Origin of the sequence: Actinomadura vinacea (genome assembly GCF_039532545.1) — a bacterium.
Taxonomy (GTDB): Bacteria; Actinomycetota; Actinomycetes; order Streptosporangiales; family Streptosporangiaceae; genus Spirillospora; species Spirillospora vinacea.
Genome location: NZ_BAAARW010000002.1, coordinates 115,344 through 171,282, shown reverse-complemented (window position 1 = coordinate 171,282; position 55,939 = coordinate 115,344). Strand labels below are relative to the sequence as shown.

At 71.3% G+C, this 55,939-nt stretch carries 54 protein-coding genes and 2 pseudogenes (2 of these 56 only partly in view); 21 read left to right on the top strand and 35 right to left on the bottom strand.

Going from position 1 to position 55,939, the window contains the following annotated elements; genetic code table 11:
• From ABD340_RS02645 to ABD340_RS02625, 5 genes are all read right to left on the bottom strand, one after another.
• A protein-coding gene (locus tag ABD340_RS02645) for a response regulator transcription factor (protein WP_344586713.1) crosses the window boundary here: on the bottom strand, positions 1-79 show its start. It extends 527 nt beyond the left edge of the window; 79 of the gene's 606 nt are visible here — the first part of the coding sequence; its start codon is at positions 77-79; its stop codon lies beyond the left edge, outside the window.
• A gap of 85 nt (positions 80-164) precedes the next feature.
• Complete coding sequence (locus tag ABD340_RS02640) at positions 165-1,973, bottom strand: sensor histidine kinase (RefSeq protein WP_344586712.1); 1,809 nt, start codon at positions 1,971-1,973, stop codon at positions 165-167.
• Between the two features lie 320 nt (positions 1,974-2,293).
• Positions 2,294-3,841 (bottom strand): acyl-CoA synthetase, encoded by a 1,548-nt coding sequence (locus ABD340_RS02635; RefSeq protein WP_344586711.1) that lies wholly within the window; start codon positions 3,839-3,841, stop codon positions 2,294-2,296.
• A gap of 15 nt (positions 3,842-3,856) precedes the next feature.
• Positions 3,857-5,164 (bottom strand): acyl-CoA dehydrogenase family protein, encoded by a 1,308-nt coding sequence (locus ABD340_RS02630; RefSeq protein ID WP_344586710.1) that lies wholly within the window; start codon positions 5,162-5,164, stop codon positions 3,857-3,859.
• Between the two features lie 53 nt (positions 5,165-5,217).
• Positions 5,218-6,276, bottom strand: a complete 1,059-nt coding sequence (locus ABD340_RS02625) for a phosphotransferase family protein (protein ID WP_344586709.1) — start codon at positions 6,274-6,276, stop codon at positions 5,218-5,220.
• Between the two features lie 94 nt (positions 6,277-6,370).
• Here ABD340_RS02625 and ABD340_RS02620 point away from each other — a divergent pair, with 94 nt between their 5' ends.
• Positions 6,371-6,970: a TetR family transcriptional regulator gene (locus tag ABD340_RS02620; RefSeq protein WP_344586708.1), complete on the top strand. Its 600-nt coding sequence runs from the start codon at positions 6,371-6,373 to the stop codon at positions 6,968-6,970.
• A gap of 4 nt (positions 6,971-6,974) precedes the next feature.
• Here ABD340_RS02620 and ABD340_RS02615 read toward each other — a convergent pair whose 3' ends face one another.
• Positions 6,975-7,727 (bottom strand): mycofactocin-coupled SDR family oxidoreductase, encoded by a 753-nt coding sequence (locus ABD340_RS02615; RefSeq protein WP_344586706.1) that lies wholly within the window; start codon positions 7,725-7,727, stop codon positions 6,975-6,977.
• Between the two features lie 222 nt (positions 7,728-7,949).
• Here ABD340_RS02615 and ABD340_RS02610 point away from each other — a divergent pair, with 222 nt between their 5' ends.
• Entirely contained in the window at positions 7,950-8,858 is a 909-nt protein-coding gene (locus ABD340_RS02610) for an alpha/beta fold hydrolase (RefSeq protein ID WP_344586704.1), read from the top strand.
• Positions 8,859-8,897: 39 nt separating this feature from the next.
• Here the strand turns inward: ABD340_RS02610 and ABD340_RS02605 are convergent, their stop codons facing one another.
• The 12 genes from ABD340_RS02605 to ABD340_RS02550 form a co-directional block, all read right to left on the bottom strand.
• Positions 8,898-9,548, bottom strand: coding sequence for a GTP-binding protein (locus ABD340_RS02605; protein ID WP_425547305.1), 651 nt, complete (start codon positions 9,546-9,548; stop codon positions 8,898-8,900).
• The gene (locus ABD340_RS02600; protein ID WP_344586703.1) at positions 9,529-9,903 is read right to left on the bottom strand and encodes a DUF742 domain-containing protein; all 375 of its coding nucleotides are present in this window, start codon (positions 9,901-9,903) and stop codon (positions 9,529-9,531) included. The genes ABD340_RS02605 and ABD340_RS02600 overlap by 20 nt, the downstream gene beginning before the upstream one ends.
• A gap of 8 nt (positions 9,904-9,911) precedes the next feature.
• Positions 9,912-10,349: a roadblock/LC7 domain-containing protein gene (locus ABD340_RS02595; protein ID WP_344586702.1), complete on the bottom strand. Its 438-nt coding sequence runs from the start codon at positions 10,347-10,349 to the stop codon at positions 9,912-9,914.
• Positions 10,346-12,724, bottom strand: coding sequence for a sensor histidine kinase (locus ABD340_RS02590; protein ID WP_344586700.1), 2,379 nt, complete (start codon positions 12,722-12,724; stop codon positions 10,346-10,348). Before ABD340_RS02590 ends, ABD340_RS02595 begins: the two co-directional genes overlap by 4 nt.
• A 250-nt stretch (positions 12,725-12,974) precedes the next feature.
• Positions 12,975-13,442: a carboxymuconolactone decarboxylase family protein gene (locus tag ABD340_RS02585; protein ID WP_344586699.1), complete on the bottom strand. Its 468-nt coding sequence runs from the start codon at positions 13,440-13,442 to the stop codon at positions 12,975-12,977.
• 29 nt (positions 13,443-13,471) lie between these two features.
• Positions 13,472-14,287 carry an aminotransferase class IV gene (locus ABD340_RS02580; RefSeq protein ID WP_344586698.1) on the bottom strand — a complete coding sequence of 272 codons (816 nt, stop codon included), beginning with the start codon at positions 14,285-14,287 and terminating at the stop codon, positions 13,472-13,474.
• A 41-nt stretch (positions 14,288-14,328) separates the two neighbouring features.
• Positions 14,329-15,543 (bottom strand): FAD-dependent oxidoreductase, encoded by a 1,215-nt coding sequence (locus ABD340_RS02575; RefSeq protein WP_344586697.1) that lies wholly within the window; start codon positions 15,541-15,543, stop codon positions 14,329-14,331.
• Between the two features lies 1 nt (position 15,544).
• Positions 15,545-17,167, bottom strand: coding sequence for a class I adenylate-forming enzyme family protein (locus tag ABD340_RS02570; protein WP_344586696.1), 1,623 nt, complete (start codon positions 17,165-17,167; stop codon positions 15,545-15,547).
• A 38-nt stretch (positions 17,168-17,205) separates the two neighbouring features.
• Positions 17,206-18,705 (bottom strand): AMP-binding protein, encoded by a 1,500-nt coding sequence (locus ABD340_RS02565; RefSeq protein WP_344586695.1) that lies wholly within the window; start codon positions 18,703-18,705, stop codon positions 17,206-17,208.
• A complete protein-coding gene (pabB, locus tag ABD340_RS02560) occupies positions 18,702-20,879 on the bottom strand; it encodes an aminodeoxychorismate synthase component I (protein WP_425547310.1) in 2,178 nt (725 codons plus the stop codon). Before pabB ends, ABD340_RS02565 begins: the two co-directional genes overlap by 4 nt.
• Positions 20,880-20,968: 89 nt before the next feature.
• Positions 20,969-21,631 carry a putative antibiotic biosynthesis monooxygenase gene (locus ABD340_RS02555; RefSeq protein ID WP_344586693.1) on the bottom strand — a complete coding sequence of 221 codons (663 nt, stop codon included), beginning with the start codon at positions 21,629-21,631 and terminating at the stop codon, positions 20,969-20,971.
• Positions 21,632-22,155: 524 nt separating this feature from the next.
• Positions 22,156-22,545 carry a hypothetical protein gene (locus ABD340_RS02550; protein WP_344586692.1) on the bottom strand — a complete coding sequence of 130 codons (390 nt, stop codon included), beginning with the start codon at positions 22,543-22,545 and terminating at the stop codon, positions 22,156-22,158.
• Between the two features lie 2 nt (positions 22,546-22,547).
• Between ABD340_RS02550 and ABD340_RS02545 the strand changes: the two genes are divergently transcribed.
• Positions 22,548-22,724 carry a hypothetical protein gene (locus ABD340_RS02545; protein ID WP_344586691.1) on the top strand — a complete coding sequence of 59 codons (177 nt, stop codon included), beginning with the start codon at positions 22,548-22,550 and terminating at the stop codon, positions 22,722-22,724.
• Between the two features lie 165 nt (positions 22,725-22,889).
• Here ABD340_RS02545 and ABD340_RS02540 read toward each other — a convergent pair whose 3' ends face one another.
• From ABD340_RS02540 to ABD340_RS02525, 4 genes are all read right to left on the bottom strand, one after another.
• The gene (locus ABD340_RS02540) at positions 22,890-23,669 is read right to left on the bottom strand and encodes an SAM-dependent methyltransferase (protein WP_344586690.1); all 780 of its coding nucleotides are present in this window, start codon (positions 23,667-23,669) and stop codon (positions 22,890-22,892) included.
• A 522-nt stretch (positions 23,670-24,191) separates the two neighbouring features.
• Positions 24,192-24,956 (bottom strand): hypothetical protein, encoded by a 765-nt coding sequence (locus ABD340_RS02535; protein ID WP_344586689.1) that lies wholly within the window; start codon positions 24,954-24,956, stop codon positions 24,192-24,194.
• 363 nt (positions 24,957-25,319) lie between these two features.
• Positions 25,320-27,896, bottom strand: coding sequence for an FtsX-like permease family protein (locus tag ABD340_RS02530; RefSeq protein ID WP_344586688.1), 2,577 nt, complete (start codon positions 27,894-27,896; stop codon positions 25,320-25,322).
• Positions 27,893-28,687, bottom strand: coding sequence for an ABC transporter ATP-binding protein (locus tag ABD340_RS02525; protein ID WP_344586687.1), 795 nt, complete (start codon positions 28,685-28,687; stop codon positions 27,893-27,895). The genes ABD340_RS02530 and ABD340_RS02525 overlap by 4 nt, the downstream gene beginning before the upstream one ends.
• A 107-nt stretch (positions 28,688-28,794) precedes the next feature.
• Between ABD340_RS02525 and ABD340_RS02520 the strand changes: the two genes are divergently transcribed.
• Complete coding sequence (locus ABD340_RS02520; protein ID WP_344586686.1) at positions 28,795-29,430, top strand: response regulator transcription factor; 636 nt, start codon at positions 28,795-28,797, stop codon at positions 29,428-29,430.
• Here ABD340_RS02520 and ABD340_RS02515 read toward each other — a convergent pair.
• Positions 29,415-31,166 (bottom strand): histidine kinase, encoded by a 1,752-nt coding sequence (locus ABD340_RS02515; protein WP_344586685.1) that lies wholly within the window; start codon positions 31,164-31,166, stop codon positions 29,415-29,417. The two genes, ABD340_RS02520 and ABD340_RS02515, sit on opposite strands and share 16 nt — an antisense overlap.
• Before the next feature lie 1,127 nt (positions 31,167-32,293).
• On the opposite strand from ABD340_RS02515, the gene ABD340_RS02510 reads away from it, so the two are divergent.
• On the top strand, positions 32,294-33,664 hold the full coding sequence (locus ABD340_RS02510; protein ID WP_344586684.1) for an IS256 family transposase: 1,371 nt from the start codon (positions 32,294-32,296) through the stop codon (positions 33,662-33,664).
• 53 nt (positions 33,665-33,717) lie between these two features.
• Here the strand turns inward: ABD340_RS02510 and ABD340_RS02505 are convergent, their stop codons facing one another.
• The 8 genes from ABD340_RS02505 to ABD340_RS02480 form a co-directional block, all read right to left on the bottom strand.
• Positions 33,718-33,939 carry a hypothetical protein gene (locus tag ABD340_RS02505; RefSeq protein WP_344587140.1) on the bottom strand — a complete coding sequence of 74 codons (222 nt, stop codon included), beginning with the start codon at positions 33,937-33,939 and terminating at the stop codon, positions 33,718-33,720.
• Between the two features lie 28 nt (positions 33,940-33,967).
• Positions 33,968-34,150, bottom strand: coding sequence for a hypothetical protein (locus tag ABD340_RS02500; protein WP_344586683.1), 183 nt, complete (start codon positions 34,148-34,150; stop codon positions 33,968-33,970).
• Positions 34,151-34,205: 55 nt separating this feature from the next.
• Positions 34,206-34,583: a metal ABC transporter permease gene (locus tag ABD340_RS47865; protein ID WP_425547309.1), complete on the bottom strand. Its 378-nt coding sequence runs from the start codon at positions 34,581-34,583 to the stop codon at positions 34,206-34,208.
• Positions 34,511-35,017: a metal ABC transporter permease gene (locus ABD340_RS47860; protein WP_425547304.1), complete on the bottom strand. Its 507-nt coding sequence runs from the start codon at positions 35,015-35,017 to the stop codon at positions 34,511-34,513. The genes ABD340_RS47865 and ABD340_RS47860 overlap by 73 nt, the downstream gene beginning before the upstream one ends.
• Positions 35,018-35,107: 90 nt before the next feature.
• Positions 35,108-35,965, bottom strand: a complete 858-nt coding sequence (locus tag ABD340_RS02495) for a metal ABC transporter permease (protein ID WP_344586682.1) — start codon at positions 35,963-35,965, stop codon at positions 35,108-35,110.
• On the bottom strand, positions 35,962-36,828 hold the full coding sequence (locus ABD340_RS02490) for a metal ABC transporter permease (RefSeq protein ID WP_344586681.1): 867 nt from the start codon (positions 36,826-36,828) through the stop codon (positions 35,962-35,964). The genes ABD340_RS02495 and ABD340_RS02490 overlap by 4 nt, the downstream gene beginning before the upstream one ends.
• Before the next feature lie 5 nt (positions 36,829-36,833).
• Positions 36,834-37,595 (bottom strand): metal ABC transporter ATP-binding protein, encoded by a 762-nt coding sequence (locus ABD340_RS02485; protein WP_344586680.1) that lies wholly within the window; start codon positions 37,593-37,595, stop codon positions 36,834-36,836.
• A gap of 10 nt (positions 37,596-37,605) precedes the next feature.
• Positions 37,606-38,553 carry a metal ABC transporter substrate-binding protein gene (locus tag ABD340_RS02480; protein WP_344586679.1) on the bottom strand — a complete coding sequence of 316 codons (948 nt, stop codon included), beginning with the start codon at positions 38,551-38,553 and terminating at the stop codon, positions 37,606-37,608.
• A 101-nt stretch (positions 38,554-38,654) separates the two neighbouring features.
• Here ABD340_RS02480 and ABD340_RS02475 point away from each other — a divergent pair, with 101 nt between their 5' ends.
• Both ABD340_RS02475 and ABD340_RS02470 read left to right on the top strand, forming a co-directional pair.
• The gene (locus ABD340_RS02475) at positions 38,655-39,137 is read left to right on the top strand and encodes a Fur family transcriptional regulator (RefSeq protein WP_344586677.1); all 483 of its coding nucleotides are present in this window, start codon (positions 38,655-38,657) and stop codon (positions 39,135-39,137) included.
• 115 nt (positions 39,138-39,252) lie between these two features.
• Positions 39,253-39,642 carry a Fur family transcriptional regulator gene (locus ABD340_RS02470; protein ID WP_344586676.1) on the top strand — a complete coding sequence of 130 codons (390 nt, stop codon included), beginning with the start codon at positions 39,253-39,255 and terminating at the stop codon, positions 39,640-39,642.
• Between the two features lie 47 nt (positions 39,643-39,689).
• Here the strand turns inward: ABD340_RS02470 and ABD340_RS02465 are convergent, their stop codons facing one another.
• A complete protein-coding gene (locus tag ABD340_RS02465; protein ID WP_425547308.1) occupies positions 39,690-41,789 on the bottom strand; it encodes a heavy metal translocating P-type ATPase in 2,100 nt (699 codons plus the stop codon).
• Positions 41,790-41,840: 51 nt separating this feature from the next.
• Here ABD340_RS02465 and ABD340_RS02460 point away from each other — a divergent pair, with 51 nt between their 5' ends.
• From ABD340_RS02460 to ABD340_RS02440, 5 genes and pseudogenes are all read left to right on the top strand, one after another.
• On the top strand, positions 41,841-42,245 hold the full coding sequence (locus ABD340_RS02460) for an ArsR/SmtB family transcription factor (protein ID WP_344586675.1): 405 nt from the start codon (positions 41,841-41,843) through the stop codon (positions 42,243-42,245).
• Between the two features lie 699 nt (positions 42,246-42,944).
• Entirely contained in the window at positions 42,945-43,247 is a 303-nt protein-coding gene (locus ABD340_RS02455) for a threonine dehydratase (protein ID WP_344586674.1), read from the top strand.
• Positions 43,141-43,635: an ArsR/SmtB family transcription factor gene (locus ABD340_RS02450; protein WP_344586673.1), complete on the top strand. Its 495-nt coding sequence runs from the start codon at positions 43,141-43,143 to the stop codon at positions 43,633-43,635. The genes ABD340_RS02455 and ABD340_RS02450 overlap by 107 nt, the downstream gene beginning before the upstream one ends.
• Before the next feature lie 196 nt (positions 43,636-43,831).
• Positions 43,832-44,874 (top strand): annotated as a pseudogene (locus ABD340_RS02445) (permease).
• Entirely contained in the window at positions 44,871-45,641 is a 771-nt protein-coding gene (locus ABD340_RS02440) for a TIGR03943 family putative permease subunit (protein ID WP_344586672.1), read from the top strand. Before ABD340_RS02445 ends, ABD340_RS02440 begins: the two are co-directional and overlap by 4 nt.
• Positions 45,642-45,697: 56 nt before the next feature.
• On the opposite strand, the gene ABD340_RS02435 is transcribed toward ABD340_RS02440, so the two are convergent.
• Positions 45,698-46,849, bottom strand: coding sequence for a CobW family GTP-binding protein (locus ABD340_RS02435; RefSeq protein WP_344586671.1), 1,152 nt, complete (start codon positions 46,847-46,849; stop codon positions 45,698-45,700).
• A gap of 63 nt (positions 46,850-46,912) precedes the next feature.
• Here ABD340_RS02435 and rpmG point away from each other — a divergent pair, with 63 nt between their 5' ends.
• The 8 genes and pseudogenes from rpmG (at position 46,913) to ABD340_RS02395 (ending at position 51,995) form a co-directional block, all read left to right on the top strand.
• On the top strand, positions 46,913-47,077 hold the full coding sequence (rpmG, locus tag ABD340_RS02430) for a 50S ribosomal protein L33 (protein WP_344586669.1): 165 nt from the start codon (positions 46,913-46,915) through the stop codon (positions 47,075-47,077).
• A pseudogene (gene rpmB, locus ABD340_RS02425) lies at positions 47,077-47,198 on the top strand (50S ribosomal protein L28); the annotation flags it as partial. The gene rpmG and the pseudogene rpmB, both read left to right, overlap by 1 nt.
• Before the next feature lie 113 nt (positions 47,199-47,311).
• Positions 47,312-47,617 carry a 30S ribosomal protein S14 gene (gene rpsN, locus ABD340_RS02420; RefSeq protein ID WP_344586668.1) on the top strand — a complete coding sequence of 102 codons (306 nt, stop codon included), beginning with the start codon at positions 47,312-47,314 and terminating at the stop codon, positions 47,615-47,617.
• Positions 47,618-47,625: 8 nt separating this feature from the next.
• A complete protein-coding gene (gene rpmF / locus ABD340_RS02415; RefSeq protein WP_344586667.1) occupies positions 47,626-47,790 on the top strand; it encodes a 50S ribosomal protein L32 in 165 nt (54 codons plus the stop codon).
• An 86-nt stretch (positions 47,791-47,876) separates the two neighbouring features.
• Positions 47,877-48,116, top strand: coding sequence for a hypothetical protein (locus ABD340_RS02410; protein WP_344586666.1), 240 nt, complete (start codon positions 47,877-47,879; stop codon positions 48,114-48,116).
• 23 nt (positions 48,117-48,139) lie between these two features.
• Positions 48,140-50,140: a phosphopantetheine-binding protein gene (locus ABD340_RS02405; RefSeq protein ID WP_344586665.1), complete on the top strand. Its 2,001-nt coding sequence runs from the start codon at positions 48,140-48,142 to the stop codon at positions 50,138-50,140.
• On the top strand, positions 50,137-51,213 hold the full coding sequence (locus tag ABD340_RS02400) for a saccharopine dehydrogenase NADP-binding domain-containing protein (RefSeq protein WP_344586664.1): 1,077 nt from the start codon (positions 50,137-50,139) through the stop codon (positions 51,211-51,213). Before ABD340_RS02405 ends, ABD340_RS02400 begins: the two co-directional genes overlap by 4 nt.
• A 29-nt stretch (positions 51,214-51,242) precedes the next feature.
• Positions 51,243-51,995 (top strand): class I SAM-dependent methyltransferase, encoded by a 753-nt coding sequence (locus ABD340_RS02395; RefSeq protein ID WP_344586663.1) that lies wholly within the window; start codon positions 51,243-51,245, stop codon positions 51,993-51,995.
• 2 nt (positions 51,996-51,997) lie between these two features.
• Here the strand turns inward: ABD340_RS02395 and ABD340_RS02390 are convergent, their stop codons facing one another.
• Complete coding sequence (locus ABD340_RS02390; protein WP_344586662.1) at positions 51,998-52,762, bottom strand: thioesterase II family protein; 765 nt, start codon at positions 52,760-52,762, stop codon at positions 51,998-52,000.
• Between the two features lie 39 nt (positions 52,763-52,801).
• On the opposite strand from ABD340_RS02390, the gene ABD340_RS02385 reads away from it, so the two are divergent.
• The gene (locus tag ABD340_RS02385; RefSeq protein WP_344586661.1) at positions 52,802-53,749 is read left to right on the top strand and encodes an NAD(P)/FAD-dependent oxidoreductase; all 948 of its coding nucleotides are present in this window, start codon (positions 52,802-52,804) and stop codon (positions 53,747-53,749) included.
• A gap of 53 nt (positions 53,750-53,802) precedes the next feature.
• Here ABD340_RS02385 and ABD340_RS02380 read toward each other — a convergent pair whose 3' ends face one another.
• Positions 53,803-55,939, bottom strand: partial view of a methyltransferase gene (locus ABD340_RS02380; RefSeq protein ID WP_344586660.1) — the 3' portion only. It continues 311 nt past the right edge of the window; 2,137 of the gene's 2,448 nt are visible here — the last part of the coding sequence; its start codon lies beyond the right edge, outside the window; its stop codon occupies positions 53,803-53,805.

Sequence of the window (55,939 nt, the reverse complement as noted above, 5' to 3'; positions counted from 1 at the left end):
GGTCGTCCTCCAGCTCCAGCAGGGCGGCCAGGGTGTCGCGCAGGATGCGCATGTCCTCGGCGATCAGAACCCGGACCATCCGTTCCTCCCGCAGCGACCGCGATCCGCCCGATCACCGTCCGGGCACCGCACCTGGGCCCAAAGCTAACACCGGGAGCCGACGGTCACGGCGGGACGGGGATCTCGACGGCCAGCTCGTAGCGGCCCGCGCCGTCGGGACCGGCGGCGAGGCGCCCGCCGACGGCCCGGACGCGCGCGCGGAGGTTCCCGATACCGGTCCCGCCTGCGCCGGTCGTCCCGGACGCGGGGACACCGTCGTTGACCACGCGCAGCCGGACGGCCTCCTCGGTGATGGACAGGCCGATGGTGCACCGCCGGGCGGCGGAGTGGCGCAGGATGTTGGTGACGGCCTCCCGCAGCACGGTGGCCAGCACCGCGTCGGTTCGAGGCGGGACGGGCACGGCGGGCACGTCGGCACGGACCTCGACGCCGGCCGCCGCCAGCGCGTCCCGCGCCGCGGCGAGTTCGACGTGCAGGGACAGGCGGCGGTGCGCCTCACCGGCGCCGGTCACCGAGAGGACGTCGCCGCGCGCCCTGGCGGCGATCTCCAGGAGCCGCCCGAGTTCCTCGCGGGCCCTGCCGTCGTCGCGCCCGATCAGCCGCACGACCAGGTCGCACTTGAGCGCGATGGCCGACAGGCCCAGGCCGAGCATGTCGTGGGTGTCCCTGGCCACGCGCAGGCGCTCCTGCGCCACGGCCATCCGGGCCAGCTCCCGGCGGGCCGCCTCCACCCGGCGCGCCAGCTCGGTCAGGCGCGACAGCCCGTACACCACCAGGCCGGTCGTCGCCGTCATCGACGACACGTACACCACATCGTGGACGCCATAGGGGCTGTAGGCGGTGATGAGCGTCCCGACGCCGGCCAGGACGGCCGCGAACGCCGCCCACGCCCACCGGCCCGGCAGGAGCAGCAGCGCCGAGCCCGCCGCGAACCCCGCCATCCCGAGCAGGCTCAGCTCGTCGTGGACCTGGAAGGGCGCGAAGCACAGCAGCGTCTGGGCCGCGAGCGTCCAGGCCCAGCCGCGCGGGCGGCCCCGCGTGTGCCGCAGTTGCAGCGCAACGATCGCGACGATGACGGCCGCCGCACCCCCTTTGGCCGACGCCGCGGTGCCCGAGTCGAAGGTGTTCGCCAGGATCTGCGTCGAATAGGCGCACAGCACCGCCACCAGCACGAGCCTGGCCATCCGCAGCGCCACGGTGCCGCCCGCCCGTCCGGTCTCCGGCGGGCCGCGGTCGTCGGCCGCCGAGCGGACCTGGTCGAGGGCCTGGCGGGCGACGGCGGCCGCCTCGGTCAGCCGGCCGCGGGCCCGGTCCGGTTCGCGGGCCAGCATCGGCAAGGCCGCCTCGGCGTGCGCCGTGACGGTCTCGAGGCGGTCGCCGATCGCCTCGCGCAGCCGTTCCGCCGAGCGGAGCCGCTGCCGGACGACGGCCAGCGCCGCCAGTTCGGCCTGGGTCCTGTGCAGGTCGGTCACCAGGTCGGCCAGCCGGACCAGACCGAACAACGACAGTGCCGTGTACACCGGGACGGTGAAGGCCCAGGCGATCGACGACCACGTCGCGTCGGCCGGCAGGGTGCCGACCCGCAGCACTCCTTCGACCGCGAGAACCGTGCCGAACGAGATCCACGACGCGGGCGCTCTCACACCGAGCAGCAGCAGACCGCCGAGAAGCCCCGAGAGGCCCACGATCCAGCCGTCCCCGAAGACGGCGAAGGGCAGGTAGGTCAGGACGGCCTGCGCGGTGAGCAGCCGGCCTCGGTGGCGGGCCCACAGCACCCGTCCGGGCGGGACGGCGTACAGCAGCGGCAGCACGAACAGCGCCGCGGCCGCCGCGACGGCGGCCGCCCCTGCCTCCTGCGCCGCGACGGCCAGCCGCGCGGGCAGGACCAGGCACAGGAAGGCCACTGCGAACACCCAGGCGGATCGCGGGGCCACCGAGCCACGCCGGCCAGGACCGTGCATGGCGCGCCTCCAGAGATCACGCCCGAACGATTGTGCGAGCAACGCTACGCGATTCGGAACAAACCCGGCGGGCGCTTCTCGCCCGGGTGGCATCCGGCCCGCGCGTCAGGCCCTCAGGGCCGACCCCGCACGGGCTCCGTCGAGGACCGCCCGGTCCACTGCGGCGGCCGCTTCTCCAGGAAGGCGGCCACCCCCTCCGCGGCGTCCGGCTCCAGCGCCACCCGTGCGAAGAGCCGGGTCTCCTCCTGCCGCAGGGGGAGAGGAGGACGGACTCACGCCGGCTCCGCCGGTGCGTCGGCGAGGACCCGGGCCGTCAGCTCGTGCTTGCGCAGCTTGCCCGTCGGGGTTCGGGGCAGTTCACCGGCGAACCGCACCTCGCGCGGGACCTTGAAACCGGCCAGCCTCGACCGCGCGAACGCCAGGAGATCGGCGGCCAGTCCGGGTCCCGCCGCGGCGGGGTCCCGGGGCTGCGCCACGGCGACGACTCGCTCGCCCATCTCCGGATCCGGAATCCCGACGACCCCGACGTCCAGGACGGCGGGATGCATCACGAGGGCGTCCTCGATCTCCTGGGGGTAGATGTTGACCCCGCCGGAGATGATCAGGTGCGGGCGGCGGTCGCTGAGGAAGAGGTACCCGTCCTCGTCGAGGTGGCCGACGTCGCCGACCGACACGCCCCCGCGGGCGTCCCTGGCGGCCGCGGACTTGCCGGGGTCGCCGTGGTACTCGAAGGCCGCCCCGCCGGTGAACCAGACCGTCCCGACCTCGCCGGGCGGAAGCTCGTTGCCCTCGTCGTCGGTGATGTAGGGCGTGCCCATCAGGGGCCTGCCGACCGAGCCGGGCTTGCGCAGCCACTCCGCGGAGGTGATGGCGGTGGTGCCCGCGCCCTCGGTGCTGGAGTAGTACTCGTAGAGGACCGGCCCCCACCAGTCGATCATGGCCCTCTTGACCTCGACCGGGCACGGCGCGGCGGCGTGGACGGCCTGCCGCACGCTGGACAGGTCGTAGCGGTCCCGGACCTCCGGCGGGAGCTTGAGCATCCGCACGAACATCGTCGGCACCCACTGGCAGTGCGTCACCCGGTGCCGTTCGATCAGCGCCAGTGCGAGCTCCGCGTCGAACTTGCGCATGACCACGACGGTCGCCCCGATGCGGTGGGCGGCCATGGACCAGGCCAGGGGCGCGGCATGGTAGAGGGGCGCCGGGGAGAGGTAGACGTCGCCGGGTCCCAGGCCGAGCCCTTCACGCAGCCACTGCTGCGGCTGCTGGGAGGAGGTACCCAGCGGGGCTCCGGAAAGCGGGCGCTTGATGCCCTTGGGCCGGCCGGTCGTCCCGGAGGAATAGAGCATGAAGTCGCCCTCGCACTCGTCGCCGATGGGCGTGGCCGGCTGGGCGGCGATGGCGTCCTCGTAACCGTCCCAGCCGTCCCGGGGCTCGCCGAGCATGAGCCGGCCGGCCGGGGCGAGCGCCGGATCGCGGACCACGTCGGCCGCGAGGTCGGCGAGCCCGTCGGAGGCGATGATCAGGTCGGCCGCGCTGTCCCTGACGATGTAGGCGGCCTCGTCGGCGGTCAGGTGCCTGTTGATGCCCACGTAGTACAGCCCGGCGCGCTGGGCGGCCCAGGCGGCCTCGAGGTACTCGGCGCGGTTCTCCGCGAGGATCGCGACGCACCGGCCCGGCCCGAGGCCGCGCGCCCGCAGCAGGTGCGCGACCCGGTTCGAGCGCTCCTCGAGCCCGCGATAGGTGAGGACGGCGCCGTCGGGCTCGACGACGACGGCGGGCCGGTCCGGGTCGGTGGAGGCGAACGTACCTGGATGCATCTCATGCTCCGTTCGTCATCGCCGTGTCTCGGCGGCCTGATCCGCGAGGGCCTCGGCGTGCTTGTCCCGGGCCGCCGCGACGCGGGCGGGCAGCCACTGGGTGGGCCACTCCCCCGGCGCCGGCTCCCGCTCGCGCAGGATCAGCCGCGCGGCGGTCGACAGGTGCACCTCGGTCGGGCCGTCCCAGATGCCGTACCCCGGGGCGAGCTGCCACAGCGTCGAGAACGGCATCTCGTCCGACACGCCCAACGCTCCGTGCAGGTGCATCGCGCGCTGCACGACGTCGTGCGCGACCCGCGCGGACAGGACCTTCGCCACCGCGATGTCACGCCGGACTTCGGCGGTGTAGCCGTGCCCCTGGTCGATCCGCCACGCGGTGCGCAGCACGAACAGCCGGAACTGCTCGATCTGCGCGTAGCTGTCGGTGATCGCCTGCTGGACGAGCTGCCGGCCGGCGAGCGGACGGCCCCGGGTGGTCCGGCTCAAGACCCGTTCGCAGGCCATCTCGAAGGCGTACTGCGCCTGCCCGACGGCGCGCATGGCGTGGTGGACGCGCCCTCCGGACAGGCGGGTCTGGGCGATCTCGAAGCCCTGGCCGGGCTCGCCGAGCAGGGCGTCGGCGGGCACCCGCACGCCCGTGTAGCGCAGCAGCGCGTGGTCGATCGCCTCGTCGGGCTCGCCCATGTACCGGGTGGGGCGCACCGTCTCGATGCCGGGGGTGTCGCGGGGGACCAGGAACATCGACATCCGGCGGTGCGGGGCGGCTTCGGGGTCGGTCACCGCCATGACGATGAGGAACGCGGCCTGCTCGGAGTTGGAGGTGAAGAACTTCTCCCCGTCGATGACCCAGACGTCGCCGTCGCGGACCGCGCGGCACCTGAATCCGGTGGGGTCCGAGCCGCCGTGCGGCTCGGTCATCGAGAACGCCGAGAACAGCTCACCGGCCAGGAGCGGCCGCAGATACCGGTCCTTCTGCCCGGCCGTCCCGTAGTGCGCGATGATCTCGGCGTTGCCGGTGTCGGGGCCCTGCACTCCGAAGATCGTGGGCCCCCACTGGTAGGGCGCCAGGATCTCGTTCATCAGGCTGAGCTTGACCTGGCCGAACCCCTGGCCGCCCAGTTCCGGGCCGAGATGGCAGGCCCACAGCCCGCGCCGCCGGACCTCGTCCTTGAGAGGATCGATCACCTTCTTCAGCCATGGCGGCGGAACCCGGTGGTGGTGGTGCGGCCAGAGGACCTCCAGCGGTGCGACCTCCTCCTGGACGAACTCGCGCATCCACTCCAGGCGGGCGGCGAACTCGGGTTCGGTGTAGAACTCCCACATGACCGTTCCTCCTCAGGAGATCCGCCGGTAGCGCCCGCGGCCCGGCCCGCCCATCACAGGCTCCGCTCGCCACGGGCGAACTCCGCCGCCGCCACCATCAACCGGGGGACCATGACGGCCATGCTGTTCTTCTCCTCCGGCACGCCCTGCCGGGCCTCCCGCGCGTAGGTGCCCTCCAGGATCACAGCGAGTTTGAACAGCGCCAGGCACGCGTAGTACGGCAGAGCGGAAAGGTCGCGCCCCGACCGTTGCTCGTAGCGCGCGGCGAGCTCCGAGCGGGTGGGGTCGGCGCCGGGACGGCCGGGCAGCGGAGTCAGGACCGGCTCCTCGCCCGGATCGGTCCAGCGCGCCACCAGGTGGCCGATGTCCAGCAGCGGGTCACCGATCGTTCCCGTGTCCCAGTCGATGACCGCGGCGAGCCGCGGCGGCGGATCCGGGGCGACCATGACGTTGAACGGGCTGTAGTCGCCGTGGATGAGGGCGGGAGCGCTGCCCTCCGGACGGTTGCGCTCCAGCCAAGCGGTCACGAAGCCCAGCTCCGGCAGGTCCCGCGTGCGGTAGCGGTCGAGCTGCGCCAGCCATCGCGGCACCTGCCGCTCCAGGAAGCCCTTCGGCTTGCCCAGCCCGTCCAGTCCCCGCGCCCGCCAGTCGACCTCGGCGAGGTCGACGAGCGCGTCCACGTAGGCCTCCGCCAGCCCTCGCCGGAGGGCCGGGTCCGCCCCGAACGGCTCCGGCATCTCGAACCCCGGTGTGAAGCCGGTGACCTTGTCCATCACCAGGAACGGCGCGCCGATCACCTCGGGGTCCTCGCAGAGCAGGCGCGGTGCCGGATGCGGGACGGGCGTGCCCTCCAGCGCGGTGAGGATCCGCCACTCGCGGACCATGTTCGAGGCACTCGCGTCGTTGAGCACCGCCGGCGGCCTGCGCAGGACGAAGGAGTCCTCCCCCAGGCGCAGCTCGAACAGGGCGTTCCCGATGCCGGTGGCCGTCCCTATCCGCGTCACCGTCAACGGGGCGCCCGGACCGCCCAAGCGCCCGCCGATCCAGTCCGCGAGAGCGGCGGCGTCGAGCGACAGGGGCGTCGCCGCCGCCGCGGCGGCCGATTCGGTCATGAGCGCGCTCCGGGGGCGGGATTTGTGGTTGACAGTGACTGACAATAAGGTTGGTGACTGACATCGTCAATAGATCGACGCAGCAGGAGGCGCCATGCTCCCCGATCCCGCCGCCGGCGCCGAGGACTTCCGCGCCCGGCGCAGGCGCCTCGTCCAGGACGACGTGGCCCGGATCGCCATCCGGCTGTTCCTGGAGCGCGGTTACGACGCGGTGTCCGTGGACGAGATCGCCGAAGCGGCCGGGATGTCGCAGCGCACCTTCTTCCGCTACTTCGCGACCAAGGACGAGGTGCTGCGGCGCTACCGGCGGTCGTTGCGGCAAGACCTCGTCCACGCGCTCGAGGCGCGGCCCGACGACGAGGGGCCTGTCACCGCGCTACGGGCGGCCTACGAGCAGACCTCCCATGTCGAGCCCGGCGACCGGCCCAGGGTGCACGCCGTGGCCCGCGTGCTGGTCGCCGCGCCCGACCTCTGGTCGAAGGACCTGGGAGAGACGATCCTCGACGAGTCGGTGCCGGCGGAGCTGGGCCGCCGCGTGAAGGCGTCCCGGGACGGCATCCGTCCGGCGGTGATCGCCGCCGCGGTGTCCAGTGCCGCGATCGTCGGCTGGAACGAGTGGGTGCGGTCCGACGGGAGCGGCAACCCCGCCGCGCTGGTGGTCGCGGCCATCGACCTGCTCGGCCTCGCGGACTGAGCGCTCAGACCTTGGTGGCACCCATGTCGAGGGTCAGCTGGGTTCCGGTGACCGCCCGGGACAGGTCCGACGCCAGCCAGAGCACCCCGTCGGTGATGTCGTCGGGCTCGGCGATGGGCAGGCCGGGAAGGAGGCCGGCGAACGACGCCTCGTAGGAGGGGTGCCGCGAGAACATCTCGGGCACGGCCGGGTCCTCTCCCATCGCGGTCCGGACTCCCCAGGGGTGCACGGAATTGACCCTGATCCCGTATTCGCCGAGTTCGATGGCGGCGGACTTGGTCAGTCCCACGACGCCGTGCTTGGCCGCGCTGTAGTGCGCCTGCCCCGGAAGCGACTTGATGCCCGCGACCGAGCTGACGGTGATGATCGACCCTCCGTTGCCCGCCTCGATCATGTACGGCACCGCCGCCTTGAGCGTCCGCCACACTCCGGTCAGGTTGATGTCGATCAGCGTCCGCCACTGCTCGTCCGACATCTCCCAGAACCGTCCCCAGTTGCACATGCCGGCGTTGGCCACGACCACGTCGAGCCGGCCGCCCAGCCGCGCGACGCCCTCCTTCAGAACGGCTTCGAGCGCCGCGGAATCCCGGACGTCGGCCCGGCGGGCCACGATCGAGCCCCCTTCCGCTTCGACGAGCCGGACGGTCTCCTCCAGCTCGGCGGGGGTGGAGGCGGGGTAGGCGTTGTCGGCCGAGACGGGCGCGCAGACGTCCACCCCGATGATCGCGGCCCCCTTCCCGCGCCATGCGGACGGCATGGCTGCGGCCCTGCCCCCGTGCGGCACCGGTGATGAACACGACCTTGCCCTCCAGCAGCATGACCCGCTCCAATCATGTGAAGGAGCCCCGGCCCTTCGCCGCTTCGGCGCCCTCGATGAAGAGTTTCGGTAATCATACGTAAAATAACACTAATTAACCCTTTTGTGTGATAGCTGTAGGAGCCGGGGGCGTACGTCCCCACCGCAGAGGGGAGACGCCCGGTGAGCGAAGGGCATGTTACGACGCTCAGGATCGACTGCGACGACAAGGTCACGCTGGTCGCGGACGCGCACGGAGATCCGGCCGATCCGCCGGTCGTGCTGCTCCACGGGGGCGGTCAGACCCGGCACTCCTGGCGCGCGACCGCCCGCGACCTGGCCGGGTCCGGCTGGTACGCACTCGCCGTGGACCTGCGCGGCCACGGCGAGAGCGGCTGGTCTCCCGACGGGCGGTACGGGCTGAACAAGTTCGCCGCCGACGTCGTGCGGATCGCCGACTTCCTCGGCCGCCCTCCCATCCTCGTCGGCGCCTCCCTGGGCGGCAACTCCTCCCTGGCCGCCCTCGGGCACCACCCCGAACTCGCGCTCGGCCTGGTCCTGGTGGACGTGTCACCGTTCCTGCAGCCCAAGGGCACCGACCGGATCCGCGAGTTCATGAGCACCGGGACCGAGGGGTTCGCCTCCCTGGAGGAGGCCGCCGACGCCGTCGCGGCCTACCTGTCGCACCGCCCGCGGCCCCGCAACGTCGAAGGGCTCCGCAAGAACCTCCGGGAAGAGAACGGCCGGTTCTTCTGGCACTGGGACCCGGCGTTCCTCAGCAACCGCGCCCACCAGGCCGTCCAGCGCGACAAGCTCATCGACCCCGCGCGGCTCGGCGCCGCGGCGATGTCCCTGCGGGTGCCGACGCTGCTGGTCCGGGGCGGCGAGTCCGACGTGCTCAGCGTCGCCGACTCCAAGCGCTTCCTCGAACTGGTGCCGCACGCCGAGTTCACCGATGTCGCGGGCGCCCACCACATGGTCGCCGGGGACGACAACGCCGTCTTCGACCGCGTCCTCGGGGAGTTCCTGGACCGCCGTGTCAGGTCCCGCCTGGACCTGTTCGCGCAGGCCGCCCAGGGCGACGAGGAGTGACCGGAACCACCGGCGGCACGGGCGACGCCCCTCGGCCCGTCAAGGGTGAGCGGTGCGCGGGGGCGCACCGGCACTCTGCCGGCCGTCCGAGAAGCGAAGGGCGTGTTCGACGAGCGTGACGAGGATGTTCTTGACCACGTCGGCCTCGCGCACATCGCAGAGCAGCACCGGGACCCGAGGGTCGACGTCCAGGGCGCCCCGGATCTCCTCGACGGTGAAGGGGCGCGACCCGTCGAAGCGGTTGGCCGCGACGATGAAGGGGACCCGCCGCTCCTCGAAATAGTCGATGGCCGCGAAACTGCTGGTGAGGCGGCGGGTGTCGACCAGCACGATCGCGCCGACGGCCCCGTGCGACAGCTGGTCCCACATGAACCAGAAGCGCTCCTGGCCGGGGGTGCCGAACAGGTACAACCGGATGCCGCCGGAGAAGGTGATGGTGCCGAAGTCCATGGCGACCGTGGTCGTGGCCTTGGCCTCCACACCGCTCAGGTCGTCGACGCCGGCGCCGGCATCGGTGAGCCCGGCCTCGGTGCGCAGCGGACGCACCTCGCTGATGGCGCCGACCAGGGTGGTCTTGCCGACTCCGAACCCGCCCGCGACCAGGATCTTCAGCATGTCCAGCGGGACGTCGTCCGGGTCTCCGCCACCGTGGTGGAGACCGGCGCCTGTGTCAGAGGCGGCGAAGTTCATCGAGCACCCTCATCAGTATCCGGGGATCGGGTCGTTCGGCGGGCGCCGCCGGCCGGAGCTCCTCGACGAGGTACTGCTCCCGCAGATCATCGAGCAGGATCTCGACCACGCGGAGCGGAAGGTCCAGCTCCGAGGCCAGATCGGCCGGGGTCGACGGCCTGCGGCACAGTTCCAGCACCCGCCACTGCGCACTGGACAGAGGCGTCCGGTCATCGGGGAGGCGTCCGGTCGCCGCCACCGGGGTGACCAGATCGAGCGGGAGACCGCGCGGACGGGTACGTCCGCGGGTCACCGCGTACGGGCGGACGATCGGACCGGCGTCCCGGCCGATCCAGCGTTCCTTCGGCTCGTCCATGACGCCGATCACCCCGGGGCGCCGGGCGGCCGGGCCGGTCGGCCGGCGTCGGGCCGGGGCGCCGCGGCGAGCTGGTGCCGCAGCCGTTTGATCAGCAGCGTGGTCTCGTAGGCGACCAGCCCGGCGTTGCCGCCCGCGTCGCTCAGCACGGCGAGGCAGCTTCCCTTGCCCGCGGGGATGACGAAGAACAGCATTCCGTCCAGCTCGACGACGGTCTGGCGCACGCGTTCGGCCTCGAAGTGCTCCCGGGCGCCGTTGGCCAGGCTGTGAAAACCGGAGGACAGCGCCGCGAGGAACTCGGCGTCCCGCCGTGTGACGTCGCCCGACGCGGCCATGACCAGGCCGTCGCGCGACAGCAGGACCGCCTGCCGGATGTCCCCGACCCGCTGGACCAGGTCCTCGAGCAGCCAGTCCAGCTGACCGGTCGCGTCAGCGCGCGGCGTCATGATTCCTCCCAGTGCCCGTGCGGGTCGTTCGTCTCGTCCTCGTCCTCCCGGCCGCGCCGCCATCCCGATTGCAGGGAGGCCATCAGGTCGCGACTCAGCTCCGGACTCGGTTCTTCGAAGTCGTCCGGTTCTTCGGGCTCCCTCGCGTGCCGGGGGGCGGAGTCACGCAGCCGCGGCGACATGTGGCTCCGCCTGACCCGTTTGGGAAGCACGCCGGTGACCTCGCTGGACTCCTCCGGAGGCGCCCCGCCCTGCTTTGCTCCCGGGGCGGGCCGGTCGGCGACGGTGGGCGCCCAACCGGGCGTCCCGGCCGCGGGCGATTCGGGGGGCCACTCGGCGACGGCGGGGCGAGACGGCCTTTCACGGCGTAGCGGACGCGGCGCCGTACCCGCGAATGCGTCCGGTCGCGCCGTCCCGTTGACGGCCGTGCCGGGCCGCGCGACCGCGGCGACGGACTGGTCGCCGCTGGCGATGAGACGGTTGGGGATCAGCACGATGGCGCTGGTGCCGCCGTACGGCGAAGCCTGCAGGGACACCCTGACGCCGTGCTGCGCGGCCAGCCGGGCGACGACGAACAGTCCCAGCCGGTCGGTGTCGGCCAGCTCGAACTCGACGGGCTCGGCGAGGCGGCGGTTGAGCTCGTCCCGCTGGAGCGGATGGATGCCGAGCCCGCGGTCCACCACCTCGACCACCAGCCCGCTGGCGACGGATTCGATCTTCACCGTCACCTCCGTGTCCGGCGGCGAGAACTCGGTGGCGTTCTCGATGAGCTCGGCCAGCAGGTGGATGACGTCGGCGACGACCTCACCGCCGATCGCGGCCGCCGGCGCGCCGACCACCTCCACCCGCCTGTAGTTCTCCACCTCCGCGATCGCGGCGCGGACCACGTCCTCGGCGATCACCGGATGGTCCCAGGCCCGTACCGTCGGGGAGCCCGACAGGATGACCAGGCCCTCGGCGTGCCGCCGCATCCGGGTCGTCAGGTGGTCCAGCCGGAACAGGTCGTCCAGTTCCTCGGGGCTGGACGCCCGGCTCTCCATCGCGTCCAGCAGCCTGAGCTGGCGATGGAGCAGCGACTGGCTGCGCCACGAGAGGTTGACGAAGACCTTGTTGATGCTGCCGCGCAGCTCCGCCTCCCCCACCGCGGTGCTCACAGCGGTGCGCTGGACGGCGCCGAACGCCTGGGCGACCAGCACGATCTCCCTCGTCCTGCCGGTGGCCGGGGGCGGCGCCTCGGAGTCCACGTCCACCGGTTCGCCGCGTCTGAGCCGCGCCACCACCTGCGGCAACCGCTCGTGCGCCAGCTGCTGCGCGGTCCGCTGGAGGGATCGGAGCTCCCCGGCGAGGTTGCGGGCGAACAGCAGCGAGAACACCACCGAGGCGAACACGACCAGGAGCCCGCCCCCGCACACCAGCGCGAACCGCAGCGTGATCCGGCGGGCGACCGGCTGGATCTGGTCTCGATCCACCATGCGGGCCGCCTGGGTGGTGGACCGCGTCCACGCCGGTGTGAGCGTCGCCGTGGCGTTTCGCCACTCGTCCGCACCGGAGACGGCCCGATCCCGCACGATGCCGGTCTCCAGCGTCCGGACCGAGGCGTACTGCGGTGAGGCCCACAGCGTCTCCAGGATCTTGGAGGACTCGCCGGACAGCCCGGTACGGGCCAGTGCGAAGAACTGGGCGTGGTTCCCCGCCCACTTCACGAAGGCCGCGTACTCCGCGGCGCTCATCCGGCCGCTCGCCGGCAGCGAAGCCACCAGGGCGTCCTCGCGCAGCAGGAAATCCTGGGCCCAGAAGGCGTCGACCAGCGCGCGGCTCTTCTGGTAGACGTCGGTGTCGTTGACGTTGACGAGCGTGCCGAGCAGTTGGATCGTCCTGTCCGAGACTCCGCTGTAGGCGTCGATGCACTCCAGCGCGGTGACGGTACGGGAGTCGACCTGGGACCGCAGCCGTCCCAGGTCCTCGAAGGCCCGGTCGATGCCCCGCAGCCGCTGGGCCGTCGCCTGGTCCAGGGCGTCCTGGGCGTCATCGGCGAAGGCCGACTTCCGGTACGCGGCGAGCGCGGCGTCGGTCTTGCGCACCTGTTCCTGGAAGCGCTGTGCCGCCCGCCCGCCTCGCGCGCCGAGCGCGCCGGCCGCCGCGGCCCGCTCGTGCTGGACCGCCTGGGCGGCCACACTGATCGGGACTCCGATGCGTTCCAGCATCGTGGAGTAGTCGAACCTCTGCAGCGCCGCCGAAGAGGTGATTCCGGCGGCGAACGCCCACAGCGACACCACGGCGACCAGCGGAAGCGCCAGCAGCAGCGCAATCCTCTGCCGAACGGATCGTGTGCGCCGCCGGTGGTGGGACCCCTGTACCTTCTCGCGCTTCGGCAATCATCACTCCTCGACCGACCGTGCCGTCGATATGAGTGATAGATATTACTTATTTGATCTAGGTGGATCTAGCGTTCAATGCGAATGTTCTAAAAAGATCGGACCGATGGCGGTCCGAGGGCGGCGCGACCGGCGGCGACGCGCGCATCAACATCCCACAGAGAAGGTTGTATCAACTAACTGATTTGACTGTGGAGGGCCGGACGCCGCGAACGACCGGCGGCGCGTTGGCGTGATGTGCCCCCCCGGGTCAGCCGGCGGGGCGGTAGGCGCCGGGGACCATGCGGGTCGAGACCGCCATGCGGTTGTACGCGTTGATCACGGTCGCCGCCCAGATCAGCGCCGCCACCCCCGCCTCGTCGAAGACCTCGGCGGCCTCCCGGTAGACCTCGTCGGGCACGTGCCCGTCGTGCACCAGGGTGACCGCCTCGGTCAGCGCGAGGGCGGCGCGCTCGCGGTCGGTGTAGAACGGGGTCTCGCGCCAGGCGCTGAGCGCGTAGATCCGCTGCTCGGTCTCGCCTCGGGCCCGGGCGTCCTTGGTGTGCATGTCGAGGCAGAAGGCGCAGCCGTTGATCTGCGACGCGCGGATCCTGACCAGTTCGAGCAGCTCGGGTTCGAGCTTCGCGTCCTCGGCGGCCGTCACCGCCGCGGCGTGCAGCGCGCCCATCGCGGCCTGCACCCGCGGGGTCGCCTTCTTGAGCGATACACGGTCGTTCATGGGCCGATCCCTTTTCTCGCGGTTGATGATCACAGTGGCAGGCCGAGGCCGTCCAGCCATCGTCGCCATTCGGCCGCGCGCGTGGCCGGTCCGGCCCGGAGCGCCCGTCCCGTCCAGGCGGTCACCGGCCGGATGCCGTGCAGCGCGTTGACCAGCCATACTTCCAGTCCGTCCAGGTCGTCCAGAGTCGGGTGCCGGTGGACGACCGGCGTCCCCGCCGACCGGGCGCGCTCCTGGATCAGGCTCGTGGTGACGCCGGGCAGGGTCGGCAGAGCCGGTGCGGGAAGGCACAATGTGCCGTCCTCCCACCACAGGAGGCTGGAGCTCGCCGCCTCCAGTACGAGCCCGCCGACCGAGCTCAGCAGCGCCTCCTGCGCCCCGTGGCCGACCGCCTCCTGGCGCAGGCGGGCCAGTGCGGGCAGGTCCGGCCCCTTTCGACGGGGCGTCGACCTCGGGTCCGGCCGGTCGCTCACCCACACTCGTACCTGGGACGCGAGCGGAGGAGCCGGTCGCAGCCGCAGGCGGAGCTGGGCGGGTTCGTCCGCGCCGAGTTCGACCCTGGGGAACCAGTGGCCATGGCGCGGAACGGCGGCCAGCGCCTCCCGCCAGAATTCGCGTACCTGGTCAGCGGGGACGGCGGCGGTCTCGGAGCAGGCGTTCATGAAGCGCTCGCCGTGCCGGCCGATTCCCCGTACGCGCCCGTCGCGGACCAGCCAGGAGTCCGCGGCCAGCAGCCCGCCGCCCTCGTCCGCGGCTGAATGCATTCCGCGGACCGGACACCAGGCCAGGACCCGCTCGTGCTCGGCGAGCGGCGCCGCGCTCGCGTCGGTGTGTGTTCGGGCCATGTCCCCTTCTTCTGTGCGTGCCGGTTCGCCGGCGTCGGCCGTCAGTACTTTCCGCCTGGATTGGTCGGCGGCCCGTTCCGGGGACCGTACGGCGCATGCTCCAGCCAGGCCCCGCAGTGCGGTACGAGGGGCGCCAGTGCCGCGGCCGCGCGCTGCTTGAGCCGCACGGTCCGGCGGCGCGGCCGCAAATGGTCGAGTGCGGCGCCGGCGGCGGCGCTGTTGAACAGCGCGGCGGACCGCCGGGCCTCGGCGAACCGGCCCACTGCGGCCGCCGAGCGGCCGGGCTCCGCCACGGCGTCCGCGACGGCCCGCGCCGCCGCGGCGGCGTCCGCGATCCCGCTGTTCATGCCCCGCGCGCCGAACGGCGGGAACAGGTGCGCGGCCTCGCCGGTCAGCAGCACCCGGTGATGGGGGTCGGTGAACCGTTCCGCGACCATCCTCTTGAAACGGTAGGTCGAGACCCAGAGGATCCGATCGGCGCGGCCGTCGTCCAAGACCTCGGGGAGCCATCTCCGTACCGCTTCTTCGGTGCCGAACGCTGCGGGCGAGTCGCTCGCCCGGCATTGCAGGTCCACTTGGAAGCCTCCGGTGAACGGTACGCGCATGAGGGTGCGCCCTCCCATGCCGGGGTGCTCGTAGTGGAAGACCCGTTCGGCCGGGGGTCCGGCGTCGGAGGGCTCCGCGACGTCCACGACCACGTGGAATCCGTCCGAACGGGTGCCCGGCATGGGGATGTCCAGTGCCCGCCGTACCGTCGAGCGCGCGCCGTCGGCCGCGATGACGTGGTCGGCGGTCCAGCTCCGGCCGTCCGACGCGGTCAGCACGGCCGCGTCCGGGGACACCTGTACTCGGCGGATCTCAGCGTCCCAGTGGAACGTCACGCCCGCGTCCTCGCAGGCGGCGAGCAGGAACCGTTCGGTGTCCACCTGGCGAAGGCTGGTGAACGGCGGCAGCCCCGCCGCGTCGGCCCTCGGCGGGTACGTGCGCGCGTACACCTGCCGCCCCCGGAAGAGGGTGCGGCGGGTGTGCCACGTACGGCCGTACGCGACGAGCCGTCCGGCCAGCCCCGGATGCGCCGCGTCCAGCAGCCGCAGCGACTCGCGGTGCACGAACAGCGCCCGGCTGCCCGGCCGCTCCCGGCCCTGCGGATCGGCTTCCAGCACCGCGACCGGCAGGCCGCGGGCGCGCAGCGCCAATGCGGCCGACAGGCCCACCGGCCCCGCGCCCACCACCAGGACCGGCGGCCGGGACGCCATCTCAGGCACCGGGCACGGCCGGGACCGCGTCCTCGGCGAGCAGCCGGATGAGCTCCACGCGTTTGATCTTCCAGGTGCCGGTCCGAGGCAGGTCGTCGAACCTCCACCGCCGGGGGTCGGCCATCGGCGGCAGGTCCGCGGTGGCCCGTTCCCACCGGCTCAGGTCCAGCGGCCGGTCGTCCCGCGTGCACACCACCGGCACCGCCTCCCGCTCCGGCCCCGACACGATGACCACCTCGCGCAGTTCCTCCAGCCGCGACATCAGCACGTCCTCGACGTGCAGGCTGCTGTCCACCGAGTCGATCTGGTCGATCTCGCGGTCGATCAGGTAGAGCGCGCCCCACCGGTTGCGGTAGCCCATGTCCCCCATGCGCCACCAGGCCCCGTTGGTCTGCCGGGCGTACTGCTCCGGCGCGCCGTGGTAGGCGAGGATGCGGCCCCGGGTGCGCGCCTCGATGTGGCCCGGCACGCCCGCCGGGCACGGAACGCCGTGGTCGTCGACCACCCGAAGCCGGGTGAAGCCCGGAATCCGGGTGCCCACCAGCCGTCCGTTCGAGCGGGTCGCGCCGCGCCGCGAGTACCACCGGAACGCCACGGGCCCCGTCTCGCTCTGGCCGTACAGCTGCAGCAGCCAGGGCGCTCGCCGCCGGGACGCGCCCAGGAGCCGCCGGATCGTGCGGGGGTGGATCGCGTCGAACGTGCTGCCGTAGGAGCGGACCCGCGCCAGCGGGGTGCCGGGCGCCGTGGCCAGTTCCTCCCAGAGCACGAACGTGTTCGGATGGGTCTCCACGATGCCGGGACGATGCCGGACCAGCAGCGGCCCCACGGCGGCCGGAGCGGGATCGACCAGCAGCAGCAGCGGGCTGCCGAAGCCGAGCAGCACACCCAGCAGGTGGTAGAAGCGGGAGTGCACGAACGACATGCACAGCGCCGCGGTCTCGCCACGGGTGGGCCAGCCCATCAGCTGCTGCGGCACCAGCCGGTTCCACATCGTCTCGGGACAGTGCACCGCCAGTTTCGGGACCCCCGTCGTCCCCGAACTGTGGGTGATCAGCGCCGGATCGCGCGGGTGCAGCCGGACGGGCGGCCGGGCGGGGGCGCCGGCGAAGGCCGCCAGGTCGATCGGGCCCGCGGCCGCCCCGTTCACGTTGCCGTTCACGTTGCCGTTCACGGTGCCGCCGCCGTCCACGGTGATGATCCGCCGGGCCAGGTCGGCCGCGCCGGTGCCGGCCAGCGGCCCGTTCAGCGTGGCCCGGTCGGTGACCAGCCACGGCGCGTGCAGCCGTCCGAGCAGCGCGGCGGTGGCGGAGCCGTCCAGCGCGGGCGACAGCAGCGCGGGAACGGCGCCGATCCGCGAGGCCGCGCAGGCGACCAGCACGATGTCGAAGTTGTCGGTCTTGTGGATCGCGACGTGCTCGGAGGGCCGGACCCCGGCCGCCCAGAGCCGGGCGGCCAGGTCGTCGACCAGCCGGGCCGCCGCCCGGTAGGTGAGGGACGTCCCGGCGTCCATCGCTGCGTCCAGGGGCCGGTCCAGGGTGATCGCGACGTCGCCGTGGGCGGCCGCCGCCCGCTGGAACATCAGGCCGAGGTAGAAGCCCCGCCCGGAGAGAAGACGTTGCGGCATGTGCGGTTCCTTTCTGCGGACCAAGGGGAGGGCGGGGTTCACCAGGACCCTCGCCGGACGAGGTGACGGCGCAGCTTGCCGGTCGGCGTTCGGGGCAGGCCGCTCACGAGCCGGACGGACCGGGGCACCTTGAACGGGGCCAGCCGCTGCCTGGCCAGCGCGATCAGGTCGGACTCGATCGCCCGTGCGTCCGGCGCGCCGTCCACGGTGGCGATGCTCGCCGGGACGACGAACGCGTGCAGCGCGGTGGCTCCCCGAGGGTCGGTGAGGGCCGCGACCGCGACCTCCCTGACGGCCGGATGGCCGTGCAGCACCTCCTCGACCTCCAGCGGCGACAAGGTGATCCCGCCGACCATCTCCATGTCGTCGGTCCGGCCGAGATGGATGAACGTGCCGGCGGGGGTGCGGTAGGCCAGGTCACGGGTGGCCAGCCAGCCGTCGGCCGCGGCCGGGCCGCCGGCGGGCGGCAGGTTGAGGTAGGTGTGGGTGACCGTCGGCCCGCGCACCCACAGCTCGCCCTCGGTTCCGTCGGGCAAGGGCTCGCCGTCGCGGTCGCGCAGTTCCACCTCGTAGCCGGGGACGGCCGGGCCGACGGTGCCGGGCATGTTGTGGGCGACCCCGTTGGCGCAGAACGCGTGACCGACCTCGGTGGAGCCGATCTGCTCCAGCACCGGCGCGCCGAACAGCCCGGCCAGCCGCTCCCCCAGGCCCCACGGCATGCGCTCCCCGGCGGCGACGGCGGCGCGCACCGACCCGAACGCCTTCCGCGCGTCCGGCCCCACCTGGTCCATCAAGGCCGCGTACGCCGACGGCACCGAGTACAGGACCGTGACGCGGTGGCGGTCGACCAACTCGCCGACCAGCGACGGTGTGGGCCGCGCGCCGACCAGCACCGCGGCCGACCCCGAGAACAGCGGGAACGCGAACGCGTTGCCGAAACCGTAGGCGAAGAACAACTTGGACACCGACAGCGCCACGTCGTCCGGCCCGATTCCCAGCACCCGCTCACCGACCAGGTCGTGGTAGGTCTCGGGGTCGCCGTGCCGGTGCACGACGCCCTTCGGCCGCCCGGTCGTCCCGGAGGTGTACTGGATGTAGAGGGGGGTGTGCCGGTCGGCCGGTTCAGAGCGGGTCGCCGGTGAGGTCTCGCGCGCCGAGGCGAGCAGCGCCTCGCCTGCGAGCCGGTCTCGTCCGGCGAAACGGTCCTCCAGGCCGGGGCCGCTCACGCAGAGCGTCACCTTGGCGTCCTCGGCCATGAAATCGTGCTCGTCCGCGGTGAGCGCGGGGTTGGCCAGGACCGCCGTCGCGCCCAGCCGAGCCGCGGCCAGGAACGCGACCACCCAGGAGATGCCGTCGGGCAGCGCGAGCAGTACCCGGTCGCCCGCCTGGACACCGCGTCCCGCCAGGAGCGTGGCCGCCCGGGCCGCCAGGTCGTGCACCTCGCCGTGGGTCCAGACCAGGTCGCCCTCGTAGAAGGCCGGGCGCGCCGTCCAGCCGCGCCGCCGTGCCCGCGCGTCCAGTTCGGCGGCGGCGTTCATCGGTCCTGCTCCAGGTCGGGGGCGGGCTCGGTGCTCAGCGCCGCCGGCCGCGGGACTCCGCCCGCCGCGATCCAGGCGTGGTACGCGCGCATCGGCGCGGCCGTCTTCAGCAGCATCTCCGCGTACTCCTCCTCCGCGTCGGAACCGAGCACGATCGCGCCGCCCGCGCCGAGGTGCATCCACCCGCCGGTGAAGACGGCGGTGCGGATGACGATGTTGAGATCCGCCGCGCCGTTGCAGCTCAGATAGCCGATGGCGCCCGAGTAGACGCCGCGGGCCTCGCTCTCCAGCGAGTCGATGATCTCCAGCGTGCGCAGTTTCGGCGCCCCGGTCATCGAGCCGCCGGGGAAGCAGGCGCGCACGCAGTCCAGCGCGTCCGCGCCGTCGCGCAGCCGGCCGCGGACGGTGGAGACGAGCTGGTGCACGGTCGCGTACGTCTCGGCCGCCATCAGCCGGGGCACCCGCACGGTCCCCGGCACGCAGGCCCGGCCCAGGTCGTTGCGGAGCAGGTCCACGATCATCAGGTTCTCGGCGCGGGTCTTGTCGCCCTCGGCCAGCGCGTCCCGCAGCGCCGCGTCCTCCAGCGGATCCTCGCTGCGCGGCGCGGTGCCCTTGATCGGCCTGGCCTCGGCCCGGCCGTCCCGGTCGACCCGGAGGAAGCGCTCGGGCGAGGAGCACGCCACGTCCAGGCCGGGGAATCTCAGGAACGCCGAGTACGGGGCGGGATTGCCGCGGCGCAGCGCCCGGTAGAAGTCGTAGGGATCGTAGGGCGCGGGCAGCCACGCGGCGTTGGTCAGGCATATCTCGTAGCTGGTGCCCGCCCGCAGTTCCCGCCGGCACGCGTCGATGTCGGCGAGGTAGCGCTCCCGGTCGCGTACCAGCCACGGTTCGACGGCGGCGCTGTCCGCGGTGACCGGCGGGGGCTGCCCCAACGCCGGGAGGGGCGGGATCCCGCTGAGCTGGACCACGGTCGCGTCCAGCCAGTCGGCGGCGTCGCGCCGTCCCGCCTCGGTGTCCTCGGCCAGGCAGAGCAGGTAGGTCGCGCCTTCCCGGTGGTCGATCGCCACGATCCGGTCGGCGAACAGCCAGCCGGCGTCCGGGGTCTGCGCCCGGTGCCGGTTCGGCGACCCGCAGTCGGCCTTCATCTCGTAGCCGAAGTAGCCGACGTAACCGCAGGTGAAGTCGAACGGGAGCGCGGGGGCGTCCACCCGGCGGCGGGCCAGTTCGCGTTTCAGGTGGTCGAAGACGCCGGTCCGCGTTCTCTGGACGGGCCGCCCGGGGCGCTCGACCTCGGTCATCCCCGTCGTGACGTCGTAGCGGACGATCTCGGCCAGCGGCCCGGAGCCGTCCCCGAGGAAGGAGAAGCGCGCCTGTCCCGGCTCCGCCCGGGAACTGTCCAGCCAGAACGCGTGCGGCGAGCCGGCGTACATCCTGCCGAAGGCCGCCTCGGTGTCCACCAGCGTGTCGATCTTCCGGGTGTGCAGCCGGAATCCGGTGCCGGACGGGCCCCGCGGCGTGATCCCCCTGATGTTCCGCCGCCGGCTGAGAGTGGCGCCGCGCGGGGCAGAGACCGTACGCGCGGGCTCGTCCCGGCGCCAGGCGGCGGTCAGGTCGCGGAAGTTGGCGAGCATCCTGTGCCCGAACTCGGTGAGGACGGACTCGGGATGGAACTGCACCCCCCACAACGGGCGGGTGCGGTGCCGCAGGCCCATCAGGACGCCGTCCTCGGCCCACGCCGTCGCCTCCAGCGTCGCCGGCAGCGGTTCCTCCACGCGCAGCGAGTGGTAGCGGACGGCGGTGAACTCCTGCGGCAGGTCCCGGAACAGCCCGCGGCCCGTGTGCGTGATCTTCGACAGGTGGCCGTGCCGGGGCTCGGGCGCCGGGCTCACCACCGCCTGCTCGCCGAGGCCGATCCCCTGGTGCCCGAGGCAGACGCCCAGCACCGGGATGTCCACCTGGGCGAGCAGGCGCGTCGCGGCGCCGAAGTCGCGGGGGGCCGCCGGATGCCCCGGCCCGGGTGACACGACGACGTTGTCGAACGCCCGCGGATCGAGGTCCGCGCACAGCGGGTCGTCGTTGCGGACGACCACGGGCTCCGCGCCGTTCACCTCCGCGATGAACTGGAAGAGATTGTAGGTGTAGGAATCGTAATTATCGATGATCAACGTCTTGATGCCGCTCACTGCTTTACCCCTTCTACGATCACCTCTCCCGTGGCACGGCGAAAGCACCCCTCGCAGCGGCGCCGGGTCATCGCACGTCGTCACCGAGAGATTTTCGAATTCCCCCGCGGGTCATTACCGCTCGAAAAGGCGTTGAACCGGGCGTCCAAAGGATCCGAGGGCGGCAGGCCGTTCGTCATCGGCCTTTTGCGCTGGCCCATCAAATGGACGGACGGATAGAGCCAGCTCTTGAGCAGCCGCTGGAGCCTGGGCATGACCAGCCAGGTGACAACCGCGGAGACGCCCACGCACAGCGCCAGCGTCCTGGCGAGCAGATTGACACCGGCCAGATAGGGGATGATGAACAGATTGAAGATGAGAACGGGCGGGAAGACCGCGCCGGTGTTCACGAACCACAGTTTCCACTTCTCCGGGGGCGGCAGCGGCCGCACCGGCCCTTCGAACCAGTCCCGCACGCCGGAACCGTCCTCGCCGACCTCCTCCGGGGTGAACGACGCCGACTGCGCGCCCCAGTGGCTCCAGGTGAAAGATCGCTCCCAGGACCGGGCCGTGTCCTCATTGGCGAAGCGGTAGATGATATGCCATTCCCCCTCGGGGCTGCCGGCGGCGATCACGCCGCCCCCGAGATATCCGGGCTGCTCGGCCGCCAGCCTGAATAGGGCGATCGCCCACGAACAGAACTCGACCTCGCGCCCGCGGCTCACCCGATAGGCGGCGGTAACGATGATCGGCTGGCTGGCCACGACTGCCCCGGCCTCCTTTCCCGTTCCTGGCCAGTGACTACGCGGCCGGACCGAGTGAAGGTTCAACCATCTCCGAAATCTCTTCGCCCAACCCCCGCGGGATCAATTAACACTTTCTTAAGCACCCGCCCGCTCATCTCGGGATTCGCCGTCCGGAAACACTCAGCGTCACCGTTTCGCACTTGCCGGACTCAGCGCGGGCGGGCACCATCGTTCCTCCGATGCCCGGAGAACGACGACGGAAGGAACAAGTCCCGACCGAGGTCGCGCACGACCGGCCGGCGACCCGACCCCAGCTTTGTTGATTTGACCGCAGGCCAGGATCGAGAAGTGCCGTTAACCAGACAGACCCGACCTAGAAGGGAGGAAGGTCCCTATCCGCGCACTCGCCTCGACTTCGACCTCCTCTTCGGAGTCATAGTCGTAAGGCTCCAGATCGTTTCCATGGAATGGACGGATCGTGGGAACGCTCACCCTGAACTGCTCATGGTTCACCATCCAGGAGTTGCGGAAGAAGTCGAACTTCAGGTGATAGCAGTCGGCGGACTCTGTGAATCGGCGTGGCGGGCGAGTTCGGGGGCGAAGACGCTCTCGCCGGTCAGGTAGCAGGCCTTGCTGAACAGCGCGCCGATCTCGGAGTCGTGTGTGACCTGGGGGTCGGTGAAGATGAGTTCGGTGCGCAGGAAGACCTTGCGGCCCTCGAGGTAGGGCGCGCCCTCGTGTTCGTACCGCTGATCGAAGATCACGCAGGTGAAGGGCGCGATCTCGGTGAACGCGGCGCCGCCGGTGAGGTCGAGGGCCGGTTCCGCCGAACCGCCGGTGAGGTAGAGCAGGACCGTGTAGCGGGAGACGTGCTTGCGCGCGGTCGAGCGGGAGGATGTTCTCGAACGACAGATGCAGCCGCTTGAGCGCACCGATGAACGGCGAGCAGGGCCCGTACTCCCTCCTCGCCGTTCGGGTTTTAGCGCAGGTCGAGCTCGGTCAGCCCTTTGAAAACGGCGCAGCGTGGACACACCCTCTGCTGTCAGCGCTCCTGGCACCCGACGGCGCGTTCAAAGCGGTGCGCTTCGTCGATGCCGAATGGATCGATTAACCGGGTGACCTGGCCATGGGGTGGTCTTCGTCTGCCTGGTGGCTGCCTTGTCCGGGACGGCCGGTTGATGACCGGATGGCCGTTTGAAGTCTCGCTCCTGGCCGCCAATTCGCCGCGGCGGGGTCGCCAACGCGGCCGTCGAGCGGATTCAGCCGGGCGCCCCGATCACTCCGCGGGTTTGCGGGCGACCGCGCAGGCCCCCAGATTCGCGATCTCGTCGGCGTGCCCCCGCTCCTCGGGATCCATTTCGGGCCGCCAGCGGTTCGGTTCGACAAGGCCCGGCTCGAGGAGGACGAAGTCGCCGAACAGGGCGGTGATCTCGTCCTTGCCGCGCAGCGTGCCCAGGCCCATCGTCCCCTGGTACGCCTCGGCGACATCCTGCAGTTCCGGCAGCACGTGGCTGATCGACAGAAAGCTGCCGGGGGCCAGCCGGTCACGGAGGTGGGCCATCAGGTCAGCGGGCTGGGGGTCGGGGAGGAAATGGAACAGGGCCAGCGCGCTGACGGCGACCGGCCTGCTGAAGTCGATCGTCCGAGCCGCCTGCCGCATGATGCGGTCGATGTCGACGACGTCCGAGTCGATGTAGTCGGTGGCGCCCTGAGGTCGGCTGGTCAGCAACGCACGGGCATGCGTGAGCACGATGGGGTCATTGTCGACGTACACCACCCGAGAGTCGGGGGCGACACTCTGGGCGACCTCATGCAGGTTGGGCGAGGTCGGCAATCCGGTACCGAGGTCGAGGAACTGCCGGATCCCGTAGTCGCGTGCGAGCAGACCGACGGAGCGAGCCAGGAACCTGCGGTTGGCCTGCGCCAGCGGCCGCAACTGCGGGCAGATGGCCAGAATCCGCTGGCCGAACTCGCGGTCGGCGCCGAAATGATCCTTGCCGCCGAGGTAGAAGTCGTATACCCGCGCGGGGTGCGGCTCGTCAGTGCGCAGATCCACGGAGGGAGGGGTGTCGGTCACGAAGGACGCTTCCTAGGCAGGGGAGTTAAGTACGGTGTCATCGGCAGAAGCGTAGCGGCGGACCTCCTCGTACCGGTCACCGCCGCACGAGTGCGGGCCGAAACCATGTCACCTGAACGTCCGCCTGATCAGCACGATGTGCCGGGCTTTGCGTCATATCGGCCTTGCAACAATCGTGGCAGGAAAGCCGGGAGGCGAGCTCGTTGTCCAGGCAAGCGGTTCCGGCTCGCAACGCCGCGACGCCCGGGAGGTGAAGCCTGCCGGCGTCGCAACTCTCCCTGACCGTATGACTGGTCACCGGCTAGAGCGCCGACCTGCACGAGACGCCTCCAACCGTAGCGGGGTCGTACTTCTCGCCCCGGGGCATGCCGATCTCTGCGATGACCAGTTGAGACACTCGGTCGAAGCCTGTGTTGGTCCAGCCTTTCGGCCGACGGCAGCACCGCTCCCAGTTCAAGCACCCCCGGATCAAGGCGGCGTCCGCTGGGATCGCCTTCAGGCTTACCGCTCGAGGTTGCCGGCCGAGCGCCAACACTGGCGTCGGGTCCGGCGCATGCGGCGGTCACTATTCCTCACGGCGACGTAAGACCGGGTTTCACCGCGTCGCAGGGGGCAACTGTGGGATGGCACTGCTGGGGGTAAGGCCTGCGCGGTGGGCGAGTTGGAGTGCCGCGGTGATGTCCAGTTCCCAGCGGTTGCGCAGCCAGCGAAGCTCTGGGCCGACAACGCATGTTCTCGTGCATGCTGCACCATCTCCTCCAGGGCGCTGTCCCGTGCCTGCCGCACCGTCTCCTCCAGAGCCATTTCCACCTGTTCATCTGCGTCATCAATGGTCTCGCCGAGCTTGTAGCCCAGCACGACATCGGCCACGCTGAGCACGAGCTTGTGCATGTCGACGGTGCCCCCCACCGTGAAGGCGAGTCCGTCGTCCTGGACATCGGCTGGATAGGCGACCCGATGCCATTGACTCTCATACCAGTAGACGAATCCGAGTTCGCGGCCTTGCTGCAGGGAGACCAGCCGTTCGAGGGGAAGCCAGCGGGGCGCACCCGCCAGCAGGTCCAGGGGCTGCTCGCGGTGTCTGGTCTTGCTCGCCTCGTGGTCACAGCCGTACAGGACGGCTCGCCCGCCCTCGATCAGCCTCAAGGTCCACTGGTTTCCGCCGGAGTCGTCATGGGTGACACCGTTGGCGTGAACCGAGAAGAACGGGTCACCGATCTCCTCGGGGATCGTGGCTTCGACCGTGGCCATCGTGGCGGCGCGCACCCACAACTCCAGCGGGACCGGCAGATCTTCAGGACGTCCTGGCCTGTGCATGGCTGTGCTGCCTACTTTCACTAGCGATCAGACCGAGGTAAATCGGACGCCTTCGATGACGACCGTGGTTCCAAGGACAACGCCGTCGCTTGTCCGCCCGCTGTCCCAACCCTGTCAGGACGTCGGGGAGGCGGCCTACGGCTCCCAACTGTGGGACCCACACGACGGAGGGCACATCAGTGCCCGACGCGTACCTGCAGTCCGGCCGGGACGTCATCGACCCGGACCGCGAGGCTCGCACCTCGTTCGCGCGGCCTGCGTACGCCCCTCGCACACAGGCCGCGCGACCACGCCGAGGCGGGACGTCGTCCGTTACTCCCGTGCGCCTCCCAGTACGTCGATCGGACGTGCGGTGAGTGCCATGGCCGACGCCATGAGGCTCGCGGCCAGGCTCATGATGGCGACGCCGGCGAGGAGCGACAGGGATCGCGGTACGGGCAGGCCGGTCAGTCTCATCGAACCGGACAGGGCGCCGTTCGCCCCGGCGAGGGCGAGGCAGGCGATGATCCCCCCGACGAGAACACCGATCGCCGTCACGATCGCCGTCTCCCACGTGATCATGCGGACGAGCTGCCGGCGGCTCGCGCCCACGGCGCGGAGCAGCGCGAACTCCCGGACGCGTGCGGTGGTCCCCATGACGAGGGTGTTGACGAGGGAGACCGCCGTCAACGCCACGAGCACCGCCAGCACCAGATAGGTCCCGGTCGAGTTCTGCTGGATCGAGGTCTCGGCGGCCTCGCCGGCGGCCTGCCGGTGCACCGCGCGCACGACCGGCCGGTCGTGTTCGAGGCGGTTCAGCGCCCGGTCGAGCTCGGCGGCGTGGCCGGGACGCGCGCGGATCAGCACCGAGTCGTCCAGTCCGGTGCGCAGATGACCCGTCAGCGCCCGCTGGGAGAAGACGATGTCCGCCCAGCCGAGCGACCGGTCGAAGATGCCGCCCACTTGCAGGTCCATGGGTGTGCCGTCCGCGAGCCAGCCGCGGAAGCGGGATCCGACATGCCAGTTGTGGGCGCCCGCGTGGGTGCGGCTGACCAGCACGGTTCCGGGTGCGTTGATGCTGTTCAGCGCCCCCTCCCTCAGCCTCAGGTCGAGCACGCGCGCCGCCGTGGCCGGATCCACGGCCTGGGCGGGGACGATGTCGGGGCTGCCCAGGACGTAGGACACGAACATGGTGCCGCGCATCGGGGAGACCGTCTCGACGCCGGGGAGCCGCCGTGCGGCGTCCGCCACGTCCGGAGGCAGGCCGTCGGCGTCGCGCGGCAGCAGGATCCGGTCCGCGACGATCCGGTCCCGCCCCTGTGCGGCGGTGGTGTCGTCCAGGACGGCGGTCACCAGCAGCGCGTATCCGGCCATGGCGACGCTGATCATGATGGCGGCCGCGGCCGACGAGACCCGCCGTACCGCCGCGGCCGAGTTGGCGTGGGCGAGCCATCCGGTCGTCATGGTGACCGCACCGATCATTGCCCCGGCCGGGCGTTCGAGCAGCCGGGTCAGCAGCGGCGCCAGCAGGGCCGCCGCGGCCATCAGCAGCATGACCACCAGGGCCAGGAACGCGACCCCGACCTCGCCGCCGACCCGCTGGGTGAGCGCCAGGATCGCCAGCCCTCCGGCCAGCATGACGACGGCGAGCACGATGCGCGGCACCGTCATGGTGCGCCGTGGCCGCGCCGCCTCCTGGAGCGCCTCGGCGGGGCGGACCCGGGAGGCCTGGCGGACCGCGGTGAACGCCGACACCAGCGTGAGCGCCAGCCCGGCGCCGCCCGCGACGAGCAGCGGCAGCGGCCCGGTCGCCAGGACGAACTCCGGCGGCGCGAGACCGCGGTCGATGAGCACCGCGCGCAGCAGCCGGGCGAGCGGTATCCCCAGCAGGTACCCGGGGGCCGCGGCGACCAGGGCGAGCACGACGGCCTCTCCGGCGATCATGCGCCTGATCTGCCAGGGGGTCGTGCCGATGGCCCGCAGCAGCGCGATCTCCCGGCGGCGCTGGAGGATCGACAGGCCGAGGGTCCCGCCGATGACGAACACGGCGAGGAAGCCGCCGATGCCCGCCATCGGCCCGAACAGCAGCGTCGAGTATTCGAGCTTCTCCGCCGTCTCGGGGGCACCCGCCCGCGCCCGCCTGTTCCCGGTGAGCACCTGCTGATCCGTGCCGCGCACCGCGGCGCGCAGCCGGCCGGCGAGGTCCGCGCCCGTGGTTCCGGGCGCCGCGATCACACCGGCGACGTCGGCCGCGTTCCCGGCCCCGGACAACCGGGCCGCGGTTCGCGGGGCGAAGAACAGCGCCGCCTGGGACGGCAGCCCCTCACGTCCCCCGGGCGGCCTGGCGATCCCGCTGACGGTGAACGGGCGAACTCCGCCGGAGGTGACGACCCGGACCTGGCCGCCGGGCCGTACGGCCGCCCGCCGCGCCAGGTCGGCGTCGAGCACGACCTCGGTGCCGGCGGTGGGGGCGTGGCCGGCGGACAGTTCGAACGGGGTGAGCCGGGCGGCGGGCCAGCCGTGCCCGCGCGACGGTCCGTCACCCCCGCCCGGCAGCGGCACGCCACGCGAGCTGACCACCTGCGCGTAGAACGGCGTGTCCGCGACGACGTCCGCGACGCCCGGCACGGCGCGCAGCTTCGCCAGCCGTTCCGCCGTCATCCTGGGCGGCTGGTCGAGGGGGACGACCTCCTCGTTGTCGCCCGAGCCGACGTGCAGGCCGGGATCGGCGCGGACGACGGCGGCCGTCGCGCCGAAGCGGTCCACGGCGGGCGTCGCCCGCGCGCCCGACTGGATCATCATGACGCAGGCCGAGATCAGCGTGACCGCGACCAGCACGGCGGCCAGCGAGCCGAGGAAACCGACCTTGCGGGTGCGCGCCGTGCGCATCGCCAATGCGAGCACGGTCACCCGCCCAGCCGGGTCAGCCGCGCGGCGACGGCGTCGGCGGTGGGACCGTCCATGCCCTCGACGATGGAGCCGTCGGCGAGGAAGAGCACCCGGTCGGCGTAGGACGCGGCGACCGGGTCGTGCGTGACCATGACCAGGGTCTGGCCGAGGGTGTCGACGACCTCCCTCAGCAGCGTGAGGATCTCCTTGCCGGTGGCGAGATCGAGGGCGCCCGTCGGCTCGTCGCCGAAGACCACCGCCGGCCGCGTGATCAGCGCGCGGGCGATCGCCACCCGCTGCTGCTGCCCGCCCGACATCTCGGTGGGGCGGTGACCGATGCGCTGGGCCAGTCCGACGCGCTCCACCAGCTCGGTCAGCCACGCGCGGTCCGCGCGGCGCCCGGCCAGCCGCAGCGGCAGGGTGATGTTCTGGCGGGCCGTCAATGCCGGGATGAGGTTGAAGGACTGGAACACGAAACCGATGCGGTCCCTGCGCAGCCGGGTCAGCCGCGACTCGCTCATCGTGGTCAGATCGTCGGCGCCCAGCAGCACCCGGCCCGAGGTGGGCCGGTCCAGGCCGGCCGCGCACTGGAGCAAGGTGCTCTTGCCGGACCCCGAGGGCCCCATGATCGCGGTGAAGGAGCCGGTCGGAAGGTCGACCGACACACCGCGGAGCGCGTCCACGGCGCTCCTGCCGCGGCCGTAGCGCCGGGTCACCTGGTCCACCCGGATGGCGGGCTCCGGCGGGCCGAGCGCGGTCGGAACGGTCCCGCCGCCCGCCGCCGGGGCGAGGGCAGGGTCGAAATTCGTCATCCGAACAGCCTGGCAACGCCGCGGCCCCCCGCCCACCGGGCAATCCCTTGATCTTTTCAGGGTTAACCCCGAGCGCACCGGCTAGGCTGCCGATCACCATGCGGGTGATGCTTGCGGAGGACAGCGCGCTCTTCCGGCAGGGGCTGGCACGGCTCCTCGCCGATTCCGGGATCACGGTCAGCGCCGAGGTCGGCGACGCCGCCGCGCTGCTGTCCGCGGTCGAGGCCGACCCGCCCGACGTGGTGCTCGTGGACGTGCGGATGCCGCCCGGCTACGCCGTCGAGGGGCTGGAGGCGGCGCGGCGCATCCGCGACGGCCATCCGGCGGTCGGGGTGCTGGTGCTCTCCCACCACATCGAGGCGGATCATGCGATCGGCCTGCTGGGTGATGACGCGCGCGGCGTCGGCTACCTGCTGAAGGACGGTCTCTCCGATGTCGCGGAGCTGACCGACGCCCTCCGGCGCGTCCATGGCGGGGCCGTCGTCATCGATCCGGACGTGGTGATACGGCTGCTCGGGAAGCGGCGCAGGAACAATCCGGTCGACCGGCTCAGCGACCGGGAACGGCAGGTTCTCGCGCTCATGGCCGAGGGACGGTCCAACCAGGCGATCTCCCGGCGGCTGCGGCTGAGCCCGAAGACGGTGGAGACGCACGTGCACAACATCTTCCAGCGGCTCGGCCTGGCGGTGGCCGAGGACGACCACCGCCGGGTGCTCGCGGTCCTGACCTACCTGCGTTCCTGAGGTTCGGCCGGGCGGAGGGGGAGATCGGCCGTAACGCGGGTCCCCTGCCCGGGCGGGCTGTCCACCCGCAGATCTCCGTCCAGTGCCGCCACCCGGTCGGTGAGGCCCCGCAGCCCCGTCCCGGCCTCCGGCCGGGCGCCGCCCACACCGTCGTCGCGTATCTCCAGCCGCAGCCGCGCGCCGATCTCGGCCGCCACGATCGACACGTGCGAGGCGCCCGCGTGCTTCGCCACGTTGGCGAGCGCCTCGGCCGCCACGAAGTAGGCCGCCTGCTCGCAGGCCGCCGCGAAGCGGCCACCGGGTGCCTCCACGGTGACGGGGACGGCCGAACGGTCGGCCAGCGAGTACAGCGCGGCGCGAAGGCCGGCCTGCCTGAGGATCGCGGGATGGATCCCCCCGGCCAGCTCCCGGAGCTCGACCATGGCTTCGCGGAGGTTCACGGCCGCCTCGTCCAGCAGCCCGGCGAGGCCGGTGTCGGTGTTGCGGGCGCGGGCCCGTCCCAGCGTGATGGTGAGACGGGCCAGCTGCTGCTGCGCACCGTCGTGCAGGTTGCGCTCGATCCGGCGCCGTTCGTCGTCCGCCGCGGCGGCGATGCGGGCCCGGGACGCCCGGACCGCCGCGAGCTGCGCGGTCAGCTCCGCGCGCATGCGCTCGTTCTCCACCACGAGCCGGGCGATCGCCGCCGCGGAGCGGACCGGCTCCGGATCGTCGTCCAGCGCGGAGTCGTACACCAGCACCGCGACCGGCTCGTCGTCGATCTCCAGCAGCGCGGCGGACCGGCCGTCGGCCGTCTCGGGCAGCCGCACCTGGCGTCCGTTCGCGTCGGCGTATCCCCCGTCCTCGCTTCGGTAGCCGAGGCGCAGGGTCGGATCGCGCAGCACCGTCGCGAGGGTCGCCTCCAGCGCCCCGGGAACCGGCTGGAGCCGCGCCGCGATGCGCGCGACCGCGGCGTGGTCGAGCCGGGCGCGGAGGAGCCCGGCGAGGACGCCCAGCGGCCACAGCGCCAGCGTGACCAGCTCCAGCACATGCAGGACCGTTTCGAGAGCGGACTGCGCCGCCGACGCCTCAAGCCATATGTAGACGCCTTGCCTGCTCCACGTCGCGAGCATCATGAGACCGCCGGCGAGCGCCACGGGCGCGAAGGTGTGTCGCCGAGGCGCGGGCACCCGGACCAGCCAGCGCCAGACGAGGACCGCCGTCAGCACGAGCCCGAACGCCCACAGGTAGACGGCCACCGCATAGGTCAGCGGACGCGAGGGCCCGCCGTCGCCCGGAAGGACCGGCAGGCAGACGCAGCTCCCGTCCCCGAGCCTCCCGAACCGCAGCCAGACCGCGAGCGCGGCGGCCAGTCCGACGTAAACGGCGACGACCATGGCGCGCTGCGGCCTGCCGGCGGCCCTGCCCGCCGGGATCACCAAAACGATGTGGGCGAGGACGGCGAGGGCGAGCCAGCCGAGAACGTTCCCCAAGAGGACGGCCCAGCGCGCCGGAGAATAGTTCACGCCCGACAGCAGGAGGATGATCCCGACCGCGGTCATCAGCATGCCGGTGCGGTTGGCGGGACGGTTCGCCCACGTGATGAGCCCGGCGGCGACGAACGCCCCCGCGCCGACGAGCCCGAGGGCCAGCATCGCCAGCTCGCTCGCGGACGACGGCAGGTCCGGCTGACGCAGCGCCCACACCACGTCCATCACCGTCGCCAACGTGGCGATGGCGATGATGGCGGTCCGGTTCATGGCGTCTTCCACCCCACTCTAGCGCCGTCGCCTCACGAACGATCACCCGCGCCGCCGCGTTCGCGCGGTGCGGTGAAGCGCTGCGGCGTTGGATCGGGGCGGTCGTGTCGACCACGTGGCGGGGCTCGTTCAGCGGTAGGCGCAGCGCGCGGTCAGGGCCGAGCCAAAGTGCCGTGCCCGTAGATCAGTAGGTGGTCGAGACATTCACGGCGCAGCGTGCCGACGAACCGTTCGGCGAGGGCGTTCGCCTGTGGTGGATCCGTGACCACCCGCCGCGAACTCACCCAACTCACCGGCCATGCCGGACAGGTCGTCGCCATGGCTTTCAGGGCTGTGCGGGTCTCCTGTGGCTGGATCTGGGATAAATTCAGGCGATCTACGACCGCAGCGGGTATTCTTCCGGCATGGAGCAGCCGAGGCGCGGAAAGCGAACAGCGAGTACCCGGGCCCGGCTATCCCTCCAACTGTTTTTGGCCTTCCAGTCTATCGTTGGCCGGTTCATCGACGCGTTCTTTAGGCGGTCCGCTCTCTCCCTGCCGAGCTATGGCTCGGTCCCCGGGCTCAACCTCATCCGTGGGAGAGGGCTCACGAGCGTTGTACGCCGACCAGGGGCGTTTTAAGAGCGACCTCATGCCCTCTCTCCCGTACATCTGGAGAGAGTCGTCATGCCGGAGCCCGACCAGAACGAATCCACTTCCGATAAGTGCTCGACGCCAAGGCGGCGAAAGCGCGTCGCGCAGCGAGCGAAGCGTGTGATCATCGCCGGCCTGAGCGCGTCTGCTGCCGCCCTTGTGGACGAGGGTGCTGCGGCGGTCCTGGACACCGCCGTTGAGTTCACACAAGCCGTTTTCGGCTAGCCGAAGGCCGCCAGGCCATTTGGGTCTGGCGGCCTCCGCTCTCCCCGGCTTCCGCGCATTTCCTTCCAGGAAGCGCCGCGGGGTCGCGGCTTCCCGCGACAAGAACGACCCCTCGTACCGGCGCCCGCTCGTCAACCTGCGCACAAAGAACATTCCACCGCTTCCCGGGAACCTCTGACTTGGGGGTATCTCTTGAGGCGTGGAAATGATCTTGGTGGGTAGATCAGAAACCGAGTAGATCATCCATCGAATTCGGGGGGATTCGAAGCCGTGACCGTGATCAAGGGGAATGAGAGTGTCGACCGGGACGCGTCGATTCGTGAGCTGCTGAGCGACGATGTGCTGGATGTGCTGCTGGAGCGGTCGAAGGACGAGGCCGGGCAGTTGCGGCTGACCGGTGAGGGGTCGATGCTCGGGCAGCTGGTCAAGGCGGTGCTGGAACGCGCGCTGGAAGGCGAGCTGACCGCTCACCTGGGCTATGGCAAGCACGATCCGTCGGGGAACAACTCCGGCAACTCCCGCAACGGCCGGGGCAAGGACAAGACGGTGCAGACCGGGGTCGGGCCGGTGCGGATCAGCGTGCCGCGGGACCGGGCCGGCTCGTTCGAGCCGGTGCTGGTGCCCAAACGCGCCGGCAGGGTCGCCGGCGGACTGGACGACATGATCATCAGCCTGTACGCGCACGGCATGAGCGTGCGCGACATCCTGCACCACCTCAAGCAGGTCTACGGCACCGACCTGTCCCACGAGCAGGTCTCCCGCATCACCGACCAGGTGATGGACGAGGTCAAGGCCTGGCAGACCCGGCCGCTGGACCCGACGTATGCGGTGGTGTTCCTGGACGCCATCGTGGTCAAGGTCAGAGACAACAACGTCGTGACCAACAAACCCGCCTACATCGCGGTCGGTGTTGACGCCGACGGGGAGAAGCACGTGCTGGGCATCTGGCTCGCACGCACCCCGGCCGAGACCGCCACCGCCGGCGAGAGCGCCCGGTTCTGGGCCTCGGTGATGGCCGACCTGCGCAACCGCGGCGTCCGCGACATCCTCATCGCCTGCTGCGACGGCTTGAAAGGCTTCGAGGACGCCATCAACGCCGCGTTCCCGGCCACCGTGGTGCAAACCTGCGTGGTGCATTTGATCAGGAACGCGCTGCGGCCGGTCGCCCGCAAGGATGCCGGAGCGGTGGCCAAGGAGCTGAAGAAGGTCTACACCGCCGTGGACGCCGACACCGCACTCGAAGCGCTGGCCGAGTTCGCCGGCACCGACCTGGGCCGCAAATACCCGCAGGCGGTGAAGGTGTTCGAGGACGCCTGGGACCGCTTCACACCGTTCTTCGCCTTCACCGCACCGGTCCGCAAACTGCTCTACACCACCAACGGCATCGAATCGCTGAACTACCAGCTGCGGAAGGTGACCAAAGCCCGCGGGCACTTCCCCACCGACGACGCCGTGGTCAAGCTGCTGTGGCTGGCCATCGTCAATATCGAGGACAAACGCGCCCGCGAACGCGCCGCCAAACGAGAGCAAGGCGACAAGCACGCCTTCCAGCCCGCCCGCCTCGTCGAAGGACAACGCGTCGCCGGATGGCGCGAAGCGCTCAACGAACTCGCCATCGCCTATCCAGGACGCATCAGGTAACGCGGATTACACCTGCTACCAGCAGGATCTTTCCACACCTGAAGTTACAAGCTCTATGACGTACGGGCGGCCGCGATCAGCGGTCTGGGCGGCACCGCCAGCGTGGCGACGCGTTGATGTTCCACAGCTCGGCAACCCTCTGCGCATGCGGTGACGAACTCTTGGTAGGCATGCTGGGCGTCGGGCCGGAAAGCTGCGGCGCGGTGGCAGTTCTGGAAGGCCAGCCGTACGTCAAAGTGCTTTTCGAGGGCCGTGCGCATGGCGTCGCTGGCCATCATCCTCAGCAGCTGTCCACGGGCGGCCTCATCGGGCGGAGGGGCCCTGGTTGTCGGCGAACTCGCCACCGTGGTGCAGGTCGTCGACGAGGCTGGTTACGACCTTCCATGCGTACGGCAGTGAGGTGCGGATGCAGTCGATGAACGCGGCGTCGTCGACGTCGCCGTGTTTGGCCTGGTGGAGGAGTTGCAGGGACACGGTCAGCGACATGGCTTCTCCTTGTCGAGGGGTTCATCGGTGACGGTAGACCTGCCGGTGGAGGCGATCAGCTACCGCTTGGGTCACAGGCTGGTAGCCGTGCCGGGAGGCACGGGCGGTCGGCTACGGGCGGTGAGGCGGCTGGTGAGGGCGGCGATGAACAGGACGCCGCAGATAACCGCGGTGGCTGGCTCCGGTTGCGACCTGATAGTGCAGGCAGATGGATAGGCCGGCCCGCCACCGCGGACCCGGCACCCAGCAAGACGCCCAGGGCCATCGCGGGCACGATGCGGCGGGTCCATAGCAGGGCCGCGGCGGTTGGGCCGACCAGTAGGGCCAAGGGCGGTGTTGCGCCGACGGCCGGGACGGCGGTCACGACCGTGATGGCGAGCAGGGCCAGCAGCCCGCCGTCGATGCTGTGGGCGCGGTATCCGAGTGCGCGCAGCGTGGCCGGGCCCGAAGGCGGCGAGCACCCGCACCTTGTGTCCGAGCGCCGGGACGACGAGGAGGAGGACGGCGACCACGGCCGCCACGGCGATGTCGTCGGTGCCGACCGTGAGCGGTGCCCCGACGAGACTGCGGTCGGGTCTTTGCTGAAACCGGGCTGGGACGAGATAGCACGACCCCCAGCGCCAGCGCCGCTGACCAGGATACCGGCGTGCTGATGATGCCGCCCGGAGGCGATGCCGCCACGGCCAAGGACCACGACCGCCCCACCGCCGCCAACTCGGCACCGATTTTGACGTCTGCCCCCGCGACGGCGGCGACGATGCCGAGAAAGGCGACGTGGCCGAGTGCCTCGGTGAAGTACGCCAGACGCCGCAACACCGCCTGGACCCCCAGCACACCGCAGACCATCCCAGTGAGGATCAGTTCCACCAGAGTCCGCCCGGGCGAATCCGCTCATCCACGACCATCCTCATGGGCATCGATCTTCATGGGTGAATCACACGGCCGGTGGCCGCTCTCTCACTGCGCCGCCGTCACCCCGGACGGGGGGCCGGGTGCGGGCTGACGGCTGCGCCGGTAGCGGGTGGCCAACGCGTTCCAGGCCATGGTCGTGGCAAAGGACAACGCGAAGAGGGTTCCGATGACCATGATGATGGTGCCGCCGGCGGCGACGTCGTAGTGGGTGGAGATCTGGACGCCGATCAGCCCGCTGAGTGCGCCCGCGGCCACCGCGATGACCGTCATCGCGGGGATGTTGTGGGTCCACAGGCGGGCGATGGCAGCGGGTCCGACGAGGACGGCGACGGACAGGATCGCGCCGACGGCCGGCACGGCGACCACGATGACCGCCTCGACCGTCAGCAGCAACGCCAGGTCGATGGCCGCCGGGCGGTAGCCGGCGGCGGCGTAGCCGTCCGGGTCGAAGGCGCGGAAGGTGAGCTGCCGGCCCGTCACGAGCAGGAGCGCGGCGACCAGGACACCGACCACGGTCACCGCGATCAGGTCACCGGTTCCGACGGTGAGGATCTGGCCGACGGTGTAGGCGGTCAGGTCCTTGGAGAAGCCGTCGCGGGCCGACAGCAGGACGACGCCGAACGCGAACCCGGCCGACAGCACGATCCCGATCGCCGTGCTCGTGGCCTGCGCCGGTCGCCGGGACAGGGCGAGAACTCCCAGCACGACCAGCACACCGAACAAGGCGCCGCCCGCGTACAGGCCGATGCCGGCGACCGCGGCCAGCACCACGCCCGGGAAGGTGGCGTGCGTCATCGCCAGGGTGAAGAACGGCAGCCGTCGCAGCACTATCTGCACACTGATCAGGCCACCGACCACACCGAGCAGGACGGCCTCGACGAGCGCCCGATCGACCGCGGTCATGCCGCGCTCCCCCGGACGCGCAGCCGCCGCCGGATCGTCCCCGCGGCGAGAGCACCCGCATAGCAGGCGATGAGAACAAGGACGACGGTGCCGCCGGACGCGAGCCGCAACCCATGGTGGATCGACGCGTCATAGCTGATCGCAAGCCCGGCCCAGCCGGCCAGCGCGCCCAGGACGGCGGCGATCGGCACGATCAGCGTCAGCCGATCGGACAGTGCCCGGGCCGTGGCGGCGGGAACGATCAGCAGTGCAATGACCAGGACCGTCCCGACGGCCCGTACGGAGGCGACGACGACCAGGGCGACGATGGTGTTGGTGACCAGGTCCAGCAGGCCGATCCGGTACCCGGCGGCCCGAGCGCCTTCAGGGTCGAAGGTGCGGGCGGTCAACGGTCGCCGCAACACCAGCAGCGCGGCGATGACCAAGATGGTGACCGCCAGAGTCTGGGCCAGCTGCTGCTGTGTGACGGTCAGGATCCGGCCGAACAGGAACGCGGTCAAATCGGCGGTGTACCCCGATTGCCGGGAGACCAGCACCACACCGATGGCGAAGAAGGTGGTCAGCAGCACCGCGAGGGCGGTGTCCTCGGTGACGGCGCGATGCCGGGTGAGCAGGGTGAGCAACGCGGCGGTCGCGGCCCCGGCGACCAGCGCTCCCCAGAAGATGCCGCCGTCGCCGCTGAGCAGGTGGCCGATGACGACGCCGGGAAAGACGGTGTGGGTCAGGGCGTCGGTGATGAACGCCAGGCGGCGCAGCAGGATCAGCACGCCGACGGTGCCCGCCAGCGCGCCCAGGATCACCATCTCGGCGAGCGCCCGGGCCATGAACGGGAACGTGAACGGTTCGACGAAGAACTGGTACATGGCTGTCAGGAGTGGGCGACGATGACGCGGTCGCCGCGAAGTTCGAGCGCGTGCCCACCGTAGGTGGCGCGCAGCCGGTCAGGGGTGAGCGTCGCGCCCGTGGGGCCAAAGCCGAACTGACGGCGGTTGAGCAGGCACACCTCTTCGCAGGCCAGGTGGGCGAGCGCCAGGTCGTGGGTGGCGACCACGACGGCGGCACCATCGGCCTTCAAGGCGGCGACCGCGTCCAGCAGGGCTTGCTCGCTGACGGCGTCGACGCCGTTGAACGGCTCGTCGAGCAGCAGCAGGCGGGGTCCGGCGGCGATCGCGCGGGCCAGCAGCACCCGCTGGCGCTGTCCGCCCGACAGCGTTCCGAACCGGTGCCGGGCGCGGTCGGCCAGCCCGACCTGTTCCAGGGCCCGGTGGGCGGCCTGCTTGTCTGCGGGCTTCGGGCGACGCAGCCAGCCGATCCGCCGGTAGCGGCCCATCAGCACCACCTGACCGACCGAGATCGGGAACTCCGGATCGAGCGTGTCGGCCTGCGGGACGTAGGCGACGTCGCGGCGTGCCTGGGCCGGTGTCGTGCCGAGCACGGTGATCCGGCCGGCGGCCAGCGGGACCAGGCCGAGGATCGCCTTGATGAGGGTCGACTTCCCGGCGCCGTTCGGACCGATCAGGGCGACGGCCTCGCCTGGGGCGACCCTGCCGTCGATCTTCTCCAGTGCCAGGGCGGGGCCGTAGGCGACATTGACCTCGTTCAACTCCAGAGCCGCGGGCGCAGGTTCCACGATGCCCACCTCATCCCTTCAGCGCCGTGACAATGGTGGTGGTGTTGTGCCGCTCCATCTCCAGGTACGTGGCGCCCGCCGAGCCTGCCGGGCCGAGCGTGTCCCCGTACAGGGAGTCCTCCCCCGCCTCGACCTTCACCCCGGCCTGGCGGCCGATGGCCTCGGCGGTCTTGGGCGGCAGCGAGGATTCGGAGAAGATCGCCTTCACCCCGGTCGCCTTGATCTTGGCGACCAGGGAGTTGAGCTGCTTGCCGGACAGCTCTGCCGAAGTGTCGAAGCTGGGGATGATCGAGCCGACGAACGTCAATTGGTACCGATCGATGTAGTACCCGAACGCATCATGATTGGTAACCAGCTTGCGCCGGGCGGGAGGCAGCGAGTTGATCTGGCCGGCGATCCAGGCGTCGAGTTGTTCGAGCTTGCCGGTGTAGGACTTCAGGTTCGCCTCGAAGGCCGCCTTGTCCGCGGGGTCCTTGGCTTCGAACGCGGCGGCGATGTCGCGGCTCATGATCTCGGCGTTCTTGGGGTTGTGCCAGATGTGCGGATCGCCGGCCGCCTCTTCCTCCTCGCCGTTGCCCTTGCGGATCGCCACGCCCTTGCTGGTGTCGACCACCGTGCCGTCGAAACCGGCGGACTTGATGGTCTGGTCCAGCCACTTCTCCACACCGACGCCGCTCTTCACCACCAGGTCGGCGTTCGCGATGGCCTGGATGTCGGCCGGGGACGGCTCGTAGTCGTGCGGATCGACGTTGGGCTTGAGGATTTGGGTGACCGTGACCTTGTCGCCGCCGATGTTGCGGGCGAAGTCGGCCACCTGCGTCGTCGTGGCGACCACCTTCAGCTTCTTCCCACCGGTGCCGCCGGCGCCGCCGGTGGCGCTGGAGCCGCCGCAGGCGGTGGCCGCGACCAGGAGGGCCGCCATGACCGGTAGGGCAGGCCCGAGGGCTCGGATACGCACGGTGTCTCCTCGCAGGTCGGAGGTGAGAATGAAAACGGTCCCCATAGTCGTCTTGTCGGGAATGATTGTCAATATCGGCTAAATGTTCATACCGTCGCCCCATGGCCTCCCACATCGCCCCCGCCGACCGTCACTCCCACGATGGGAGCGCAGACGAGGTCGCCGTTCGGCTTCGCGCGGCCGGGCTGTCCCCGACTCCGCGCAGACGCCGGGTGCTGGAGGCGCTCGCCGTCCAACGGCGTCCGGTGGGCGCGCACGAGTTGTACGTCGAGCTCACCCGGCGGGGACACCGCGTCGGGGTGTCGACCGTCTACCGGACGCTGTCCGCCCTCGCCGACGCCGGGCTCGTGCACGTGTTCGTCCGCGACAGTGAAACCCGCTACCGGCTGTGCGCCCCCGGCCGCCACTACCACCTGGTGTGTCGCCGTTGCGGCGGAGTTCAGGAGCATCCCGCCGGCGACGACGGCGACTGGCTGGACGGCGTCACGGCCGCGGGCGGCTTCCGGCCCGACCCGCACCAGATCGAGGTGCAAGGCGTGTGCGGCCGGTGCCTGCGCTGCCAAGGCGACGATCCGGCCGATTGATACCGTGCGAAAGGTAGATGATCAGCAATCGCCCCCGCCGGAGCACCGACCCATGACCTCAGCCCCACCCGGCCGCCCCACGCGGCAGACCTCCCCGACCGGCCGAGGAACACGCGTGCGCGGGACACGGCAGGCCGAGGCCCTCAACGAGGTACTGGCCGACCTGCCCGAGTTCCGCAGCGCCCAGGACATCCACGGCGAACTGCGACGCCGCGGTCAGCGCATCGGGCTGGCCACGGTCTACCGCCATCTGCAGGTGCTGAGCCAGGACGGCGCGGTCGACACCCTCCGCGACGAGTCCGGAGAGACCCTGTACCGGCGCTGCCGGACCAGTACCCATCACCATCATGTGACCTGCCGCTCCTGCGGGCACAGTGTCGAAGTGGAGGGACCCGCGATCGAACGCTGGGCCGAGCGCGTCGCCACCGAGGCGGGCTTCACCGACATCGACCACACCATGGAGGTCTTCGGCCTGTGCCCCGACTGCACGGGGCAGCGCGCCTGAGCAGGCGGTCCGGCGCTGCCGCGGGCTGCGCCGAACGGACGCGGGATTCACTCGCGACCGTCGCCTGCAGGCGGCGCCATGACGGGTCGTATCCGTGCCTCCCGGTGTGCGGCTCGGCGCCAGGCTCGACCGGTCAGCAAGCGCAGTCCGTTGAGGCCGACGATCACGGTGGAGCCTTCGTGGCCCGCCACGCCCAGCGGCAGGGGCAGGTGGCCGAGCAGGTCCCAGGCCACTAGCACGACGATGAACGTGCCGGCGATGACCAGGTTGGCGATGACGACGCGGCGCGCACGGCGCGACAGAGCGATGACGGCGGGTACCACCGACAGTTCGTCGCGGACGATGACCGCGTCGGCGGTCTGCAGCGCCAGATCAGACCCTGCCTGGCCCATCGCGACCCCCGCATGGGCGGCGGCCAGCGCAGGCGCGTCGTTGACCCCGTCGCCCACCAGCAGCACGCGCTGCCCCTCCGTTTGCAGGGCCCGCACGGCCTGGACCTTGTCCTGCGGCAGCAGCCCGGCGCGCACGTCGTCGACGCCGACCTGATCGGCGAGGTGAGCGGCGGCGTACGGGTTGTCGCCGGTCAGCAGGACCGGCGTCGCGCCGGTCAAGGCGGTGATGTGGGCGACGGTGTGGGCGGCGTCGGGGCGTGGCCGGTCAGCCAGCCCCAGCACCCCGGCCACCCGGCCGTCGATGCGGACGACGACGGCGGTCTGCCCGCTGACCTCCAGTTCCGCGAGCGCCGCGGTGACCCCTGCGTCGTCGTCACCGTCCACTGGGCCATCACGCAGATCGCCGCAGGCCATGGCCCGCCGGTCGGCCCCTCGGTGACGTTCTGCCAGCAGGTGGGCGGGACTGCCCACCTCGACCCACCGCCCGGCGACGCGGGCCCGTACCCCGCGGCCCGGCACCGAGCCGAACTCCCAGGCGGGGATGATCGGCAGCCTAGACCGCTGTGCGGCCCGCACCACGGCCCGGGCCAGGGGGTGCTCGGACGGGTTCTCCGCCGCGGCGGCCAGGCCCAGCAGCCGCTCGGCGGGCGAGTCGCCGTCGGCGCCTGGCGTATCGGACAAGACGCGCACGGTCGCCACGTGCGGGATGCCTTCAGTGAGAGTTCCGGTCTTGTCGAAGGCGACCCTGGTGGCGGTGCCGAGCTGTTCCATCGCCACGGCGGATTTCACCAGAACGCCATGCCGTCCGGCGTTGGCGATCACTGCCAGCAACGGCGGCATGGTGGCCAGCACCACCGCGCACGGGGAAGCCACGATCATGAACGTCATCGCACGCGGCAGCGCCGTGGCCAGATCAGCGCCGAAGGCGAGCGGGACGGCGAAAACCGCGATGGTGGCGGCCACCATGCCGATCGAATAGCGCTGCTCGATCTTCTCGATGAACAGCTGAGTGCGCGCCTTGGTGGCGCCGGCCTCCTCGACCATGGCCACGATCCGAGCGACCACGGTCTCGGCCGCGGGCCGTTCCACCCGGACACGCAGCGCGCCGGTGCCGTTCAGTGTGCCGGCGAACACCTCATCACCCGGCATCTTGTCCACCGGCAGCCCCTCGCCGGTGATCGTGGCCTGATCCACCTCACTGGCGCCGTCGATCACCCGCCCATCGGCGCCGATGCGTTCTCCAGGGCGGACGACGATCACGTCCCCCACCGTCAGCCGTTCGGTGTCGATCACCTCTTCGGTGCCGTCGGGGTCCACGCGCGTCGCGGTGTCGGGTGCCAGGTCCAGCAGGCCGCGGACCGAGTCGGCGGTCCGCCGGGTCGCGTAAGCCTCCAGCGCACCGGACGTGGCGAAGATGACGATCAGCAGCGCACCGTCCAGGACCTGACCGATCGCGGCGGCTCCGATCGCCGCGACCACCATCAGCAGATCCACATCCAGCTTGCGTCCGGCCAGGGCGCGCAACCCGGCAAGACCCGGTTCCCAGCCACCGGTCGCATAACAGGCCAGATAGAGCGTCCACCAGGTCCAGGCCGGTGCCCCGGCCAGCTGGGCGACCACACCGGCGGCGAACAGCGCCGTCGCCACGGCCGCCCACCGCACCTCGGCCAGCGCGAACAAACGAGTACGGCGTGGCCTCGCCTGAGCCTCCTCGGGGTGCAGGTCGAGATGGCCGGAGGTTTCGTCAAAACTCACTGTCACCGCATCAGCATATATACGCAGTCACGCAGATATGCAATCAGCCGGATGGCCGAGTATCGTCGGGACATGCACGCGTCGATGCCGGACTTCCAGATGCCCAACGAGGAGCAGGTGCACCTGGCGGCCGAGACCTTCCGGCTCCTGGCCGACCCGACCCGGATGAAGATCCTGTGGGCGCTGCTCCAGGGCGAGTCGTCAGTGGCATGCCTGGCCGACCTGGTCGGCGCCGCCCCCACCGCCGTCAGCCAGCATCTGGCCAAACTCCGGCTCGCCGGGCTGGTCAAAGGCCGCCGTGAGGGCACCTTCGTCTACTACTCCGCCGCCAACGTCCACGTCCGCCGCCTGCTGGACGAGGCGCTCTTCCACGCCGACCACACCGACCGCGACCTGCCCGACCACGATGAACAGGACGCCGACGTCCACGTCGGCGCACCCTCCACGGCGGTCTGACCACGGCAAGGGTAAGAGTGCGACCTGTCGTGAGGTCCGCCATTCGCTCGCGGTGCAACCCCGGTAAAACACCCTCCTGGTGAACAACGCGGGCTCCTCTGATCATCCGGTCCCTCGCCGCGTCATCCGCAGGCCGACGCGAAACCGCGGATCGAGCGGACCGGCGTCCAGATCTCCGTCGGCCAACCAGTTCGCGACAGCCTCGGCGTCGTTCCCGGCGAGAATCGGGGCCGACCGCGATCGCCGCACCGGACGGCCGCCGGTCCGTGTCGCAGGGTTGCACCACCAGATAGCAGCCACTCGCATGCGGCGCGCCCATCCGGCAACGCGGGGCGTGCAGCAGGCATCCGGTACGGACGAGGATGTCGTGCGGACTTTGCCGGATGACGACGGCGAGCCGCGGCAGGACATCCAGGCCGGGCTTCCGAGAGCGGCACGGGCCCGCATGGCAGACAGCCGCGGCGAAGGGCTGGTTCGCCACCACTTCCTCCGCCACGCCTGGGGACGGCAACGCGACCAATTTAGCGAAAACGGTTATCGCTGTCCAATGTCTTTGGACTTCGAGTGGGCCACAGCAAAGACATGCATGAATTGCCATATGTTAATTTTTGGACGTACCGACAGTGTTCGTTCGTGGGCGGGTCGCCCAACTGACGCTCGCATCGAACGCGGAATCCCAACACGACAAGGAGTTCGACCATGACCGCCGCGACCGAGCACCGCACGCACACCGACCACCAGCACGTCCACAGCGAGGGATGCGGCCACGTGGCGTTCCCTCATAACGATCACACCGACTACCTGCACGACGGACACTTCCATGTCGTGCACGAAGACCACGTCGACGAGTGCGCCGCGGGCGGCCACGTGGCCCACGAGGAGCACGAGCACCGGCATGGGCAGGGCTGCGGGCATGTCGCCGTCCCGCACGACGACCACGTCGACTACCTGCATGACGGGCACCGCCATGCCGCCCACGAGGGCCACTGGGACTGCCACTGACGACTGCGCCGGGCGGCGGGAGCGTGCGTCCGATAAGGGCACTGAAATAGGAAGCTGTATTCACATGCTATATGTGCATGTGAATACAGCTTCCTCTGCGGAGAAGCCTCTCCAGGCAGTGCATCCCGCCAGCGAACTACTGAGGGCACTGGCCTCGCCCGTACGGCTGGGGATCGTGCGCGAGTTGTCCGGGGGAGACAAACGCGTCCATGAGCTCGTGGCCGCCCTGAAGGTGAGCCAGCCCTTGGTCTCCCAGCATCTGCGAGTGCAACGCGCGTCGCGGATCGTCGCCGGCCGCCGCGTGGCCCGCGAGATGGAGTATTTCCTCGTCGACGACCATGTCGCCCACATTGTTCTCGACGCGATCCGCCATGCCGCTGAGAACTGAGGTCGCCCTTGTACAGGGCGATCAAGGCAGCCCCAATGAGCTGCCCCGCCCCGGATCCCGCGGCTCCTCCAGCGCGACTTGCGCGGACATCACGGAATCGATTGGCCCGGAAACGCGGGGCAAAAGCGGTATCCGTCTTTGAGCGGTCACCGAGTGGGTGCAGGGCGGGAGTGTTCCTGGTGCCTTCTCTGGCACCATGACGGACATGAGTGACCACGTCGGCGTCCGCACGGCCGAGGACGATCTGCTTCCTCCACCGGACTGGGGACGTCGCGGGCCCGCCGCGCCGGGGACCCGTGCCGCGTGGGTGTTCGGCGCGCTGGCGGCCGTGCTGGTGATCGGCCGGATCCGGGTGGCCCCGGACGTTGGCGCACGCGCCCTGGACGCGTGGGCCACGATCTTCGTGGCGGTGTGCGTGCAGGCGCTGCCGTTCCTGGTCTTCGGGGTCGCGCTGTCGGCCGCTATCACCGCGTTCGTCCCGCCGTCGGTGTGGCGGCGGGTGCTGCCGCGGCGGCCTGGGGCCGCGATGCCGGTCGCGGGCGCGATGGGGGCCGTCCTGCCGGGCTGTGAATGCGCGTCGGTGCCGGTCGCGAGAGCGGGCTCATGGCCCGCGGCGTGGCCCCCGCCGCCGCGCTGACCTTCCTGCTGGCCGCCCCGGCGATCAATCCGTTCGTGCTGGTGGCCACCGCCGTCGCCTTCCCCGGCAAGCCGGAGATGGTGGTGGGCCGGTTCGTCGCCTCGCTGCTGGTGGCCGTGCTGGCGGGGTGGACGTGGCTGCTGCTGGGCAAGGGCGAGTGGATCAAGATCCCGTCCCGTCCCCAGGCGCACGGGGCGGCCGGGCGCCTGGAGGCGTTCCGGCAGGCGATGCGGCACGACATCATGCACGCCGGAGGGTTCCTGGTCGTCGGCGCGGCCGCGGCCGCCACCATCAACGTGGTCGTCCCCGCAGGCTGGGTGTCGGCGGTCGCCGGCATTCCCGTGGCGTCGGTGCTGCTGCTGGCGTTGCTGGCGGTGTTGATGTCGATCTGTTCGGAGGCCGACGCCTTCGTCGCGGCCAGCCTGTCGCAGTTCTCCACCACCGCGCGGCTGGCGTTCCTGGTGGTGGGGCCGATGGTGGACCTGAAGCTGATCGCTCTCCAGACCGGCTTCTTCGGCCGCCGCTTCGCGGTCCGGTTCATTCCGCTGACCTTCTGCCTCGCGGTCGGGATCAGCACGGTGGTGGGAGGGATGCTGTCATGACCAAGGCCGCGCAGAACCTGCTGCTGGTCCTGGTCGGGGCCGCGGTGGTGTGGATCACGCTGGGCAGTGGCGAGTACGTCAACTACGTCAGGCCCGGCTTCCGGTACCTACTGATTCCGGCGGCGCTTGCGCTGGTGGCGCTGGGCGCCGCCGGACTGCGCCGGGAGTGGCGGGACACCGCAGACGGGCACAGGGACGGCGGCCACGCACACGCTGACGACCATGCGCATAACGACCACGGGCATGACCATTCGCGTGGGCCGCGGGTGGCCTGGCTGCTCTGCCTGCCCGTCCTGGCGATCTTCGTGATCGCCCCGCCGGCACTCGGATCGTTCACCGCGTCCCGGCACACCGGCCGCGCGGCAGCGCCGCCGGCCGCGCCAGAGTCGGGGTTCGGTCCGCTACCTGCGGGCGGCGCGCCGGTCACGATGACGATGGGCGAGTTCATCGGCCGCGCGTTCGAGGCGCAGACCAGCGATCCCAAGCGATTCGAGGGCGTCCCGGTGCGGCTGACCGGCTTCGTGACCCCGGCCGGGAAGGGCAAGGACGGCTGGCAGGTCACCCGGCTCAAGACCGCCTGCTGCGCCGGCGACGCCATCCCGTTCCCGGTCGCCGTGCACGGCCTCCCCCAGCCGCCGGCCGACTTGTGGGTCCAGGTCGTCGGCGTCTGGAAGCCACCCGCGCCCGGTCGCACGGAGACGGCCGTGCAGGAGTTGCGCGACCAGTCGGTACAGCAGACCAAGAAACCCAAGAATCCGTACGAGTGACCGCAGCTCCCAAATCACGCTCTTCATCGTGCGGCCGCCGGTGAGGAGCGGCGCTCTCAGGCAGTGGTGTTCAGGTCGAGGAGGTCGGCGAAGGGGTCATCCAGGCCGGTGGCGGGCTCGCCGGGGCCCAGCAGGCACGAGTCGAGGAGCGCGTGGATCTGGTCAGGGTCGAGTTCGGGGCCCGTAAGGACCAGGTGCTGGACGCGGTCGCCGTGGTCGGAGGACCAGTCGAGCGAGGCGGCCAGCCTGCGGGCGGGCGGGACCATCTCCCAGGTGGCCTCGGGGAGCGCGGCCAGCCAGGGGCCGCTGTCCTCCACGGCGACGATGCCGGCCACCGCGTCCCAGGCCAGCATCCGGTCGGGCCGGTTGGCCAGCCAGAACCGGCCGCGGCTGCGCATCGACTCGGTGGCGAGGGTGTCCATGGCCTCGAAGAACCGCCCCGGGTGCAGGGGCGTGGTGCGGTGCCAGACCACGGTGTCCACCGCGGGCGTGCGCGATTGGCACGGCAACTGGGCGGTGGCCGGGTCGACGCGGGCGGCCAGTTCGCGGGTGCACAGTGCCGGGCCGGTGAGCGGCGGCAGCGGCCGACCGGGCATGGTGACCGGTGTCATCGGCGCGAGGTGCCCGAGCAGTTCCCGGCACAGCTGGAGATCGTCGACGTCGGGCGGGGGCAGCAGGGCGGGCAGCACGTCCGGGACGATGAGCGCGGTGGCGTACTCGATCTGGTGGGCCAACACCTCGGCCAGGTAGCGCTCGTCGCCGGTGGCCCCCGCCTTGCCGATCTCGGTCAGCCGTTCGCCCCGGCAGATATCGGTGGGCATCAGCTCGGCGTCCAGCCCGGTCAGCACGCCGGTGAGCCGGATGTCGCTCTTGCACTCGGGGTCGTCGAGCGCCTCGGCGACCGACCGCGGCTCGACGCAGTCCCACAGGTCCGCGACCAGCAGTGAGGCCTGGCCCGCGTACCGCAACAGCTGCGGGATGAGGTCCTGGCGGACCGTGCAGGTCACGCAGCCGTGCTCCAGCCGGATCACGGCCTGCTCCAACGCCGTGTCGGCGGTACGGACGGTGCGCACCACCAGCCCACCGGTGATCTCTCGCAGGTCGTGGTGGATCGCCAGGGCGCCGGGGTGCTCGCGCAGCAGCCGGTCGACGACGGCGGCGCGGGCGGTGCCGTGCAGCCCGGCCACGAGCACAACGGGAACGGACATCGAAGGCCCCCTCTGCAAATGAAAACGGTTATCGCTATCATGCCATGCGTCAAAGGAGGTTCGATGGCCCGCAACGAACTCCGGCCGGTGATCAAGCTTCGTTCCACCGCCGGAACCGGCCACACGTACGTGACCCGCAAGAACCGCAGGAACGATCCCGATCGGCTGACCCTGCGCAAGTACGACCCCGTTGCCCGCAAGCACGTGCTCTACAGAGAGGAGCGCTGATGCCGGCACGTTGCCAGCTGACCGGCGCCAAGCCGGGCTTCGGCAGGAGGGTGTCGCACTCCCACAGGCGCACCCCGCGCCGGTTCGACCCCAACATCCAGACAAGCGGTACTGGCTGCCCGGCGAGGGCCGGTACGTGCGGTTGCGGCTGTCGGCCCACGCCATCAAGACGATCGACAAGATCGGTATCGAGGCCGCCGTGGCCCGCGTCCGCGCCCGGGGTGAGAAGGTCTGATGGCCAAGAAGAGCAAGATCGTCGCCAACGAACGGCGTAAGGCCACCGTCGAGCGCCACGCCGCCCGCCGTGCCGAACTCAAGCGCCTCATCCGCAGTCCGCACACCGCCGATGAGATCCGCGCGGCGGCCGTGCGCGAACTGCGTCGCCAGCCGCGCGACGCCAGCGCGACCCGCGTCCGCAACCGCGATTCCGTCGACGGCCGGCCTCGCGGGCATCTGCGCAGGTTCGGTCTCTCGCGGATCCGCTTCCGCGAGATGGCCCACAGCGGGGAACTCCCCGGCACCACCAAATCAAGCTGGTAAGGAGACCCATGGCCGTCCCCAAGCGCAAGAAATCCCGCAGCAACACCCGCAAGCGCCGCTCGCAGTGGAAGGCGTCGCCCCCTGATCTGGTGCCCATCACCGTCGAGGGACGCCGGGTCCTGGTGCCACGCAATCTTGTCCGCGCCTACCACAGCGGACTCCTCCACCTCTGACCGCAGCAAAGCGGTGTGACGCGGAAGTGGCCCAAGGCCCGGCCCGTCCGCCGGCCGCCCGGCCATGACGATCGGCGCCCACGCTCGTGCTCGTCGAGACCTGCCATGAACACCATCAGTCGCTGACTTCGATGCCGTTCCTGCTGTCGGCCCGGCCCGAGCGCCGCGACACGCGCGCCGGAAGCGACCGCACCTACCTGACCCGAGAGGAGTGGCTCGCGTGTTCGACGGTCGCCGGGCTGTCACCGCTCCTCGACCTGCCCCGTCCCGATCATCCGCTGGCGGCGTTCTCTCAGCACCTGTTCGTTGCCACGCGGAATCCATGAGCGGAATCCATGAGGAGAGCCGAATGACCGTTCCGTCCACCGACGCCCCCACCAAGGCACGGGGTTCCGACGAGGTCGCCCGGGTTCTCGCCCGCATTTGGGCCGACCTGCTCGACCTGGACCCCGACGCGATCGACGGCAATGCCAGCTTCCTGCGGCTCGGCGGCGACTCCGTGCTGGCCGTACGCATGTCGGCACTGATCCGCAAGAAGTTGTCTGTCGAGCTCGCTCTGTCAGACGTGACCGTGGAGATCACTCTGTCCGCCCTCACCGATATCGTCACGCGCCGCAGCAGGGACGGCGCGACCGCGCGGGCCCTTCCGGTGGAGATCGAGCACCGCGCCGACCCGGACGCCCCGTTCCCCTTGATGCCGCTGCAGCAGGGGTACTTCGTGGGACAGCACGACGGGTGGGAGCTGTCCTACGACTCGGCGCACTTCTATGGCGACGTCGGCCTGCGGGACATGGACTCCGACGAGGCGGAAGAGACGCTGGCGGACGCGCTGCACCGGCTGGCGCAGCACCAGCCGACACTGCGGGGCCGGATCGCCCCCGACGGCATGCAGTACGTCCTGCCGCCCGACGCGCCCGGCGCGATCCCGCAACCTCGCGTCTACGACCTGCGCGAAGCCGGTGACGAGGAAATCCGCACCACGCTGGAGGCGGTGCGCCAGGAGATGGCCGCCACCGGCCCGAACCCGCTGACCGGGCCGGGACTGGACGTGCGGCTCAGTCTGCTGCCGGGCGGGCGGGGACGGCTGCACACCGCCATGAGCTTGATCTCGATGGACGGCTGGTCGGCGACGGTGCTCAACCGGGAGCTGCTGACGCTGGCCGCCGACTGGAACGCCGTCCTGGCACCGCTGGAGGTCGACTTCGGCGACTACGTGACCTCGGTCGGGCGGCTGCGCCAAACCGATCTGTGGGCGGCCGACCGGGACTGGTGGTTCGACCGGCTGGACGACGCACCCCTACCGCCCGCGCTGCCATTGCGCGCCGACCCCCGTGACGTGGCGCCCACCCTGATGGACACACGTGAGGCGCGTCTGGACTCGGCGCGCTGTGCGGCGTTGCGCGAACGGTGCGCCGCGCACGACGTCACCCCGTCGGCCGCGATGCTGACCGCGTTCGCCGTCGTCCTGGCCCGCTGGTCAGGGCACCGGCGATTGCTGCTCAACACCCTCCAGCTCAACCGGCTGCCGCTGCACCCCGACATCCACCGAACGATCGGCGCGTTCTCCTCCACCATGCTCGTGCCCGCGGCGCTGGACGTCGGCCGGACCTTCGCCGCGCTGGCGTCCGCACAGCAGCGGACCTTCGCCGAGCACGCCGCGCACAACCTGATCTCCGGGGTGGAGGTGTCGCGCGAGCTGGCCCGTCGTCGCGGCACGCCCCGGCCCGTCGCGCCCGTGGTGTTCCAGAGCACCCTCGGGATGGACGCGGCGATCGGCGAGCGGCAGGCCCGATCGGCCGGGCCGCTCGGGGAGCTGGACTTCGTCGACTTCTATCACCAGCTCCGCACTCCGCAGGTGGCGCTGGAGGCGCGGTTCTGGGAGATGGGCGAGGAGATGGTCTTCGCGTTCTCGCTGGTGGCCGAACTGTTCGAGCCGCAGGAGGTCGACGCCGCCTTCCGGGAGCTGGTGGAGCTGATCGAGGCGCTGGCCGACGGGCCCGGATGGGACCGGGAGGTCGAGTTGCCCGGCGCCCTGGAACCGGACCGGGACAGCGGGCTGTCGCTGGGCGGTCCTGCTGCGGCCGACGTCGATGAGGAGGCCGGCCCGCCCCGGGACGAGCTGGAGCAGCGGATCGCGCTGCTGTGGGAGGAGATCCTGGACGTCCCGGTTCTCGATCGGGCGACGCCGTTCTTCGCCCTGGGCGGCGACTCGCTGCTTGCGGTAAGGAGCCTGGCCCGGCTGGCGAAGGACGTCGGCGTGGCGGTACAGGTCCGGCGGTTCCTGGACGCGCCGACCGTGGCCGGGCTGGCCGCCGCCATCCGCGAACAGGGTAGGGACTCCACCGGATGACCACGATCGGGGTGCTCGGCGGCTCAGGAGCGGTGGGCCGGATCGTCGTCGACCGGCTGACCGCCTGGGAGTTGGGCAAGCTGCGTGTCGGAGGACGCGACCTGGAACGGGTGGCCAAGGTGTGCGCTCAGGCGCCCAAGGCGCACACCGAGCCGATGCGGGTGGACCTGAACGACCGAGATGAGCTGCGCGGGTTCTGCGCAGACTGCGACGTGGTGGTCAACTGCGCGGGACCGTCGTACCAGGTGCTCGACCGGGTGGCCCGGGCGGCGCTGGCAGCCGGGGCGCATTACGTCGACGCGGCGGGCGACCTGGTGGCCATCGACGCGCTGGGCGACGCCCCGCCCACCGGGCTCGCCGACCGCGCCGCGGTGTTCTCGGCCGGGCTGATGCCGGGGCTGTCCGGCCTGCTCCCCCGGCTGCTCGCCGTCGACGGGCCGCCGGCACGTCTGGACATCTACGTCGGCGGCGCGGCCGCGATCGGCCCGCTGTCGGCGGTGGACGCGCTGCTGACCCGGGGCCCCCGGTTCGGCACCGCGCTGGCCGCGTGGCGCAACGGCGGGATCGCACCGAACGCGCTGCGGCCGCTGCGGTCGGTCGCCCTGCCGGGATTCCGGGGCCGGGTGCACGCCTGGCCGTTCCTCTCGGCCGAGGCGTCCCGGCTCGCCGCCGAGCTCGGTGTGGAGGAACTGCGCAACTACACCGTCTACGTCACCGAGGCCATCCCGCGGGCGCTGGCGGCCGCCTGGGCCGACGAGGACGCGCCGCTCGAACGGCACGTTCCGGCGGTGGCGGCTGCCGCGGAGGCCGACCTGGCCGCCACCGGCCCGTACTACACGATGCTGTTCCAGGCCGTGCACCACGACCCCGCGCCGGGTCGTCCACGCCGCCTCGAACTGCACACCCCCGACTCCTACGCGTTGAGTGGGGTCGTCGCAGCCCTGACCGCCCGCGACCTGCTCGACGAGCGGATCCCGCCCGGCGTTCACCTGGCCGCCGAGGTGCTGAGCCCCCGCGAAACCCTGACCTTGCTGGCCGACGACCCATTGGTCACCGGCGTCGAGCTGATCTGACGAATTCGATCAAGAAAGGCCCTTCCCCAATGACCGACATTCCCGTTGATGAGGCGGCCAGAGCCGACCAAGGTCTGGGGTACGGCGTCAACGCGCCCTACTATGACCTGATCCTGCCCCAGGCCCACTGGGACGATCTCGCCGCCGCCCTCGCCGAGCTGTTGCCGGACGCACGATCGGTCGCCGAGATCGGGGCCGGGACCGGCTATTTCACCGAGGCGATGCTGGGCTTCCTCGCCCCGGAGGCGGAGATCGTCGCGATCGAGCCCGCGCGCGTCATGCGGGCGGCGCTGGTCACCCGGCTGGCGCGGCTCCCCGAGGCCGAACGGCGGGTGACCGTCCTGGCCGAAGACGCGGTGGGTGCCGAACTCGGCGCCCCCGTCGACGCGGTCGTGCTGCTCAACCTGATCATGCATTTCGCCCCGGACGAGCGGCCGCGGCTGTGGCGCACCTGGGCGGCGGCGCTGAGCCCGGGCGGGCTGCTGGTCGTGGAGGCGCAGTACCCGCAGAAGGCCGAGCCGGTGCCGGCCAGCGTGATCCCCGGCCGCACCCTCGGCCGCCGCCGGTACGAGACGGTGTCGCGGGCCGACGTCATCGGCGACGACATGATCCGGTGGGTGAACGCGTACCGAACATGGGAGGGCGACCGCCTGGTCTCGGAGGAGGTCGCCGAGTTCGACTGCCACGTCATCTCCGACGAGCGGCTCGCTGAGGAGCTGTCCGCCGCCGGCCTGACGCCCGTGCAGGGAGCGCCCGAGGGACTGCGCGTCTGGCGACGCTGAGATCAGCCCGCCCTGCCGACCGGTTGGGCGAGTACCCGCCGCAGCGCCGCGAGCACGGCATGGCGCTGCGGCATCAGGTAGAAGTGATCGCCCGGGAAGATCTCCAGCCGGGTGCGGCCGTGGGTGGCGTGCCGCCAGCGCGCCGCCTCCTCGGGTGTCAGGTCGGGGTCCCGGTCGCCCAGGAACACCGAGACCGGGCAGTCCAGCGGGGGCAGCGGCCGCGGCCGGTAGGTCTCGATGAGCCGGTAGTCCGCCCGGACATAGCTGAAGATCATCCTTCGGAGGTCGGGATCGTCCAGTACCTCGGGGTCGGTCGCGCCGAGACGCATCAGCTCGGCGTACAGGTCCTCGTCGTCGCCCCGGTGCACGTCGCCGCCCTTCTCCTCGTGCGGCGCCTCGCGCCCGGAGGCCACCAGATGGACCGGCCCGGGCAGACCGCGCCGGCGCATCTCCTGCGCGACCTCGTAGGCGACGGTCGCGCCCATACTGTGCCCGAAAAGCGCGTAGGGGCGGTGCGCCACCGCTGCGACGGCGTCCGTGAGCCCGTCGACCAACTCACCCATGTCGCGTGGCAACGGTTCGCCGAGCCGGTCCTCGCGCCCCGGGTAGCGCACCGCGAGCAGCTCGATCCCTGGCGGTAGCAGCTCGGCCCACCCCAGGAAGGCGCCGTCCGTGCCGCCGCCGTGCGGCATGCAGATCAGGCGCAGCCCGGCGCCGGGACGTGGCAGGAAGCGGCACAGCCACGGGCCGCCGGGTTCTTCGACCATGATCCCTCCCCTTCATCAAGATATGATAATCATTTTCACATGAAGAACGGCATGTACGACATGTACGACGTGATCGTGGTGGGCGGCGGGCCGGCGGGCCTGAGCGCCGCCCTGGTGTTCGGGCGGCAGCGCCGCCGCGTCCTGGTGATCGACGGAGGCCGCGTCCGCAACGCCCCCGCCGCCGAGATGCACATGTACCTCAGCCGGGACGGCTTCTCGCCCGCGCGCCTGCTGGAGCTCGGCCGCGAGGAACTGAAGGCCTACCCGTCGGTGGAACTGCGCCCGGGAACCGTTCTGGCCGCCCGCGGCGCCAAAGACGACTTCCAGATCGAGCTGGCCGACGGCACCCGTGTACGGGCGCGACGGCTGGTACTGGCCACCGGCCAGGTGGACGAGCCCTACGACATCCCCGGCCTGGCCGAAGGGTTCGGGCGCAGCGTCTTTCACTGCCCGTTCTGCCACGGCTGGGAGACCACCGGAAAGTCGCTGGCCGTCATCACCACCAACCCGCAGGAGGCGATGCTCGCCCTGTATGTGGCCGACCGGTTCAGCGACGACGTGGTCCTGTGCACCCACGGCTCGCTGGAGCTGCCCGACGAGATCGCCAAGAAGTTGGGCGAGCGCGGTGTCACCGTCAATTCCGAGCCCATCACCGAGGTCTCGGGCGAGGCGGGCGACGCCACCGTCCACTTCGCCGACGGGAGCGTCCTGCGGCGCGAGGCCGTCTACCACCGCGCCCCGACACGGCAGCACTCCGAGCTGGCGGCGCAACTCGGCTGCGAGATCCTCGACGACGGCACCGTCCGGGTCAACGAGCTCCAGGAGACCACCGTGCCTGGCGTCGCGGCGGCGGGTGACACCGCCAAGCTCCCGGCCGTCCCCGAGGCCGCCACCCTGGTCTCGCTCGGCGCCGCCGACGGCGTCCGGGCCGCGCTGTGGATGGAAGGCGACCTGTTCCGCTCCGGCCTCGGCTTCCCCTCCTCCTGAGCGCGACCGCATGAGCTGGTGGAGTCCCGGCGTCGGCGGCGCCGGGGCTCTGCCTACTCGCGGCGGGCCACGAACATGCGCAGGCCCGTCTCGGCGAGAGGATGGCCGTCGCGCGGAAGCGTGAACCACGGCCGCAGCCCCGCGCTCTTCAGCTCCTTCAGCCACTCGTCGTCGGTCAGGAAGACGCGATCGTCTTCCGCCCTCAGGTCGGCGGGGTGCAGGCGCTCCTCGCCGGGCCGAGCGGACATGAGGAACTGCATCGAGGTGAGGATCGAGTACAGCTCCCGGCTGGTCTCGACGAACACGAACAGGCCGCCGGGGGCCAGCAGGCTTGCGAGGCTCGCCAGCGCGTCCCCGACCTGGCGGGCATTGTGCAGGACGTTCGCCGACAGCACCACATCCAGGGAGGCTGGCGCCACGCCCTGGCCGGTCGCGTCGCCGTTGATGTCGAACATCGCGAATCGCACACCGGCGCGCCCGCCGAAGCGTTCCTCTCCGAGCGTCAGGAAGTAGCGGGAGACGTCGGTGAACAGGTAGTCGACCTCGCTCTCCGTGAGCGCCGCCAGTGCGTCCGCGGTCGTGCCGCCGACTCCCGCGCCGAGTTCCAGCACCCGCAGCGGGCCACCGTGGCTCGCGTTCTCCTGCGCCCACCGCATCACCTCGGCGACCGCTCCGTTGAGGTAGCGGTTCACGGTGTTCTCTCGGTAGGCGCCGTCGGCGGCCTCGATCCCGTCATCGCCGAACAGCAGGCTCTGCAACGTCAGGTCGTCGCGCAACAGATCCGGCAGCCGCGCCATCGCGGTCAGCATGAAGCCCGATGTCTCCGGCGGGTAGCCGATCTTCCCGCCCTCGGCCGCCAGCCCCTCCGCCGCGGCGGCCACCTCCCGTCGCGTCACCGGCCGCAGCCCGCCGTACCGGCCGTCGTCATGCCGGACGAGCATGCCCTCCGCCACCAGGACCGCGAGCCAGCGGCGCAGGATCCAGCGATGGCGCCCGGCGACCCGCAGGGCGTCGGCGATCTCCTCGGCGGTGAGCAGGTGGTCCGGACGGGTGAGACCTGCCGGACGCAGGGTGGACGCCATCGCCGGCAAGGCCACCGCGTCCAGGCGCCGCAGGAAGGCGGGCAGCGGAGCCGGATCGGTGTCGGTGGCCTCGGCGGCGGCGCGCTCGGCGCGTTCCGGCAGCGCAGCGGCCCATTCGGTCACAACGGCCGTCTCCTGGCGCAGGACGGCACGCGCGATCTCGCTGAGGCGGCGCTCGACGAACGGTACGAACGGGTCATGCGCCGTGCCCGGCCGTCCGGCGATCTCCTCCACCGGCACGGCCGCCGCCTCGGGCGGGACCACCACTCCGAGCACGGCCGGGTCGCCAGGATCCGCGACCACCGCGGCCCGCCCTTGCGCGATCTCCCGCAGACGTGCGGCCGGCAGCGATGCACGCGGTATGCCCTGGAGGTGCACCGGCTCGTCCAGGAGCACGGCCAGCGCGGCAGGTTGCTCGAAGTCCAGGTCATCCCAGCGGACCGGCCTCGGCGCGGCCGGAGCCGGGGCGTCGACGTACAGCACGGCGTCGAAGCGGTAGCGGGTCAGCTCCGTGTCATCCCGCATGGTCTTGGGGTGGACGCCCATCCGCACCGACCGGCCCGTCTCCGCGGCCGCCCGTGCGACCAGCCCCGCGAGCAACGGCGGGTCGAAGAGCAGTTCAGGGTCGCGTTCGGCCCGCTGCGCCGCGCGGCGAGCCAGTTCTCGGGGTTCGACGTCGGAGGCCTGCGTCCGTTCCGCCCAGTGGCAGAAGGCGGCGAGCAGGCGCGCGTCCCGTATGTCACCGACGACCACCGTGCCTCCCGGCACCACCAGCTCGATCGCATCCCGCAACACCGCGTCCAGGTACGCCACGCCCGGGAAGCACTGGGTCACCGAGTTCAGCAGTACGCAGTCGGGCCGGGCGCCGGGGAAGCCGCCCGCCTCCAGTGCGGCCCGGACCTGCGGCGACCATGCCTCGTGGGCGGCGGCCCGGACGAACACGGTCCCCGGCCGCGCGCCGGCGCTCAGCTTCCGCACGGCGGCCTCCGCCACGTCTGTGCCAACGTATCCGGAGACGTGGTCACGCAGCCGGTACATGAGCAGTCCGGTGCCGCACCCCAGCTCCAGGATCCATCGCGGACGCAGGCTCAGCACCAGGCCGACGGTG

What these genes read in the sequence shown, in the direction of transcription:
- ABD340_RS02455 (WP_344586674.1), top strand. Translation starts at nt 42,945, where the DNA reads ATGACCGCCGCGACCGAGCACCGCACGCACACCGACCACCAGCACGTC.
- ABD340_RS02490 (WP_344586681.1), bottom strand. Translation starts at nt 36,828, where the DNA reads ATGTACCAGTTCTTCGTCGAACCGTTCACGTTCCCGTTCATGGCCCGG.
- ABD340_RS02500 (WP_344586683.1), bottom strand. Translation starts at nt 34,150, where the DNA reads ATGTCGCTGACCGTGTCCCTGCAACTCCTCCACCAGGCCAAACACGGC.
- ABD340_RS02565 (WP_344586695.1), bottom strand. Translation starts at nt 18,705, where the DNA reads ATGAACGCCGCCGCCGAACTGGACGCGCGGGCACGGCGGCGCGGCTGG.
- ABD340_RS02575 (WP_344586697.1), bottom strand. Translation starts at nt 15,543, where the DNA reads ATGGCGTCCCGGCCGCCGGTCCTGGTGGTGGGCGCGGGGCCGGTGGGC.
- ABD340_RS02520 (WP_344586686.1), top strand. Translation starts at nt 28,795, where the DNA reads ATGCTTGCGGAGGACAGCGCGCTCTTCCGGCAGGGGCTGGCACGGCTC.
- ABD340_RS02635 (WP_344586711.1), bottom strand. Translation starts at nt 3,841, where the DNA reads ATGCATCCAGGTACGTTCGCCTCCACCGACCCGGACCGGCCCGCCGTC.
- ABD340_RS02595 (WP_344586702.1), bottom strand. Translation starts at nt 10,349, where the DNA reads ATGACGCCGCGCGCTGACGCGACCGGTCAGCTGGACTGGCTGCTCGAG.
- ABD340_RS02605 (WP_425547305.1), bottom strand. Translation starts at nt 9,548, where the DNA reads ATGAACTTCGCCGCCTCTGACACAGGCGCCGGTCTCCACCACGGTGGC.
- ABD340_RS02405 (WP_344586665.1), top strand. Translation starts at nt 48,140, where the DNA reads ATGACCGTTCCGTCCACCGACGCCCCCACCAAGGCACGGGGTTCCGAC.
- ABD340_RS02440 (WP_344586672.1), top strand. Translation starts at nt 44,871, where the DNA reads ATGACCAAGGCCGCGCAGAACCTGCTGCTGGTCCTGGTCGGGGCCGCG.
- ABD340_RS02630 (WP_344586710.1), bottom strand. Translation starts at nt 5,164, where the DNA reads ATGTGGGAGTTCTACACCGAACCCGAGTTCGCCGCCCGCCTGGAGTGG.
- ABD340_RS02435 (WP_344586671.1), bottom strand. Translation starts at nt 46,849, where the DNA reads ATGTCCGTTCCCGTTGTGCTCGTGGCCGGGCTGCACGGCACCGCCCGC.
- ABD340_RS02525 (WP_344586687.1), bottom strand. Translation starts at nt 28,687, where the DNA reads ATGACGAATTTCGACCCTGCCCTCGCCCCGGCGGCGGGCGGCGGGACC.
- ABD340_RS02620 (WP_344586708.1), top strand. Translation starts at nt 6,371, where the DNA reads ATGCTCCCCGATCCCGCCGCCGGCGCCGAGGACTTCCGCGCCCGGCGC.
- ABD340_RS02390 (WP_344586662.1), bottom strand. Translation starts at nt 52,762, where the DNA reads ATGGTCGAAGAACCCGGCGGCCCGTGGCTGTGCCGCTTCCTGCCACGT.
- ABD340_RS02475 (WP_344586677.1), top strand. Translation starts at nt 38,655, where the DNA reads ATGGCCTCCCACATCGCCCCCGCCGACCGTCACTCCCACGATGGGAGC.
- ABD340_RS02545 (WP_344586691.1), top strand. Translation starts at nt 22,548, where the DNA reads ATGAACGGCGAGCAGGGCCCGTACTCCCTCCTCGCCGTTCGGGTTTTA.
- ABD340_RS02395 (WP_344586663.1), top strand. Translation starts at nt 51,243, where the DNA reads ATGACCGACATTCCCGTTGATGAGGCGGCCAGAGCCGACCAAGGTCTG.
- rpmF (WP_344586667.1), top strand. Translation starts at nt 47,626, where the DNA reads ATGGCCGTCCCCAAGCGCAAGAAATCCCGCAGCAACACCCGCAAGCGC.
- ABD340_RS02580 (WP_344586698.1), bottom strand. Translation starts at nt 14,287, where the DNA reads ATGGCCCGAACACACACCGACGCGAGCGCGGCGCCGCTCGCCGAGCAC.
- rpmG (WP_344586669.1), top strand. Translation starts at nt 46,913, where the DNA reads ATGGCCCGCAACGAACTCCGGCCGGTGATCAAGCTTCGTTCCACCGCC.
- ABD340_RS02600 (WP_344586703.1), bottom strand. Translation starts at nt 9,903, where the DNA reads ATGGACGAGCCGAAGGAACGCTGGATCGGCCGGGACGCCGGTCCGATC.
- ABD340_RS02495 (WP_344586682.1), bottom strand. Translation starts at nt 35,965, where the DNA reads ATGACCGCGGTCGATCGGGCGCTCGTCGAGGCCGTCCTGCTCGGTGTG.
- ABD340_RS02585 (WP_344586699.1), bottom strand. Translation starts at nt 13,442, where the DNA reads ATGAACGACCGTGTATCGCTCAAGAAGGCGACCCCGCGGGTGCAGGCC.
- ABD340_RS02570 (WP_344586696.1), bottom strand. Translation starts at nt 17,167, where the DNA reads ATGCCGCAACGTCTTCTCTCCGGGCGGGGCTTCTACCTCGGCCTGATG.
- ABD340_RS02400 (WP_344586664.1), top strand. Translation starts at nt 50,137, where the DNA reads ATGACCACGATCGGGGTGCTCGGCGGCTCAGGAGCGGTGGGCCGGATC.
- ABD340_RS02450 (WP_344586673.1), top strand. Translation starts at nt 43,141, where the DNA reads ATGGGCAGGGCTGCGGGCATGTCGCCGTCCCGCACGACGACCACGTCG.
- ABD340_RS02385 (WP_344586661.1), top strand. Translation starts at nt 52,802, where the DNA reads ATGAAGAACGGCATGTACGACATGTACGACGTGATCGTGGTGGGCGGC.
- ABD340_RS02505 (WP_344587140.1), bottom strand. Translation starts at nt 33,939, where the DNA reads ATGGCCAGCGACGCCATGCGCACGGCCCTCGAAAAGCACTTTGACGTA.
- ABD340_RS02515 (WP_344586685.1), bottom strand. Translation starts at nt 31,166, where the DNA reads ATGAACCGGACCGCCATCATCGCCATCGCCACGTTGGCGACGGTGATG.
- ABD340_RS02615 (WP_344586706.1), bottom strand. Translation starts at nt 7,727, where the DNA reads ATGCCGTCCGCATGGCGCGGGAAGGGGGCCGCGATCATCGGGGTGGAC.
- ABD340_RS02460 (WP_344586675.1), top strand. Translation starts at nt 41,841, where the DNA reads ATGGCCGAGTATCGTCGGGACATGCACGCGTCGATGCCGGACTTCCAG.
- rpsN (WP_344586668.1), top strand. Translation starts at nt 47,312, where the DNA reads ATGGCCAAGAAGAGCAAGATCGTCGCCAACGAACGGCGTAAGGCCACC.
- ABD340_RS02625 (WP_344586709.1), bottom strand. Translation starts at nt 6,276, where the DNA reads ATGACCGAATCGGCCGCCGCGGCGGCGGCGACGCCCCTGTCGCTCGAC.